This window comes from Bradyrhizobium sp. 1 (assembly GCF_023073315.1).
Taxonomy (GTDB): domain Bacteria; phylum Pseudomonadota; class Alphaproteobacteria; order Rhizobiales; family Xanthobacteraceae; genus Bradyrhizobium.
In genome coordinates this window covers 429,235-472,167 of sequence record NZ_JADPJH010000022.1, presented here as the reverse complement: position 1 = coordinate 472,167, position 42,933 = coordinate 429,235, and the positions used below count along the sequence as shown (strand labels likewise).

Below are 42,933 nucleotides of genomic sequence, written 5' to 3'. Positions count from 1 at the left end.
CCCCGACCCTCTCCCCGCAAGCGGGGACAGGGAGAAGTTGCACCGCCGCTCAGGCGCCGCTGCCCTTGAGCCGTTCGTTGCGCCGGCGCAAGCCTTCCAGGGTCGCGAGCAGGATGACCGAGACCGTCGTCAGGATCACGGCCGCTGCCGTGATGGTCGGGCTGATGTTCTCGCGGATGCCGCTGAACATTTCGCGCGGCAGGGTACGCTGCTCGGGACCTGCCATGAACAACACGATGACCACCTCGTCGAAGCTCGTGGCGAAGGCAAACAGCGCACCCGATGCGAGGCCCGGGAGGATCAGCGGCAGGATCACGCGGCGGAACGCATAAAGCGACGAGGCGCCGAGCGAGGCGGCGGCGCGTGCGAGGTTGGTGTCGAAGCTTTGCAGCGTCGCACCGACTGTGATCACCACAAAGGGCGTCGCCAGCGCAGTGTGGGCCAGGATCAAGCCGAGATAGCTGCCGGTCAGTCCGATCGGTGCGAAGAAGAAGTACAGACCGACGGCGGTGATGACGCCGGGCACAACGACCGGCGACAGCACGAAAGCCAGCACGAGCGGTTTGAACCGGCTCTTCCATTGCGCCAGCCCCAGCGCGGCCAGCGTGCCGAGAATCATCGACAGCAGCGTCGAGGCGACGCCGATGATCATGCTGTTCTTCAGCGAATTCATCCAGCGCGGCGAATTGATGAAGTCGTCGTACCAGCGCAAGGAGAGGCCCGGCAGCGGATAGGTGAGGTACGAGCCCGAGCTGAAGGACAGCGGCATGATCGCAAGGATTGGTGTGATCAGGAAGATGAACACCAGCGTGGAGACGACGATGGTCGCGCTCCACGCGATGCGCTGGCTGGGCGTGCGGAGGGAGGAATTGTCGCTCAATTCTTCATCCCTCCCGTGACCTGCTGTCCCTGCACCAGCTTGCCGTAAACGAGAGCGAGCAGAACGGTGGCCAGCAGCAGCACCGCCCCCAACGCCGAAGCAAGGCCCCAATTGGCCGTCTCGGTCGTGTAGAGCGCGATGAAGTAGCTGATCATCTGATCGGCGGCGCCCCCGACGAGGGCCGGCGTGATGTAGTAGCCGAGCGCCAGGATGAAGACGAGCAGGCTTCCCGCGCCGATGCCGGGCAGGGTTTGAGGAAGATAGATGCGCAGGAAGGCGGTGAGTGGAGGCGCACCGAGCGATGCGGCGGCACGCATGTAAGCGGGCGAGATCGCCTTCATGCTGCTGTACAGCGGCAGGATCATGAACGGCAGGAGAACGTGGGTCATGGCCACGCAGACACCGAAGCGGTTGTAGATCAGACGCAATGGCTCGTCGATGATGCCAAGCCAGTGCAGGCTGTCGTTGACGACGCCTTTGCTCTGCAACAGCACGATCCAGGCGCAGGTGCGGACCAGAAGCGACGTCCAGAACGGCAGCAGCACGAAGATCATCAGCAGGTTCGACCGGCCCGGCGGCAGCGTCGCCAGCAGGTAGGCGACGGGGAAGCCAAGCATCAGGCACAGCGCCGTGACGCTAAGGCTGATGAGGAAGGTGCGGGCGAAGACCTCGCGGTAGATGGCTTGATCCGGCGCGGTTGCCACGATCGCGCCGTCCACGTTGCGCGTCAGATCGAGCGCCGCGAGCAGGTAGAAACCGGTCACCGGGCCACTGGCGTCCTTGATCGTCGTCCAGGTGGTGCGCTCGCGCCAGGCCGGGTTGATCTTGACCAGCGCCTCCTTCGCCGTGCCAGGCTCCGGCGCTGCCTTCAGATTGCGTGCCGTGCTAGTCAGGATCGTGCGAAATCCGTTCAGGGCGTAATTGAGCCGCTTGGCCGCGATGGCGATGGTGCCGGAGGCGCGCGCCGCCAGGATGTCGCTTGCCAGCGCCGCATAGGCCTTTTCGTCCGGCAGGTCCTTGCTGTCCCAACTGGCGAGAGCAGCGACGGCTTGCGGCAGAATCTGACGCACCTCGTGGTCATCGACCGCGCGCCACAGCATGCCGGCGATCGGGCCCGCGAAGGTGAAGAGCAGAAACAGCAGAAGCGGCAGCACCAGCGCCAATGCCTTGGCCTGGCGTCTCCGCTCCGCACGTCTCAATCGGCGCTTGAGCGGCACCTCGGTCTTGGCATCGGCACCGGTAAGGAGCGCGGCTGTCATCGATTGAGCCTTTTGGAGCGGCGTGAGCGCGCGCCTCGTCCTTCGAGACCACCGCTTCGCGGTCTCCTCAGGATGAGGCTCCTCGACATCGAGGCCTGTGGAGTCGCGACCACAGACTCAGACCTCATCCCGAGGGCCCGCCGTAGGCGGGCGTCTCGAAGGATGCGCCGCGGGCGAGCTATCCGCCACGTTGTTGTCGCGCGCTATTTCGCGGCCCATTTGTTGAAGCGCTCGGTCAGGCGGTCGATGTTCTCGAGCCAGAAAGCAACGTTAACCTCGACCGCGTTCTTGATGTTGTCGGGCGCGGTCGGCAGGTCCTTCAGAACGGCTGGCTGGATCAGACCGGCCGCGTCCTTGTTCGAGGTGCCATAGGCAATGTTCTCCGACAGTTTTGACTGGTTCTCCGCCTTGCCCGCGAAGTCCAGGAATTTGTAGGCGGCGTCCTTGTTCGGGCTGCCCTTCAGGATGACCCAGCTGTCCAGGGTGAAGAGCGCTCCGTCCCACACCATGCCAAAGTTCTTCTTCTCGTTCTTGTTCGCGGTGTCGATGCGGCCATTGTAGACCGAGGTCATCGCCACTTCGCCGGAGGCGAGCAATTGCGGCGGCTGGGCGCCGGACTTCCACCAGACGATGTCGCCCTTGATGGTGTCCAGTTTCTTGAACGCGCGCTCGATGCCCTCGTCGGTCGCCAGCACCTTGTAGACGTCCTTCGGTGCGACGCCGTCGGCCATCAGCGCGATCTCGAGCGTGGTCTTCGGGCCCTGGCGCAGGCCGCGCTTGCCCGGAATCTTCCTGGTGTCGAAGAAGTCGGCCCAGCCTTTAGGCGCCTCCTTCAGCTTGTCCTTGTCGTAGCCGAGAACGAAATCGTAGAGGATGGCGCCGACGCCGCAGGGATTGACCGACGGCGGGATGTAGGCGGCCTCGCCGCCGATCTTGGAATAATCCAGCTTCTCGAACAGGCCTTCCTCGCAGCCGACCGCGAGCTCGTCGCTCTCGACCTGGACGACGTCCCAGGTGGCGGCGCCACCCTGCACCTTGGCGCGCAACACGCCGACGCCGCCGTCCCAGGACTCGTCGTTCATGGGAACGCCGGCTGCCTTCTTGAACGGCTCGAAATAGACCTTCTTCTGGGCGTCCTGATAGGCGCCGCCCCACGACACGACGGTGAGATCACGCGCCTGCGCGACCGTTGCGAGCGCAGTGCCGGCGCCCAACGCCACGGCGAAACCCAGAGCAATCTTGCCAATCTTGCGCTTCAGCATGGTCATCGTTCCTTCTTCATGTGCGTTGCGTTGATGTTGATCGCTGCATCAGACGGGATTGAGGGCGAGGCAATCTTCGGGGCGGAAGGTGATGAAGACACCTTCGCCATGCCGCAGGCTGTCATGCGTCCCCGGCTGAAGCTTGACCATGAACTTCCCGTTGCCGGCGACATCGAGCACGGCCAGCGCGTGGTCGCCGAGATAGATTGTGTTCTGCACCTTGGCCGGCAGTCGGTTGGGTCCGTCGCCGGCACCGCCATCCGGGATAATGGCGATCCGCTCCGGCCGCACCGACAGCGAGGTCGATGCGCCCACACCTGATACATTGACCGCCCGTGCGGTCACGGCGCCGCCACCAGCCAGCGCGACGCGGCAATATTCTTTTTCGACCGTCTCGACGGTGCCGGCCAGCACATTGTTCTCGCCGATGAAATGGGCGACGAAGCTGTTGACCGGATGCTCATACAGCGCGTCGGGCCTGTCGATCTGCTGCACGATGCCGTCGTTGAACACGGCGATACGGTCCGACATGGTGAGCGCTTCACTCTGATCGTGGGTGACGTAGACGACGGTAATGCCCATCGTCTCGTGCAACTGCTTGATCTCCAGCTGCATCTGCTCCCGCAGGCGCTTGTCGAGGGCGCCCAGGGGCTCGTCCATCAGCACGAGTTGCGGATTGAAAACCAGCGCGCGGGCCAGCGCCACGCGCTGCTGCTGACCGCCGGAGAGCTGCCCGGGGCGCCGGTGCGCCAGGGCTTCCATCTTGATCATGCGCAACGCCGCGCTGACGCGCTCCTGCGCCTCGGCCTTGCTCGTGTTGCGAACGGAGAGCGGGAAGGCGATATTCTCGGCGATCGTCAAATGCGGGAACAGGGCATAGTTCTGGAACACCATGCCGATGTCGCGCTTGTGCGGCGGCACGTTCTTGATCGGCCGTTCCGCGAGGTAGATCTCGCCCTGGGTCGGAACCTCGAAGCCGGCCAGCATCATCAGCGTGGTCGTCTTGCCCGATCCCGACGGGCCGAGCAGGGTGATGAACTCGCCCTTCCTGATGTCGAGATCGAGGTTCTTCACCACGAGGTGCTCGCCATCATAGGTCTTCTGAATGCCGGAAAAGCGCACCAGTGCCGGCGCAGGCTTGACCATGCCGGCTTCCATATCGTCCTCGCGTCATCAGCACCGATGCTGTCGCCACCTCGTCCGAGGTCGCGAAAAACAGCTTAGCATCCTGCGACGAGAATGCCAGCGGCGCAAGCGACGCGCGCGGGGCGGTGAGTGAAGGCGCGCTATATCCCCGACAGCTTCGTCACGGCCACATTCACAGAGCCGCCGGCTTCCGCGACGATGCGCAGTGTCTTGGAATCGAAGGCGATGTCGGCCAGCGTCAGGCTGTCGATCTTGGCATCGACCTTGACGCCGTCCTCGCTCTTCTGGAAGTCGGCAATCACGGCGGCAACCTTCTCGCGGGCGTTGGCGGCGATGGGCTTTAGATCGATTGTTGCTTTCTGCACCAGCGCCTGCTGCATCTGCGGCACCACCGCGCGCGCCGCTGCGCCCAGCAGGCCGAAGGCTGCTTCAGACTCGACCGCGAGCTGGATGTCGGCGAGCCGCAGCGTCTGCTGCGCCTGATCGAGCATCGGCCGGCCCCAGATGTGCACGGTCGCCTCCGCACCGAGACCGAGCCAGCTCTTCTTTTCCTTGGCGCGCACCAACAGCGAGATCAGCAGCCGGTCGCCCGAGGGGATCACGTTGACGCTTTTCACGGTGACATCGACCGGACCGGAGCCGTCCTCGGGATAGGTATGGCCGACCATTTGCGCTGCGATCAGCTTGTTGATCTCGGTGAAGGGCACGTCGATGGGAACGCCGATGTTCACGCCGGTGCCGGTCGGCGGCACGATCGAGATTTTTTCGGGGAACGGGCAGTCCGGCTTGGTCGGCGTCGAGGTCACGCGCGTCTCGAGCTCGAGGCCGAGTTGTAGCGTCACGTTCTGCGCGTCGACGCGCGGCTGCGCCGCGATGGCGCGGATCGGCTTCATCTCGAGCCACAGCGGCGGCAGCGCGGCCGATGATCCCGAGCCTTGCAGTGCGATCGAGCGGCAGGCCTTGGCCCATTGCAGCTTCGCATTCTCGCGCAGCGAGGGGTCGTTGCGGATGCGCTCGGAGACGATGTTGATCTGCTCGCCGACATTCTTGTCGATCAGCGGCTTGACCTGCGCCGGCACGTTGACCTTGGCGCCGGCGACGTTGAGGTTGGTGTCGCCGAGATTGACCTGGGCGCCGAGATTGGGCTCGAGATGCCAGTTGGCCGCGAGTTTCGGGCGCGAGGTGACGATGACGTTGCCCTTGATCTCGGCGCTGGCATTCAGATTCTTGATGTTGACCGCGCCGATCCGTTTCGCCGCATCGCCGCCGAGCACGCTGCCGAGTGCTTCGCCGAGCGCGCCGGTGGCCTTGGACGACAGCGAGCCCGTCACGTTCAGCTTGCCATTGAGCGGCGTCGAGATCGTCAGCACATCCTTGTCGCCGGCCGCCGCCATCGGTCCGCGTACGGCGGACCAGCCGATGTCGGCGTCTTGCAGGATCTGCGAGATCGGGTTCTCGGCCTTGCCGGCGAAATTGCGCGGCGCGGCCTTCTCGGCCTGCTCGCGGATCGCGGATATCGCAATCGCGACCGGCGCGACCACGATCGAGGTCTTCGCGACCGGCGGCAGCGGCGGCAATTGCGCGACAGGCGGCGCGGAATTCGTCGCGCGCGGCGCCAGCCAGTCCATCGCCTTCAGGCTGACGAAAAACGACGCCGCGAGCACCACGACGGCAATCAGGACAGTCTTCAAATTCAACGTTAGACGCATCAATCCCCCAGGCCGCCCGGGCAAAAGTCTACAGGGCAGGCGAGAAGGGCGCTAGAGCGCACCGGTGGGGTGAAATTGGGGCGAATGTGTTAACGGGCTGGAATGCCGTTGCCGCACATTTGGGCTGTCATTGCGCAACCTAACCGCGCCGGGGACGGCGGACCGCTCTCACATTGCCGCGATCTCCACCTCCGCAGAAGAAGCGATCGCCGCCATCGGATTCCAGGCCCGAGACCATGGTCCCAGGGGGCAGGTCGAGCTGCTCCAGCACCTTGCCCGTCTCAGGATCGATCCGCCTGATGTCGCTATCCTCGCCTTCCCAGGTGCCGTGCCAGAGCTCGCCGTCGACCCACGTCACCCCGGTCACGAAGCGCTTGCTCTCGATCGTGCGCAGCACCGCCCCGGTCTCCGGATCGATCTGGTGGATCTTGCGCTCACGGTATTGTCCGACCCAGAGCGAGCCTTCCGCCCAGGCCAATCCGGAATCGCCACCACCGCCGGGCGCGGGAATAGTGGCGAGCACCTTGCCGGTCGCGGCGTCGATCTTCTGGATGCGGTCCTCGGCGATCTGGAACAGGTGGCGGCCGTCAAACGCCGTTCCCGCATGGGCGGCGACGTCGATCGAGTGGGCGACCTTGCCGCTATCAGGATCGACGGCATTCAATCTGTCGCCGGACGCGAACCAGACATGGGCGCCATCATAGGTGACGCCATGCACGTTCTCGACGCCGGGAAAGGGCCCGTATTCCCTGACGATCTCGGCCGCTGAACGCTTCATGTCTTCATCCTTGTGAGGTGATGCATCCTACGTCTTCATGAGCGGTCCGGGGAGTAACAAGCCTGTCGGGAAACCCGGGACGGGCGGGGTCATCCACCGGCGCGCGCGGCCGTGACCGAACGACTGCACCTTGTTCGATCTTGCGAGCTCCTCGAGAGCCCGCTGGACCGTGCGCGGGCTGGTCCCGAGTGCAAGCGCGAGCGCCGAGCTCGACCACGGCTCGCCGTCGGAGAGGAAGGCCAGGACGGAGGCGTGCTTCTCCTCGACTGGTCGCGCCAGCACGAGGACGTCGCGCGTCTTCCTAGGCGACAGCACAAAACCCTGCCTGGTCGCGCTGATGTCGGCGAGCGGTTTGAGTTTCGTGCGCAGCCGCCCGATCTCGACGCGCAATCGCGCGCGGTGGGATTCATCGACGTGCCTGGCTTGAAATGCACCTGAGATCAACGCCTCTCGCGAGACATCCGCAGGCCAGGCCTGCGCCAGCAGACGGGCGAGGGCGAACAGCACCGGCCGTGTTCCGAGCGAGGCGACTACGCCTTGCCTGCGCACGACGTGATGGAAGGTGTCCACGACGAGCGCGGTCGAGGTCGCCAGTCTTTCGACCTCCCCGAGCAGCAACGGGTGTTCGCTGCCGCGCGCGATCAGGCGCGCGGCCGGCGTGTCGAGGATGAGCTTTGCGCTGTCGACCTCGGCCGCGAGCGCGGGAATGCCGGCCTGCCGCGCTGCTTTTGCCGCGAGGTCGAGCGCCGCGCGCGCATCTTTCGTTTTCAGCCGCCGGATGGCGATGCCGGCGACCACGAGCTCGCGGACGACTTGCGAGGCCGGCGGCAGCGGGGAGGTGCCGAGCTCGGTCAGCGTACGCTCGGCATCGTCGGGGCGTCCGACGAGGAGCAGGCGGCGCGCCTCGATATGGCCTGCATGCGCGGCGTTGGCGAGATCGCCGTGCCTTTCGAGCGTCGCACGCGCGGCCGCGAGCGTTTTCACCGGCCAGTTCAGGTCGCGCGAGACCAGCGCGATCTCGGCCTCGGCCACCACGCATCTTGCGCGCGCCACCGCCTCCCTCGGACCGAAGGCGCGCGCAGCGCTCCGCAGCAGCGCCTTGGCCTTCGCGAGATCGCCGAGCTGCGCCATCGCGATGCCGCGCAGCGCCAGCGAGGGGGCATCGTTGCGCAGTGCAACGCGGTTCAGCGCACCGAGCGGATCGCCGGCCTCTAACGCGCGCGCCGCGGCGGTGATCAGCGACTCCATGTCAATCCCGCCACACTTGTTACTCCCACCGCGCAACCGCTTGGTGCCAGAAATCGTTGACGGCCGACAAGGTGCGGTGAGCAAGAGGTTTGGAGAACGATAATGACATCAGCAGAAAAAGCAGGAACTAACGCCGCCATGCAAACACCGCCAGTGGTGTCGCCGCAGGACTGGGAGGCCGCCCGTCAGCAACTGCTCGTGAAGGAAAAGGCGCATACCCGCGCCCGCGATGCCCTCGCCGCCGAGCGCCGGCGGATGCCGTGGATGGCAGTGGACAAAACCTATGCGTTCGAGGGGCCCGGCGGCAAGGTCAGTCTGACTGATCTGTTCCAGGGCCGGCGGCAGCTGATCGTCTACCGCGCCTTCTTCGAGCCCGGCGTGTTCGGCTGGCCCGATCATGCCTGTCGCGGCTGCTCGATGGTGGCCGACCAGGTCGCCCATGTCTCCCACCTCAACGCCCGCGACACCACGCTGGTCTTTGCTTCGCGCGCGCCGCAGGCCGACATCATCAGGCTGAAGCAGCGGATGGGTTGGGAGATTCCGTGGGTCACCATCACCGACAGTTTCGATGCCGATTTCGGCGTGGACGAATGGCACGGGACGAACGTGTTCTACCAAGACGGCGGCCGTATCTTCCGCACCTACTTCATCAAGAGCCGCGGCGACGAGCAGATGGGCGGCACCTGGAACTACCTCGACATCACGCCGCTCGGCCGCCAGGAGGTCTGGGAGGACTCGCCAAAAGGCTATCCGCAGACGCCGACCTACAAATGGTGGAACTGGCACGACAGCTACACCGAAGGCGCCGCGCCCGACAAGAAATGGGTCGAGGTCACCGATGCCGGCGAGAAGGCTTTTCGCGAGGAGGCCGCGGAAGGACGTGACTAGTCCCGTCAGCGCAACTGCCGGCGCCAGCCGCGACGGCGTGGTGGCCGCGCGCCACCTCGCCAGGTGCCTGGCTTTAGCGGCGACGCCGACCTTCGCGATCATGGCCGTGTTGACGGCCATGATCGGCAGCGGTCCGGCGGACATGCTTTGCTCCGCCGGGCACGGGTCTCTGCTGGGCGGGATGGTGCCGATGTATCTGCTGATGAGCGCGTTTCACTCGGCGGCGTGGCTGAGGCTGATTTCGGAGCGGCGGAGGGGCGGTTGGCCATTAAGACGGTCGCCGCATCACCGCGCTTCGCTCTCGTCGAAGAACAAGGCCATCAGGATCTCGTCGTAGTAACGGCCGTTGGATTTCAGCGCCTTCACCCCGCGACCGTATTCGACAAATCCTGAGGCCGCGTAGAGCCGCAACGCGGCCTGGTTCTCGCTGACGACGACGAGCTGGAGCTGCTCGACCCGCTTTGCGGCATGCGCAGCGACCGCGTCGACGAGGAGCCGCCCCGTACCGGACTTCCGCGCTTGCGGCCGTACATACATGCCCCAGAGCACCCCCTTGTGCGCGGTCTTCGCGCCGTCCTCCCGGCGGAAGCCGGCGGTACCCACGAGATCGCCCCCGATGAACGCGCCGAAGACGTCCGATGTCGCGAGGCGTTCCTCGAACCAGGCGAGGGGCTTGTTCTGCTCTCGTTCGAGCGTGCTGGTAAAAGCTTCGGGATGGGTCGCGAGCGCTTCCAGCCTGATCGCACGATAGAGAGCCGCGTCGGTTGGTGTGAGCAGCTTGATCATGGCTATGCGAGATGCGCCAGCGGCAGGGGCGCGCCAGCTTTGAGCGTCTGGATCGCGATGCTGCTGCGAACCTCCCGCACAAGCGGCAGGTTGAGCAGCTTGTCGACGAGGAAGTGCTGATAGTCCTCGAGCTCTGGCACGACGATTTCGAGGAAATAGTCGACCTCGCCAGACACGAGATGGCAGGCAACCACCTCAGGCATGGCCACCACAGTCTTCTCGAACGCGAGCGCCTGGTCGTTGGCGTGGCCATTGATCTTGACGCCGAGAAAGGCCGAGAAGCCGAGACCGATGCGGCCCCGCCGCAACGAGGCGCGGTAGCCGTCGATATAGCCGTCTTGCTCCAGCCGCCGCACCCGTCGCAGGCAGGGCGATGGCGACAAACCGACCTTGTCCGCCAGTTCGATGTTGCTCACTCGTGCATTGGTCTGGAGTTCGGTGACGATGCGCCGGTCGATCGCATCCAGCTCGCATTTTGGCATGAACCGCATCCTGTTGGACCACGAAGGGCGCAATGTTGCGCCCGAGCCGTCCAGACTAGCCTAGTTCGCAAGGACATGCCTCGCCTTTCCGTGGGATGGCTTGCTCTGATCTTGCCTGGATGGAGTGAGCCACGACGGAAAGCCCTGATGTCGCGCCTCTACTGGACGCCGTCGAGCGTTACTTCACGCTGATGTACGACAACGATGTTTCGCAGTTCGACCGCGTCTTTGCGCCGACGGCGCAGCTCCACGGCTTTCGCGACGCCGAATTGCGGATATTGCCGGTTCGCGACTACAGGACGATGCTGGCGTCGAGCCCGTCGCCCAAATCGAAAAATGCGCCGCGCCTTCAGGAAATATTGCTGATCGATCTGGCGTCGCCCGTGCAAGCTCTGGTGAAGGTTCGCGTTCGGATCGATCTACTCCAATACGTCGACTATCTGGCGTATCACTGCATCAAGGATGCGTGGCTGATCACGGCGAAATCGTTCCAGGTCGAGCGGCGGTACGAGCCGGCGGGCACGTAGCGCCGCTGCGATCCTATTGCCCGCCCGCGGCCTGCAGATAAGCAACGATCTTCGTCGCCTCGTCGGCCGAGACACCGCCATAAGGCTGCATCTTGTTGCCCGACACGACCTCGTCCGGTTTGACCATGAAGCGCGCGAGCTTGTCCGGGTCCCAGACCAAGCCGGCATCTTTCATCGACGGCGAGTAGTTGTAGTTCGGCAACGAGCCGGCCTTGCGGCCGACGATCTTGTTGAGGTTGGGACCGAGGCGATTGTCGCCCTCTTTCACCGAGTGGCAGGTGCGGCAGGAATTGTTGAAGGCCTGCTGGGCTGTTTCGTCGTTCGCCGGTTGTTGCGCGAGCGAGGAGGGTGCGATGACGAGCAACGTCAATGCTCCGGTGCTGGCTATCGCGCGCAACCATGTGCTGGATGAAGTTAGCATCTGCGCCTCCATCGTGGATCGCGCCGCCGCGAGCGCGCGACGTCGAGGGCAAACGAAAACGGCCCCGGTGGGTTCCGGGGCCGTTTGCGTCACAATGTCCTGTCGGGTTACCGCGTCGCGGCGCCGAGGTCCGCGCGGCGCTCGCTCATCGGCATCACGATCACCTTGGTGCCGACGTTGACGCGGGAGTAGAGGTCGGAAACGTCGTCATTGGTCAGGCGAATGCAGCCGGAGGAGACGTGCTTGCCGATCGTGTCGGGCGCATTGGTGCCGTGGATGCGGTAGATGGTGCCGCCGAGATACATGGCGCGGGCGCCGAGGGGGTTGCCGGGACCACCGGCCATGTGGCGCGGCAGATAGGGCTGGCGGGCGATCATTTCCGGTGGCGGGGTCCAATCCGGCCACTCGGCCTTTTTGGTCACCGACTGGGTGCCGGACCAGGTGAAGCCGTCGCGGCCGACGCCGATGCCGTAACGGACGGCCTGGCCGCCTCCGAGCACGTAATAGAGATAGGTGTTGGGCGTATCGATGATGATGGTGCCCGGCGCTTCACGCGTCGCGTAAGAGACGGTCTGGCGGCGGAAGCGGGCCGGCATCTCAACCGCGTCCTGGTCCTCGGATGGCGCCACCTGGGAGGGCGCCGCCTGGTAGGGCTGGTACGGCTGCGGCGCAGCCATCGGCGGCAGCGGCTGGAAGAAGGGGAAAAGCTGCACCGGCGCGGCCTTGGCCGGGCCTGCGAACGCGATTGCGGTAACAGCCACTGCACCGAGAGCAACGGCGCGCGAATACGTTCTGAACGTGTCCAGCTTGAACATTGGTCGCCCCTGTTTGCTTTGGTGTTTCTTGGTCACCCCGGCACCGTTTCGGTGCTCCGTTGCGTAATTCACTAACGACAAAAAGTTTCGGGACGTTTGCGCGGAAAACCGAAAACGGTTTCGTCGCGGAAAGGATTGTTTCATGACAGTTTCGTGGCCGGGGGGACGCGTTAACGAACAAAACGGTGGGCCGACACTTCTGTGACGTCACACGCCTGAAATATCCGTGGTTGATGGTCCTAAGCCGAGAATCATCAAAATCTCGGGATTTCCCCATGCGGGTATTAATAGCGACTGACGCCTGGCATCCGCAGGTCAACGGTGTGGTCCGCACCCTGACCTCGCTGGCGAACGCGGCCAAGGCGCTCGACGTCGAGATCGACTTTCTGACGCCCGAGGGCTTTCCGTCCTGGCCGCTGCCGACCTATCCGGGCCTGCGCATCGCGCTGCCGAGCCGCAAGGAGATCGCGCGGCGGATCGAGAAAGCTGCGCCCGAAGCGCTGCACATCGCAACCGAAGGCCCGATCGGCTGGGGCGCGCGCGCCTATTGCCGCCGCAACCGGCTGGCCTTCACCACCTCCTACACGACGCGCTTCCCGGAGTACGTCTCGGTGCGAACCGGCATCCCTGATGCCGTCGGCTATGCCGTGCTGCGCCATTTCCACGATGCCGCCGCCATGACCATGGTGGCGACGCCCTCGCTGCGGCAGGAGCTCGCCGGGCGCGGCTTCAAGCGCCTCGGCTTCTGGGGGCGCGGCGTCAACACGGAACTGTTTCATCCCGATCATCCTGCCAAGCTCGACCTGCCGGGTCCGATCTTCATGACCATGGGCCGCGTCGCGGTGGAGAAGAATCTCGAAGCATTCCTCTCGCTCGACCTGCCCGGCACCAAGGTCGTCGTCGGTGACGGCCCGCAGAAAGCGCAGCTCGAGAAGAAATACCCCGACGTCATCTTCCTCGGCGAGAAGAAGGGCGCGGATCTGACGGCGCATCTCGCTGCCGCTGATGTGTTCGTCTTCCCGAGCCTCACCGACACGTTTGGCGTGGTGCAGCTCGAGGCGCTCGCTTGCGGCACGCCGGTTGCGGCGTTCCCGGTCACCGGCCCCAAGGACGTCATTGCCGATCACCCGATCGGCGCGATCGACCATGATCTGCGATCCGCGTGCCTGCGCGCACTCACCATGTCGCGCGAGACCTGCCGCAACTTCGCGCTGGAGCGCTCCTGGGAGAACAGCGCGCGCCAGTTCGTCGGAAACCTCACCTCACTTCAACCCAGCCGTGCCTTGCGCGCCTCGCCCGTCATGGCGCGGCGACCGGTGCGCGGCTGACCCTTACGTCTTGAACCACAGCGAGAACCTCATCGATGGCTAAGATCATGAACCTTGACGGCACCCAGCAGCTCGACCTCACCCGTGGCACGGTCGAGCAGGCCTATGATCGCTGGGCGCCGGTCTATGACCTCGTGTTCGGCGGCGTGTTCGCCAAGGGCCGCGCAGCGGCGATCGCAGCCACCAACAAGATCGGCGGCCGCGTGCTCGAGGTCGGCGTCGGCACCGGCATTTCGCTGCCGCTCTACGCTCCGCATCTGCGCATCTTCGGCACCGACATTTCGGAAGCGATGCTCGACAAGGCGCGCCAGCGCGTCACCGAGGGCAATCTGAAGAACGTCGAGGGCCTCGCGGTGATGGATGCCGAGAAGCTCGAATTCCCCGACAATTCCTTCGATGTCGTGATGGCGCAATATGTCGTCACCGCCGTGCCGAATCCGGAAGTGGCGCTGGACGAATTCGCCCGCGTGCTGCGCCCTGGCGGCGAGCTGATCATCCTCACCCGCGTCAGTGCCGATACCGGCATGCGCCGCTTCATCGAGCAGAAGCTCCAGCCGGTGGTGCGTCCGCTTGGCTTCCGCACCGCCGAGTTCGCCTGGTCGCGTTACGTCAAGTGGCTCTCTGGCGCGAAGGGCATCGAGCTCGCCGAGCGCCGTTTGATTCCGCCGCTTGGCCATTTCTCGCTGGTGCGCTTCCGCAAGGTCGACGTCGCCAAGGCGGCTTGAGTCAGGCTGTGAGAGCGGCGGTTCGATCCGCCGCTCACGCGTTCCCGTGCGTCATCGCGCCGCTGCATATCGTCATGTGACAAAATGATGATGTCACACGACCTACATCGAATCCCTGTAAATCCAGAACCCGAAAGCATTTTGGGGGAGAGCATGATCAAGAATTATCTCGAGCAGCTGCGGATCCAGCGCTGGGACGACCATCGCTACTATCACCACAGCCGCATCAATCAGAGTCTGCACTTCGTCAGCGCGCTGAGCTTCCTCTTCGCCTATGTCTGGCTGTTCGTCGATCCGATGCTCTCGGCGCTGGTCGGCTGGCTGGTCTCGATGACCTCGCGCCAGGCCGGTCATTTCTTCTTCGAGCCGCACGATTTCGATCACATCAACCAAGCGACCCACGAGTACAAGGAAGACATCAAGGTCGGCTACAACCTTCAGCGCAAGGTCGTGCTGATGGCGATCTGGGCGCTGTCGCCGCTGGTGCTGGTTGTCGATCCGACGCTGTTCGGCCTGTTCACGCCCTGGGCAAGCGCGACCGACTTCATGCGGCAGGTCGCAAAAATCTGGCTCGTGATCGGCGGCGGCGGTCTGCTGTTCCGCACCGTGCACCTGTTCTTCATCCGTGACGTCGAGACCGGTCTCGTCTGGATGACCAAGATCCTGACCGACCCGTTCCACGATCTGATGCTCTACCGCACTGCTCCGCTCGCTTTGATGCGCGGCGAGCTGATGGATCCCGGCCTGCACCTCAACCCCGAGCACACGCTGGGCTTGATCTCCGAGCCCACGCTCGAAGAGCAGCACGCCTGAGCGCGCTGTTCTCACCAAACACTCCGATGTCTGATGGTTGCGTCATGCCCGGCCTCGTGCCGGGCATCCACGTCTTGGGGGATACCTTTAACGTGACTCAGCGGAGCCGCACGCTCTCTTCACCTCGCCCCGCTTGCGGGGAGAGGTCGAATTTGCGCGTAGCGCAAATTCGGGTGAGGGGGAGTCTCCGCGAGTCTAGCTCTCACCGTGATTGCGGAAGCGGCCCCTCACCCCAACCCTCTCCCCGCGAAGGGCGGGGCGAGGGGGAGGAGAGGGCGGTGCTCGCGGCGAAGCGCAGAAAGGCCTCAGCGGCCAAAGCGCTTGGCCAGCATCTCTTTCAAAATCTGCCGCTTGATGTTCTTGTTGGTGAGCACGCCGTCATGCCACCAGAAGCCGTCGGCCTTCATCTTTTCGGCCGCGCGGACGAAGCGCTCGGCGACTTCGGTGAAGTCGGCGTCGGTGTAGTTCAGGCTGAAGATCAGCCGGCCGGTGCCGACCCAGCTCAGCGACAGGCCTTCGGCGCGCAGGTAATATTGCAGCATCCAGTTGTAGCGGGACGGGGTGGTGTATTTGACCGTCCAGATCGACGAGAAGTTGGCGAACCGCACCGGCAGCTCGGCGTCGGTCATCATCTGGTTGAGCTTTTCGGCGCGACCGTTCCAGGTGGCGTCCAGCCCGTCATAGATGGCGCGGAAGTTCGGGCTGGCGAGCCGGCTCAGGAACTCGTCCATCGCCGTCATGACGTAGGGGTGCGAGTTGAAGGTGCCGCGGGCAAAGCAGATGTCGGCGGGGCGATCGTCGTTGAAGCGGCGCATCAACTCTTTCTTGCCGCAGACCACGCCGACCGGCAGGCCGCCGGCGAGGCTCTTGCCGTAGGTCACCATGTCGGCCTTGACGCCAAAATATTCCTGGGCGCCGCCGGCGGCGAGGCGGAAGCCGACGAACACTTCGTCGAAGATCAGCACGATGCCGCGCTCGGTGCAGACTTCACGCAGCTGCTTCAGCCACTCGGTGTAGGCCGCGCGGTCAAAGTTGCCGCCGCGCGACGAATCGACCAGCGAGGAATCGCCGAGCGCGTTGCCGTTCGGATGCAGGCCCTGGAGCGGATTGACCAGCACGCAGGCGATGTCCTTGCGCGTGCGCAGCACGTGCAGCGTCTTCCCCGACATCTCGGCGAGGGTGTAGGTCTCGTGCGCGGGAATCGGATTGCCGACGCCGGGCTGCACGTCGCCCCACCAGCCGTGATAGGCGCCGGCGAAACGAACCAGATGCGTGCGCTTGGTGTGGTAGCGCGCGAGCCGCACCGCCTGCATCACGGCTTCGGTGCCGGACATGTGGAACGAGACTTCGTCGAGGCCGGAGATCTGGCAGAGACGCTGCACGTTCTCGAGGATGACGGGATGGTAGGGGCCGAGCACCGGACCGAGCGCGTGTGCGCGCTTCTCGGAGCCCTCGATGCACTCCTTGTAGAAGTCGTTGCCGAAGATGTTGACGCCGTAGGATCCCGTGAGATCGTAGGAGGTGTTGCCGTCGACATCCGTGACGGTGACGCCGCTCGAGGATTCCATGAAGGTCGAGGTGCCCAGATGCTCGCGGACGAGACGCGAGAAGGGGAACGGCACGCGGTAGGTTTCGGTGAAGTGCAGGTCGGAGATCGTCTCCGCCGCTTCCTTCGTCATCGCGCGGCCCCTGGGGTAGCGCTCGGCGTAGAGGTTGGCGAGGCGGAAGAAGGCCTCCTTGCGCTGCCTCACCACATTCGCGGGCGCGCCGTCGCAGCCGAAGTACTTGTCGCCCTCGAATTCGTAGAACGGGAGCAGCTTTGCCACCCGGCGCGACATCTTGGAGTGCCCGGCGAGCGACCGGTGCTTGGCGCGGGACAATGCGAGCCGCGCCTTGAGCTTCGGGAAGGCGGCGGCAGCGGACGCTGCGGCGGCCACGGACAAAGAAAGAATCGGGAGTGTCGTTTCCATGACAACAAGCGCTAATACTGCGAGCTGACAGATTCATGACAGTCAAAGCCTTCATCGCCTCTTTCACCCAGCAGGAAGACCTCAACTTCCTGTTGACCAACCGCATCCCTCGCGCGGCCCTGACCCGGTTCATGGGCTGGTTCTCCAAGATCGAGAACCCGCTCATTCGGGACGGCTCCATCGCGCTGTGGAAGCTGTTCTCCGACCTCGATTTGTCGGAGGCGAGCAAGACCCATTTCAAGAGCCTGCACGATTGTTTCACCCGGGAGCTCAAGCCGGGTCTCCGGCCGTTCGATCCGGATCCGTCAGTCGTGGCCAGCCCCTCGGACGGCATCGTCGGCGCCCATGGAAGGATCGCCGACACCGAGCTGTTCCAGGTCAAGGGCGCGCCCTATTCGCTGCTCGACCTGCTCGGCGATTCCGCGCTGGTCGATCAGCATCGCAACGGAAGCTTCGTCACGCTGCGGCTGACGTCGAGCATGTATCATCGCTTCCATGCGCCCTTCGACGCGCATATCGAGCGCGTCACGCTGATCCATGGCGATGTCTGGAACGTCAACCCGATCGCGCTGAAGCGGGTCGAGCGGCTGTTCTGCAAGAACGAGCGTGCGGTGATCCGCACGCATTTGTCGACCGGCGAAGCGGTGACGCTGGTGCCGGTTGCGGCGATCCTGGTCGCGAGCATCCGGCTGCATTTTCTCGACATGGTACTGAATGCGCAGACAAGGGGGCCGGTCAATTTCCCTTGCGACGTCAATGTGAGCAAGGGCGAGGAGCTCGGCTGGTTCGAGCACGGCTCCACCATCATCATCCTGGCGCCCGGCGATTTTACATTCTGCGACGGCATCTCCGAGGGCACGCGCATCAGCGCGGGCCAAGCGCTGTTGAGGAGAAAATAGCCTTCAATCTGCCGTGTCGGCGGCCTATATCGTTCGCGGGGACAAAGCGACGACACGGATCTGATGATGGCGCGGGCGCCGGTGATGGCGGCGGGTGGTATTGTGCTGCGGCGTGGGGCGCCGCTGATCGCGATCGTGCGTCAGCGCAAGCGCAACGAATGGGTTTTGCCCAAAGGCAAGCTCGACGACGGCGAGACGCCGAAGCAAGCCGCGCACCGCGAGGTGCTGGAGGAGACCGGCCACGAGGTCGCCATCCATGAATTTCTGGGCACGCTCGTCTACCAGTCGGGCGGGCGCTCAAAAGTCGTGCATTTCTGGCGCATGGAGGCCTATGGCGGTCCCGTCCGCAAGCTGATGAACGACATCAAGGCGGTCGACTGGGTGACGCTGGAAGAGGCGCTCGCGCGGCTGTCGCGCGAATATGAGCGCACGTTCCTGACGCAAATCGGCCCGATCGCGCTTGCGGCGGCGGGGCTTGCGCCTGTGGCGGCTCCGGAGGCGATCCCCGTTCCCGAACCGGCGCTGCCACTGGCGGCCGACGACATCGATGCAGCCTTGCCGACACTGACGCCGGCCGAAGCGGCGTCCGTTGAAGAGTTGCAACACGGGTTGTTGCAGAAAGTGAAGGCCTGGCTGCGCGGCGAGGCCTGAGTTATGTTCACCTCGCCCCGCTTGCGGGGAGAGGTCGGATTGCATCGAAGATGCAATCCGGGTGAGGGGGACTCTCCGCGAGTCTCTCTCCCACTATTTTCGCCGAAGCAGCCCCTCACCCCAACCCTCTCCCCGTAAGAACGGGGCGAGGGAGCGCACCGACGGCGCGGCGCGCACTACACTCTATCGCCGCTTCTTCTCCTTCGGAGCGGGCGCTGGCTTGCGCGGCGCTGCGGGGCGTTGCGCGCCCGGCAGGCGCTGCTGCAAGCCGGGTTGGCGCGGCGCAGCGCCTTGTTGCGGCTGGACGGCCGGCTGCGCGCCGGGCTGGCCCGGCTGCAATCCGGTGCGCGGCGTCTGTGGTTGCGGTGTCGTGCCCGGCTGCGGCGTGACCGCTCCAGGCTGAGCCGGGGTCTGTCCGTTTCGTTGCGGCTGCGTCACGCCGCCGGGCTGCGTGCCTTGCCCCGTGCGAGGTTGGGCGGCCGGCTGCCCGGGACCCTGCTGGCCGGGTTGTCGCTGCCCCTGGCCTGCGCGCGGCGTGCCCGGCCGCGCGGCGCCGCCTTGTCCTTGCCGTTGCGGCGTCTGTGCACCCGGCTGCTGCTGACCCGGACGGTTGTTCTGACCGGGCTGGCCGTTCGGCCGCTGCTGTTGCTGGGCCGGCGCTGTCGATGGCCGCAATTGCTGCTGCTGTGGCGGCTGGGCCGGCCGCGGAATCCGGCTGATCGCGGCCGGATTGGCGCGGCGGAAATCGCGCTGCTCGGTGACGATCTGCCGGCCCGTGGTCTGTGCCAGATGCACCTGGCTGACGAAGCCGCGGTCGCGCGCGATCTGCTGCGCGGGAATCGTGATCGGCACGGCGGCAAAGCGCATTCCGCCTGTGCCGCCTGCGCGGATTGCAAAGCCGCTCGCGCCTTGTGTCAGCGCGCCGAGCCGCGTGCCGCTCGTGCGGTCGTTGACGTCGATATGTCCGACCCGGCCGTCCGCGTCGGGATAGAGCTTGATGTTGACGTTGTTGGCGCCGCTCGCCGCCGCGCCCTCGGGCACGTCGACGACGCCGGTGGTGCCGCGGATGCCGAGTGTCGCGGTCGGCGTCGCGATCTTCATGTCGCCGGTCTTCGCCACCGCTGCCGCAACGAAGGCGACGGTGCCCTTGCCGATGTCGAAGATCGCCGAATTCTGCTTGCCGCGGTCCTCATAGACGTAATTGTCGATGGTGATTTTTGCGCTGGCGGAGAGGTTGAACGTGGTCGCATCGTTGAAGGTGATGCCGAGCGAGGAGTTCGACGAGGTCTGCACGACGTCGTTGAGATAGATGTCGTCGCGCGCTTTCAGCGGATAGGAGTTCTTGTCGCGGACCACGGTGGCGATCCCCGTGACGGTCGCGACGTTGCCGATCGGCTCGACGGCGGCGGGCTGTGCGTCTGCCGCGGGAGCAGGCGAAGCTGATGGCGCCGGGGAGGGCGCCGGCGTTGGCTGCGCTTGTGACTGTGCCTGCGCAAGCTCGATTGTATCGGAGGCGCAGGCATGACCCGCGCCGGCCAGCGGCAATGCCAGCAGCGGAACAGCAAACACGAAGCGGCGCCAAGCCACCATCAAAGCCACGAATGAGGTCCCGGTGAAAACGCAAGGCGAGGTCTGCCGATATCAGACTGATATGGCTGAACGGCCGATGAACATCTGTCGCATGGCAGGGGCGAATGTTCAAACGCCACGTCCCGGTGTCGGGGACGTGGCGCCATCATGAGAACAAGAAGGCTTGTCAGCCGGGATGCGTTCGGTGTCAGCTCACGCGCTTCCAGGTCTGGCCGCCGCAGAACATGCCGCCGAAGGCGCAACCCTGCACGCGCATCGCGTTCGGACCCTTCATCGCGATCGTCGAGTCGTAGTTCTTGCCGGAGTCGGGATCGTGGATGCGGCCGCTCCACTTCGCGCCGTCGGGCTTCATGTTGATCAAAATGCGCTCGTTGGTCTTCGCGGCGAAGCCGCAGAGATTGGTGCCGCACTGCTCGACGCGGACGTTGCCCTTGTTCTCTTCGGTTGCCCAGACGCCGATCGGCGTGTTGGCGGCTTGCACAGGTGCTGCGGCAACCGGAGCCGGAGCGGGCGCATAAGCCGGCGCTGCTGCGACCGGAGCAGGAGCCGCAACAGGCGCGGGCTGCGTCGTCGTATCGACGGACGGTGCGGCGGCAATTGTCGTCGCCGGCGCGGCGGGAGCGACAGGCGCGGTCGCCTGGACCGGCGCCTGTTGCACGGGCTGCTGCTGCACCGGAGCGGGCGCGGGTTGCGCGGTGCTGGCCGGAGCCGGCGTGGTGTCGACATCATCGTCCTTGGAACCACCAAAGCCCTTGAGGTTGATGTTGTTCAGCTTGATCGGCTTGTCCGAGAGGCCGGGCGCGACGATGGTCACGCAGTTGAGCGATGCGCAGTTGCGCGGCGTCTCGATGCGGATGTGCTGGCCTTCGATCTGGAACGAGAGCGAATTGCCGGCATGGGCTGCGGCAGTGGAAGCGAGGAAGAGCGCGGTGGCGGCGATGGTGAGCTTGTTCATGACAACCTCCGAAAAATGTGCGGTCCCGATATGGACGAAGTCGCTGGTGGATGAAGCGTGGTTCGACCCTATGCCGGGGCTCTCCGGCATTCTGTGATGGGCGTCACAACGGCTCGCGCGCGCTGGGTGAGCCAGCGCACATTCAGCCGCGGTTCCTCCCGTGTAACATTGCCGGGACACAGCGGGAGGCTCCGATGACGCGGCTTGCGACTTCGCTTGGCACATTGATCGCTCTGATGGCGATGGCGCCCGCGGCTCAGGCCGGCTCCTATTCCTTCTCGATCGGCGGCCACCGGTTCCACGTCGAAGCGCCGCGCAACTGCCGATCCGGCTCCTGTGTTTCGGTGTCCAGCCACAGCCTGCGGACGACGGAAGATGTCGGCACGGCACCGGCCCCGACGCCCGCGCGGGTCGTGCAGGCGCCGCAGCCGGTCTATCCGGCTGCTCCAGCGAGGCCACCGCAGGCGACGGTCGTCGCCCCGCCTCCGGCACTGCCGACCCCCGTCCTCGCCGCCACGACGTCACAGCCTGTCGTGCCGCCGGCGCCAAAACCCGCGGCGCTGAGCCCGAATCCACCGCGGGTTGAGCTGTCGCGCCTGGATACGCCGAAGACGATCACGCCCGGACCGCTGCGGACCGAGCCGCCGGTCGACAATCCGGTCCCCACGCTTCAGCCGGCCACAACGATTCCGAATGGTAACGACGACGAGCCTGACTATCTGCCGCTCGGGCAATGGGAGAGCGACGGCGCCAAGAGCATGGTCCGCATCGAACGCTGCGGCCCCGCATTGTGCGGCTATGCGCTGACCGAGAATTCGGCCAAGGGCGAGAGCGTGCTCGTCAACATGAAGCCGAAATCGCATGATGCCTGGACCGGCAGCATCTACAGCCGCTCGAGCGGCAACACCTATTATGGGGCTATGACACTCAAGAGCTCCGGCAAGCTCTATGTCGAAGCCTGCGCGCTCGGCCGCTTCTGGTGCTCCGGCAACGACTGGACGCGCGTCGAGGGGCAGCCGGACAAGGTGGTCACGAGGTCGCGGCAGTGGGGCGCGCGGTCGTGAAGCGCACGATTATGTCGGTCGACGAAGTCTCTAGATCATGCCGAGCACGATGGCGCCGACAAAGGCCATGGCGAGGTACGCGGCGACAACGCTCAGTCTCCCGGCGAAAGTCATGACGTCGCTCCATGCGCGCCTCTCTGCGCGCGAGCGTCATGGTTAACAGAAAGTCTCTTTTCGAAAAAGTCAGTCCTGCTGTCGCTCATCTTCGGCAGCAACCGCGGGGCCGCGCCCGGTATGGTTAAAGAACACTGAAATCAACGTGTTGAAGAGTCTTTAAGTAAATTCACCGAACGTGCGTGCATGACGCGCGGAGTTCGTTTGTATCTCGTCGGCTCCATCGTCCTTGTAACGCTTGCGGGTTGCGGACGCGGCTTTTTCCAGGCCGAACGTGAACCGTGGCGGGCCGAGGCCGAAGCCGCATGCCTGAAATCGGGCGCGGTCAAGGAGAGTGCGGACATCGTCCGCATCGAACCGATCTCCGGTCCGGGCATGTGCGGCGCCGAGTATCCTCTGAAGGTCGCCGCCATCGGTGACGCCTCCAGCAGCTACGGCTTTGCCGATGAGGAATTGCGCCCGCCGGGGAGCGTCGGCAACCAGCCGCGCTGGCCGGTAACGCAGCCGCGACCGAATTATCCGCAGGGGCAGAACTATCCGCAGCGCTCGAACTATCCCGAGAGCGCGGTGCGCCAGCCTTCCGGCTACGGCGCGTCGTCCGGGCCGATGCAACTGAATGCACCCGGCGTGGCGCCGCAGGAGGACGAGATCGACCTGCCGCCCGAGGGCACCGATGCCGCGGGTGCGGCGCGCTACATGAATGCGCCGAGCTATCCGGCGCGGTCGGCGGCACCTTACGCGCAGCCGCCGGCACAGCAGCCGCGCCTCGGCCCTGTGCAAGGCAATCCTGTCACCGCCGTTGGCCCGGTTGTCGTGAAGCCGACTGCGACGCTCGCCTGTCCGATCGTCTCCGAGCTCGACCGCTGGCTGTCCGACACCGTGCAGCCGTCGGCGATGCGCTGGTTCGGCGCCCGCGTCGCCGAGATCAAGCAGATCTCCGCCTATTCCTGCCGCGGCATGAACGGCAATTCGCACGCCCACATCTCCGAGCACGCCTTTGGCAATGCGCTCGACATCGCCGCCTTCGTGCTCGCCGACGGCCGCCGCATCTCCGTAAAGGACGGCTGGCGCGGCATGCCGGAAGAGCAGGGATTTTTGCGCGACGTGCAGTCGGGTGCGTGCGCGCATTTCACCACGGTGCTGGCGCCGGGCTCCAACGTCTATCACTACGATCACATCCACGTGGATCTGATGCGCCGCGCCAGCCGCCGCCTGATCTGCCAGCCCGCCGCGGTCTCCGGCGAAGAGGTCGCCGCGCGGGCGGGTGGACGCAGTCCTTACGCCAGCACGCGCGATCCGTCCGTGACCGGCTCGCTCGGTGCGCGCAAGAGCAACAAGCGCGAGAAGATCAACGAGGAAGACGAGTTCGCGGACGATTGAGATGGCCGCCGATATCATCCGCTATCTCACCCATCCGCAGGTGCACATCGACCCTGATGTCCCCGTGCCGCAATGGGGGCTCAGTTCGATCGGCCGAACGCGGACCGAAGCGCTGGTCAATGCGAGCTGGCTCGCGAACACCACGCAGATCATCTCCAGCGGCGAGCGCAAGGCAATCGAGACCGCGGGGATCATTGCTGTCAGGCTCGGCGTCATGGTCGAGATCCGCGAGGCCATGCACGAGAACGACCGCTCGGCGACCGGCTTCCTGAAGCCGGCCGAATTCGAAGAGGTCGCCGACCAGTTCTTTGCGCAGCCACATCTCAGTGTCCGCGGCTGGGAGCGCGCCGTAGATGCGCAGTCGCGCATCGTGCGCGAGGCCGAGGCGGTGCTCGCACGCAACGGTCCCGGCGACGTTCTCTTCGTCGGCCACGGCGCCGTCGGCACGTTGCTGTTCTGCCAAATTGCCGGCCATCCCATCGATCGCCGTCACGATCAGCCCGCGGGCGGTGGCAATTGCTTTGCGATCACGCGGGACGAACGGCAAATCGTGCATGGCTGGCGCAGGATGGAAGAGATCGGGCCGTAGCTCTGCAACATCATTTCGGCGTCGGCCTCGACGGCGCCTGGACCAGCCCCATGCACAGCTGCACCTCAGCCGGGACGTTGTAGGTTCGCATGATATGGCGGCTGTCGCGCAGGCCGGATGCCTCACGTTGCACCACGAACATCCAGAGCGCCTGGCCGGCTTCCATCACCAGCTTGCGCCGGGCCGGCCGCATCGAAGCAGGTAGCTCCGCCGCAGCGTGCGCGGCGTCGAACTCACGCAAACGCGTGAGCGCCTGTTCAAGCGTGCGGCCCATCCGGCCGAGCGCCGAGGCCTGTTCCTGGACGATCTCATAATGGAGGATATCGACGGGCGGGCGATCACGAGACATGAGCCCAAATATAATGCCGCCGGAGCGGCCGACGCAACGCGCGGCCTGCTTGCCGTTACTTCGCGCGGTACGCCGCCAGAAACATCCGCGTCGCGCTGTCGACCACCTCGGTCATGCGCTCTTCCGACGGCGGGGGCGCGGCCTGGAACACAAAGGGCAGGAAGAGCGAGGCCTTGGACAGTTCCATGAACTGTGATGCCGCAAGGTCGCAATCGTCGATCTTGAGATCGCCGGAGGCGACGTGGATTTTGAGATACTCGGACAGACGGTTGATGGTCTTGTCCAGCACGCGCAGATAGTAGCGGCGCCCGACATCGGGCATGCGCTCGGCGATCGCCATCACGGTGCGGATCGCCGATCCGCCGCCGGGCCGGCACAGCAAATGGATATAGGCCCGGCCGAAATCCTTCAGCGTGGTCTCGGCGTCGCGCGCGGGGTCGAAATTGAACACGACCTGGCCGTGAAAGAGTGCTTCCTGCTCGAGGATGGCTTCGAACAGCGCGCATTTGTCGGCGAAGTAGACGTAGAGCGTGCCCTTGGAGACCTGCGCCGCGCGCGCGATCTCGCCCATGCTGGCGCCGTCAAAACCCAGATCCATGAACACCTTACGGGCACCGTCCAGAATCTGGCGGCGCTTCGAGCTGTCCTCCTCTTGGATGACGTGCAGTTGTTCGCTGGCAGCTACAACCATTGGTTCAGGGTCTCGGAAGGTTTCGGACGGGGTGCCGAACTATGAAACGCAAATAAAGGATTCGGGCCAGTAGGGTCCACGCTTGAGAATATTATGTATATTGACCGAACCGTTCGGTCAATGATATTTAGGATAGCGAGAGGAGCTGGCCGCAAGGCGGCCGTCCTTGATCGCGCTTTTTTGGGGGGAGGCCTTTATGGCCGTATCGAGAGACCAGGCTGCGCGCGTCCTTCGCCAGGAAGCGGATGAGACGGTAGCGGCGAACGGTGACGCCGTGCCCGAGACGCCGGCGGCGCTCGCCGAGCAGCTGCGCTCCCATGTGGCCGAGGAAACCAAGCGCCGCACCGGCGATGCGCCGGAGAAGCCCGTGACCGACAAGCCGGCCCCTACCGCACCCGCCGCTGCCGCGCCAAAATCCGGCAAGCGCAAATTCGTGCTGATGGGCGTCGGCCTCGTGCTGGCGCTCGCGGCCGCGAGCTACGCCGGCTACTACACGCTGGTCGGCCGCTTCTACGTCGCTACCGACGACGCCTATGTCCGCGCCAACAACACCATGCTGGGCGCGCGCGTTGCCGGCCACATCTCCTCGATCCTTGCCGGCGACAACACTACGGTGCGCGCGGGCGACATCGTGATGCGCATCGACGACGGCGACTACAAGATCGCGGTCGACGCTGCCGCGACCAGGATCGCGACCCAGCAGGCCACCATCGACCGCATCGGCCGTCAGGTCGCGGCGCTCGACAGCCAGGTCGCACAGGCCAAGGCGCAGCTGGCTTCGGCTGAAGCCGGCCTCAAGCGCGCCGATCTCGACTATGAGCGCCAGCAGGCGCTAAGCAACAAGGGCTTTGCCTCGCGCGCCACCTTCGAGAGTTCGGAAGCCGGACGCGACCAGGGCGCCGCCGCGGTCAAGGCCGGGCAAGCCGCCTACGACGTCGCCGTCAGCAATGTCGACGTTGCCAAGGCGCAGCAGGCCGAAGCGCAGGCGCAGCTCGCCGAGCTCAAGACCACGCTCGCCAAGGCCGAGCGCGACCTCAGCTTCACCGCGGTGCGGGCGCCGGTCGACGGGATTTTTTCCAACCGCCTCGTCAGCGCCGGCGACTTCATCGCGGTCGGTCAGCGTCTCGGTAATGTCGTGCCGCTCGACAACGTCTATATCGACGCCAATTTCAAGGAAACCCAGCTCAAGCGCATCCGTCCCGGCCAGCCGGTGACGATCAAGGTCGATGCCTACGGCATGCGCAAATTCTCGGGCGTCGTCGACAGCATTGCGGCGGGCTCCGGCTCGGTGTTCACGCTGCTGCCGCCCGACAACGCCACCGGCAATTTCACCAAGATCGTGCAGCGCGTGCCGGTCCGCATTCGCGTGCCGAAGTCTGTCGCGAAGCAGAACCTGCTGCGCGCCGGCATGTCGGTCTATGCGACGGTCGACACCAACAAGGGCGCGGCCGACGCCGACAGCGAGATCGATCTCGACGATCCCACCACGGTCCATCCGCAGTAAGCGCGCCCTCAAGCCCTGCGAGGTCAGACCATGGCGAACGCCACCACTGCTTCACCGGCCATGATGGCGAACCCCGCTTCGGAGCGCATCGCGCCGAAGCGGCTGTTCGCGTTCATCATCATGGTGTTCGGGATGTTCATGTCGATCCTGGACATCCAGATCGTCTCGGCCTCCCTAAGCGAAATCCAGGCCGGATTGTCGGCGAGCTCCAGCGAAGTCTCCTGGGTGCAGACCGCCTATCTGATCGCCGAAGTCATCGCGATCCCGCTATCAGGGTTTTTGTCGCGCGCCCTCGGCACGCGGCTGCTGTTCGCGATCTCGGCCGCCGGCTTCACGGTCTCGAGCCTGCTTTGCGGCTTCGCCACGACCATCGAGGAGATGATCCTCTGGCGCGCGCTGCAAGGTTTCCTCGGCGCCGGCATGATCCCGACGGTGTTCGCTTCGGCCTATACGGTCTTCCCGCGCTCGAAATTCCACATCGTTGGTCCCATCATCGGGCTTGTTGCGACCTTAGCTCCCACGATCGGCCCGACGGTCGGCGGCTACATCACCGATTTGATGTCGTGGAACTGGCTGTTCTTCATCAACGTCGTGCCCGGCATCGCCATCACGCTCGGGGTGATCGCGCTGGTCGATTTCGACGAGCCGCATTTCGAATTGCTCGACCGCTTCGACTGGTGGGGCCTGATCTTCATGGCCGGCTTCCTCGGTACGCTGGAATATGTGCTGGAGGAAGGTCCGCAATATGAATGGCTGCAGGACACCTCCGTCGCGATCTGCGCCTTGATCTGCGTCATCTCGGCGATCGCCTTCTTCTGGCGGGTGTTCACAGCCGCCGAGCCGATCGTCAACTTACGCACCTTCTCCAACCGCAATTTCGCGATCGGCTGCGTCCTGCAATTCTGCATCGGCATCGGCCTCTATGGCCTGACCTATATCTATCCGCGCTATCTTGCCGAAGTGCGCGGCTACAGCGCACTGATGATCGGCGAGACCATGTTCGTGTCGGGCATCACCATGTTCCTGGTCGCGCCGCTGGTCGGCCGGCTCATGGTGAAGGTCGACATGCGCTACATGATCGCGTTCGGCCTTATCGTGTTCGCGATCGGCTCCTACCAGATGACCTGGATCACCCGCGACTACGATTTCTACGAGCTGCTCGTGCCGCAGATCCTGCGCGGCATCGGCATGATGTTCGCGATGGTGCCGACCAACAACATCGCGCTCGGCACGCTGGCGCCCGACCGGGTGAAGAATGCGTCGGGCCTGTTCAACCTGATGCGCAATCTCGGCGGCGCGGTCGGCCTTGCCGTCATCAACACCGTGCTCAACGACCGCACTGATTTGCACATCACGCGCCTCCAGGAGCGCGTGACCTGGGGCAATGCGACCGCGACCGAAACCCTGACCATGCTGATGCAGAAGTTCCAGGGGCTCGGCGATTCCACGCTGATGGCGATGAAGCAGCTCAGCCAGATCGTCCATCGCCAGGCCGCGGTGATGAGCTATGGCGATGCATTCTTCGTGCTGACGGTGTTCTATCTCAGCCTGAGCCTGCTGGTGACGCTGCTGAAAAAGCCGGCCTCGCTGGCCGGCGGCGGCGATGCGCACTGAGCAGCCCCACACTCGGTGTCATCGCCCGGCATTGACCGGGCGATCCAGTACGCCGAGACGGCGCGGCTAGAACCGAGAAGCCGCAGCGTACCGGATTCCCCGCCTTCGCGGCGCCTTCGCGGGGAATGACAGCGGAGTGTGAAGTGGCACCCCGCACCAAATTGCAACACTCGTCCGTGATCTTGCGGGAGCCCCGTTGCAAACCGCAAACGGCACATCTATAAAGCGCACCTCATTCATTCGAACCCGGGAGAGATTTGCATGACTATGTCGCATTCGCAGATCGCACTTCCGCGCTCGATGATGTCCTGGCTCGGTATGTGCTCGACCTCCTAGAGGTCCTTTCCGCCAGCTTCGATTGGGTTTTGCGTCCCGATCGCTCCGCTTCCCAAGTCAAAACCAGTCTCAAGTGACGCCGTCCCGGCCCTCGCGGCCGGCCCGCGTCCATCGATGGAGCCGGCCTGCGCGAGATGCAGCCGGATGATGCCATGACCGCTCTGTCAAAAAAGCCCGCGGCGATACGCGTGGTGCTGCCCTTCGTGTTCCGGCACTGGCTGAAGCAGCCGTGGCGCATCTTCGCCATCGCCGTCGCTCTGCTGGGTGCGACGGTCGCTGACCTGTTCATGCCGGTATTCTCCGGCCATTTGGTCGATGCGCTGACGCGCGGGCCGTCCGATCCCGAGGCGCGCCACGCGGCATTGCTGGCGTTCGGCGGCATCGTGGTGCTGGGCGCGGCCTCGATGGTGCTGCGCCTGGCCGGGTTGCAGGTGATCGTGCCGTTCACGCTGAAGATCATGTCCGAGGTGGCGCAGGATGCGTTCCGGCGCGTGCAGCGCTTCTCGACCGACTGGCACGCCAACTCCTTTGCCGGCTCCACCGTGCGCAAGATCACGCGCGGCATGTGGGCGCTCGACCTGCTCAACGACACCATTTTGCTGGCGCTGCTGCCGTCGCTGGCCGTGCTGATCGGCTCGATGATCCTGCTCGGCGTGCACTGGGCTTCGCTCGGCGCGGTGATCGCGCTCGGGGCGGCTAGCTATGTCACGATGACCGTGCTGTTCTCGACCCGCTACATCGCGCCGGCGGCGCGTGTCTCCAATGCCTGGGACACCAAGGTCGGCGGCACGCTGGCGGATTCGCTGACCTGCAACGCGGTGGTGAAATCCTTTGGTGCCGAGGCGCGCGAGGATGCGCGGCTCGCCCGCGTCATCAGCCGCTGGCGCGTGCGCGTGCGGCGGACCTGGTATCGCTACAACTACACAGCAATGTCGCAGCTCTCGCTGCTGCTCTGCTTGCGTGCGTCCGTGATCGGCGGATCGGTGCTGCTTTGGATGTCCGGGCATGCCTCGCCCGGCGACGTCACCTATGTGCTGACGAGCTACTACGTCATCCACTCCTATTTGCGCGACGTCGGCATGCACATCAACAACCTCCAGCGCTCGGTCAACGACATGGACGAACTCGTCGCGATCCATGACGAGCCGATCGGCATTGCCGATGCCGCCGGTGCGCGGCTGATCGCAATCGAGGGCGGCGAGATCGTGTTCGACGATGTCACGTTCCACTATGGCGGCCATCCTGCGCCACTGTACGACGGGCTGTCGCTGACGATCCGCGCCGGCGAGCGGGTCGGCCTGGTCGGCCGTTCCGGCTCCGGCAAGACCACCTTCGTCAAGCTGGTGCAGCGGCTCTACGACGTCACAGATGGCCGCGTGCTGATCGACGGGCAGGACATCGCGCTGGCCACGCAGCAATCGCTGCGCAGCCAGATCGCGATCGTGCAGCAGGACCCGATCCTGTTTCACCGGACGCTTGCCGAGAACATCGCCTATGGCCGGCCCGGCGCCAGCCTGGAGGCGATCGAGCAGGCGGCGCGGCTCGCCAATGCGCATGACTTCATCCTGCGCCTGCCGAAGGGCTACGGCACGCTCGTCGGCGAGCGCGGCGTCAAGCTGTCGGGCGGCGAGCGCCAGCGCGTGGCGCTAGCGCGCGCCTTCCTGGCCGATGCGCCAGTGCTGATTTTGGACGAGGCGACGTCGAGCCTCGATTCGGAATCGGAGGCGCTGATCCAGCAGGCGATGGAGCGGCTGATGAAAGGCCGCACCTCGATCGTGATCGCGCACCGGCTGTCGACGGTGCGGAGCATGGATCGGATCCTGGTGTTCGACCGCGGCGAGATCGTCGAGCAAGGCACCCATGCCATGCTCGCGGGCAAACCCGGCGGCATCTATCGCGGCCTGTTCGAGCGCCAGGTGGTGGAGCTCGGACAGATCGCAGCGGCGGAATGAGGCGCGCGGCGGCGGGCGAAAGTCCCGCCGTCATGCCGCTTAAGGATGGAATGAGATGAAAGACCTGACAGACGGCTCCATCGTGAGACACATCCTGGCCATGACACCGCCGATCATGGCCGGCATGATCTCGATCATGGTTTGCCAGCTGGTCGATCTGTATTTCGTGTCTGGCTTGGGCGATGCCGCCGTCGCGGGCGTCGCCGCGGCAGGCAATGCCGGCTTTCTCGTCAACGCGCTGCTGCAAGTGCTCGGCGTCGGCACGGTGGCGCTGGTCGCGCATGCCGTGGGACGCAAGGATCGAGCGGACGCCAATCTGATCTTCAACCAGGCGGTTGCGCTGTCGGTGCTGTTCGGCCTGTTGACCCTGGTCGCGGCAGCGGCGCTGTCGCGCCTCTATATGCGTTCGGTCGCCGCGGACCAGGCCACGATCGAGGCCGGAACAATTTATCTGTTGTGGCTCATGCCGGCGCTCGCGCTGGAATTCGTCATGCAAGTGATTGCTTCCGCGCTGCGTGCCACCGGCATCGTGCGCCCCGCCATGCTGGTGCGGGTCCTCGCCGTCGCCATCAACATCGCGCTGGCGCCGGTGCTGATCTCGGGCTGGGGCACCGGCTATGCGCTCGGCGTCGCCGGCGCGGGGCTGGCGACCTCGATCGCGGTCGCCATCGGCACCCTGATGCTGCTCGTCTATTTCCGCAAGGTCGAGCGCTATGTCGTCTTCAATCCGGCGCAATGGCGTCCGCAGCCGCGCCATCTGATGCGCATCCTCAATGTCGGCCTGCCGGCCGGCGGCGAGTTCTTGATGATGTTCATCTTCATGGGGGTGGTCTATTACGTGCTGAGCGATTTCGGCGCGGCGGCGCAGGCGGGATTCGGCATCGGGCAGCGGATGCTCGGCCTGATCCAGATGCCGGCGCTTGCGGTGGCGCTGGCGGCCGGGCCGATCGCCGGCCAGAATTTCGGCGCCGGCAACGGGGCGCGCGTGCGCGAGACCTTCGTCAAGTCGGCGCTGATCGTCACCGTCGTGATGGTCGGCTTCCTGATCATCGCGCAGTTTGCGCCGGGTCTGCTGCTGGCCGGCTTTTCGAACGATCGGGAGACCATGACGGTCGCTTACCTGTTCCTGCGGATCATCTCGCTGAACATGGTGGCGCAGGGGCTGATCTTCACCTGCTCGAGCATGTTCCAGGGCCTCGGCAACACCAAGCCGGTGCTTGTGAGCTCGGCGACGCGCGTGTTCACCTATTCGCTGCCGGCGATCTGGCTCTCGACGCGGCCGGGTTTCCACATGGAGTACGTCTGGTACCTGTCGATCGCGGCGACCACGCTCCAGGCGGTCTTGAGCCTGTGGCTGCTGCGCCGCGAGTTCAGGAAGCGCCTTGGGATGCCGCTCAAGGAGAAGGCTGCGGAACCGGCAGGCCCCGAGCCGGTCGCGCCTCTCGCCCGCGAGCCCGCGTAGCGACAGCTTGTTCTATCCCTGCTGCTCCGGCTAATTTGCCGGGCGGCGGGGATGGTGAGCTGCAGAAGGGCCGAATGACCGAAGTGACGAACGAGCTGCAGCCGGCGTCCATGCTCTCCGCGATCTGGGCGGCGCGCTATCGCACGCCGGCCCGCTTCGTCGCGCTGATCGCGCTGCTGCTGCCGTGGACGACGACCGGACTGATCTTTGCGCTGGTGCCCTGGCTGATCGCCTTTGCGTTCGTCGATCTCCGCGAATTTCCGCGTTCGCTGCTTCGCCCGATCTGCCTGCTGCCGATCGCGCTGGTCGTCCTCGCCGCTGTCGGGACGCTCTGGTCGGATGCGCCCTGGCCGGAGCGGATCCATGCGATCGGGCCGGCGGCGAAGCTGCTGGTGATTCCGCTGCTGATCTACCAGTTCGAGCGCTGGCCCTACGGAAATTGGGTGTTTTCGGCGTTCCTGGCGTCCTGCGCGCTGCTGATGCTGTACTCCTTCGCTGTTGCGATCGCCCCCGATGTCTCGCTGAAGCTTTACCTCTCGCGCGGGCCTTACAAGGTCGAAAGCGGAATTGCCGTGCGCAACTATATCGACCAGAGCCAGGAGTTCGCACTCTGTGCCCTCGCGCTGGTCTATCCAATGGTGGCGCTGTTCGGCCAGGGCCGCGTCCGCATCGCCGCGCTGTTCGCCGTGCTCGCAATCGGCTTTCTCGCCAACATGATGTTCGTCGTGGTGTCGCGCACGGCGCTGGTGACGCTTCCGGTCCTCGTCGTGGTGTTTGCGCTGCTGCATTTGCGCTGGCGAGCGGCGGTCTTAGCCGTCGGCGCGATGGCGCTGCTCGCGGTTTCGCTCTGGACCGTCTCGCCGCATCTGCGTACGACCGTCGCAAAGTTCGGTGGCGACTACGACATCAGCATCGTCGGAAACGATGTCAGCGGCATGGGCTCGCGCCTGGAATATTGGCGCAAGTCAGCGCAATTCATCGCCGACGCGCCGCTGATGGGTCATGGCACCGGGTCGATCCGCAGCCTGTTCGCAGGCGTGGCGGGTGATGCGGATGTCGATCGCTTGCGCGCCGAAATCGTCAGCAATCCGCATAATCAGACCCTCAGCGTTGCCGTACAGTGGGGCGCCGTCGGAATCCTGGTGCTCTACGCGCTGTGGGTTGCGCACCTGTTGATGTTTCGCGGCGAGGGGCTGGCTTGCTGGATCGGCCTGCTGGTCGTGGTGCAGAACATGCTGTCCTCGCTGCTGAACACGCATTTGTTCGATTTCACCTCGGGCTGGATCTACGTGCTCGGTGTCGGCGTCGCCGGCGGCATGGCGCTCGCCGCGAAGAAGATGAAGAGCCAGGCCAGTCATCCCACCGCGGTCGTTCGCGCGCAGGACCGATATCAGTCGCCACAGATTGATCGGAATGAGAGTGCAGTGGAGAAGAAGGATCGGCGTCAAATGCAGGCTCGCGGCGTAGACGATGAATACAACATTACTGCACAGTGCGGCGGTTCGCAGAGCGATCATGTCGTTCATGTAAAAGGTCAGAAGAACGAGACCTGACGCAATGCAGCCGATAAGGTCGGTCGAGGGCATGACAACCCCGCTCTCAATCGTGATTGATTGTGCAATTCGATCATCCCGCGGAGCGACTTTCCTGGCGCGGGCGGACCAGGTGCACGACATGACAGCGCTGAAACGCGCAGGTTGCGATATTCCATGCCGGGCGCCTGCTACTGGATCGGCGCGATCCCAACCTGCTTGATCAGTTTGGCCCATACCGGAGCTTCGTTCCGGATCAATGTTGCGAACTCGTCCGGCGTGCGCGTCACCACCTCCATACCGAGCGCTGCGAATTTTTCCTTCGCAGCGGGGGCTGTAACGGCCTTCAGCGCCTCGTCGTGCAGCATCCCGACGATCTGGGCCGGCGTTCCGGCAGGAGCCATCAAACCAAACCAGGCGCTGGCATCAAAGCCGCTGAAGCCGAGTTCGTCGAGCGTCGGCAGATCGGGCATGGCCGGCGAGCGCCGCAGCGAGGTGACCGCCAACGCGTGCAACTGACCGTCGCGGACCAGCGGCAGCACCGAGGCAATACTGCCGAAGAACATGGTGACGCGACCAGCAACGAGATCGCTCAATAATGCCGTGCTGTCGCGATACGGCACGTGCTGCATCTTGATGCCCGCCATGGTCTGGAACAGCTCGGCGGCGAGATGGGTCGAGGTGCCGATTCCGGCCGAGGCAAAGGTCAGCGCGGTGGGGCTGCGCCGTGCCAACTCGACCAGATCCCGTACGCTTGCGGCTGGAACGTCCTTGTTCAGCACCAGAACGTTCGGCGCAATCGTCACCTGCGCGACCGGGACGAGATCGTGCGCCGGATCATACGGCAGCTTGGCGTAGAGGGAGGGGTTGATGACGATCGCCGCATTGCCCGCCATCAGCAGAGTGGCGCCGTCCGGCGCCGCCTTGGTAACGTGATCTGCAGCGATATTGCCGCCCGCTCCCAGCATGTTCTCAACCACGACCGGCTTGCCCCACGCCGCTGTAAAACGTTCGGCCAGGATGCGCGCGGCCACGTCGGGCGCGCTTCCCGGGCTGAAGCCCAGCACGATGCGGATCGTGGTTTGCGGATAGGCGGGTTCCGCGCGCAACGGGTGCGCCAGAAACAAAAGCGTTGCCAAAGTGAATGCCAGCCGCGTCATGATCCGTCTCCTGTCAGCGCGGGGCATTGTCCGCGCCGATGGGCCGTTCGTCGTCACCCCGCGGGGTGAGGACGACACCAGCCCCCAATGAGGACGGCCGCCTCAGATCGCCGGGCCGAGCGTACCGGCGATCTGAGCGATGGCTCGCACCAGCTCAGTGTGGCCGCGGATTCCGACCTTGGCGTAAATCCGCTTGGTGTGGGTTTTCAGTGTGTTCCGGCTGATGCCGAGCATCGCGGCAACCGCCGACATGTCGTTCGCTTGCGCAAGCGCGGTCGCCACCCGCATTTCGGCCGCGGTCAGGCCGTGGCGTGCGGCCAGCAATGCGCTCGCCGCGTCGTGGCTGCGCGACACGTCGACCAGGAGCGCGATCGCGACAGGGCGCGCCATCGCGTGGTGCGACGAGCGATCGAGCGCATGGCCCCTTACCGGTGCCACAGTTACGCCGATGTCCCCGCCGTCGCCCCGCGGCAGGCGGATCGCCCCTCCGGCGCCACCGCGTACGGCGTCGCCGACCAGCGCGCGGAACGCGTTCGTGACAGACGGCGGACCGGATACGTCAGTGCCGGTGTTGAGGTGAAGCGACAGTTTTTCGGCGTGTGCCCGAGCCGTGGCATTGGCGAACAGCACCCGGTGCCCGGCATCGAAAGTGATAATGCCGGTCGACAGTGCGTCGAGCGCATCGCGCTCGGCCTGCGCGGCCACCCGATAATCGAGCATGCGTAATCGCAGTTCGGAGGCCCGCCGCAAATGCGGAAGCAGCGAATTCAAGACCGCAATGTCTCGTTCGCTGAACGGTCCCTTCGTTTCGCTGCGCTCGACGTTGATCGAGACTCTGAAGTCCGGGCGGTTGATTACGTTGACGATGGTGCCGTGCGCGATGTTCTGTGGCCGGAGCACATCGTCGTAGAACGTCGTACGTTTGAGCTGCGCCAGCGAAATCAGGTCATCGGAGCGCACCACATGGCCGGCCTTGAATCGACTCGAGCGCATCCATGGATTGGCGACATGATAGAGTTCATGGCGGCGCTTGCAGTCTGGGTCGATCCGGCCAAGTTCGTGGAACGTGTACATCTCGCGATTGACGCTGAAGCCGTGGATCAGCGCGCCCGCGCTGTCGGTCAGATCGGCAATGCCTTCCAGCACGGCGCTCCAGAGCGATGCGTCAAGCACGGCATCGTACATCGATCCGATCAGCGCTTCTCGCCTATGTTCGAAATCCGTCGACATCGCCAGGCCCTCTGCGGCGGGATCAGGATCGCCGATAAGCAATCAGTGCGCAAGCAGGCCGGCGAAATGGGCCCGCGCCCTAAATCGCGCCGATACTGTTCCAGACGAGAGTCAGGCCCGACAGGAACAAGAGGCCGAGCACGACATCGCCGAAATGCTTGTCGTTCAGCACGTGATAGACGCGCGCGCCGGCCCATGCGCCGATCAGCGTGCCGGGGAAGGCGACAGCTGCGAGCCAGACCACTTTCACTTCGACGAGGCCCGACGCCGTCTGCAACACCAGCGCCGTGGCGAGCACGGTGAAATTGAACAGCTGGAAGATGCCGCGCCGCTCATGCTTGTTCCAGCCGCGGATGTTGGCCCACAGGATCGGCAGCGGCCCGGAGAGGCCCGCAAGTCCGCCCAAGATGCCGCCAGCAAAACCGATTGCACCGTCGGCGATCCGGCCGCCGAATTTCACGGCGAGCGGCCGCTTGTTCAGATAGAGCGCGCTGGAAAAGATCAGCAGCAGCACGCCGATGCTCAACTTGAACACTTTTGGATCGGCGGAGGCGACCATCATGATCCCGAGCGGCACGCCGATCAGCCCGCCGATCAGGAACGGCCACACCAGCGAGAGGTCAAAGCTCTTCCACATCGACGGCAGCGTCGAGGTCTGCGCGATAACCGAGCAGATCAGCACCAGCGGCACCGCGAGCGAGGGCGGCAGCACGTAGAGCCAGATCCCAAGCGCCATCAGCGCGGTGCCGAACCCGGCCAGCCCCGAGACGAAGCCGCCGGCCAATGCGCCGAACAGCAGCAGCGCGTAGGTGAGCGTTTCCACCAATCATTTCCCGTCGTTAGCGGCGATGCCAAACGGTTGATCGCCGCTTGGCGCATAGCACAGATGCGGCAGGGAAGGTCAATTTCAAAACCGCACGCAAGCGTGATCCCCAAGGGGCCGACAAGCGGCCGGACCGACGGGCGTTCGCGGAAGACGCACCTACATGATGCTCCTACAGCAATTTGGGGGACCTGCCGGAAATCATGCCGCCCCGTCCCTGATGAGATGATGGAGCATGATCATGACCCGCACGACCATTGCAATTGCCGCTGCGCTTTTATCGGCGGCGGCCCTGATGCCGACATTGGCGCTGGCGCAGCTTTCCGAGCCCGCGGCCTATCAGGCCGCCCATCCCGACCGCGATGTGCTCAATGGCGGCCAGCTCACGCCCGCAGGCAGAGCGGCCCGTGGCGAGACGGCGGCACCGAGCGAAGCCTATGCGGCCTATCCGTCAGGTGTGGCACCGGTGGTTCGCTCCCGACATCGCCGTCACCACCAGTAAGAAGGTCTAGACGATTTGCCTTGTGTCGGCGGGCTTGTGCAGCGCGCTGACCAGGATGCGTAGTGCTTCCGTCAATTCGGATCGGTTGCGTGCCGCGCCCAGCGAAACGCGCGCTGCATGCGGCGGCGTCCCGTCCACGGCGAAGGCATCGCCGGCGACGATTGCGAGCCCATTGCGCAATAGATGCGCTGCGATGTCGGGCCGGCCTTCCGGCAGCCGCAGCCAGAGATGATGGGCGGCGGGCTTGGCGAGGAACTGAAAGCCTTTCAGCGCGCGTTGCGCCAACTGCTGGCGGCCGATGGCCTCGTTGCGAATGGCGGTGATGATGCGATCGGCGATGCCGGTCTCGATCCAATGCGTCACCAGCGCGACCATCAGCGGCGCCGGCATCTGCACGGTGGCCTGCAAGCAGGTTCTCATGTCCTGCTGGACAGAGTTGTCGGGCGTCACGAGATAAGCGACGCGCAGCGCCGGCGCGATGCATTTTGACAGTGTGGTCGCGAGATAAGTCCGCTCCGGAATGAGGTTGGCGATTGGGGACGCCGAACGGTCGAGCAGCCCGTAGGCGTCGTCCTCGATCAAAATCGCATCGGTATCGCGAATGATCCTTGCGATCGCGCTGCGCCGCTCGGCGGACAACGTCGCTGTCGTCGGATTGTGCAACGTCGGGATGAGATAGACGGCCTTTGGCTTGTGCGTGCGGCAGGCCTTCGCCAATGCATCGGGCAGGATGCCGCCATCATCTATCGCGACGCTGACAAGCCTGACGCCGAGTTGCGCCGCGGCCGCCTTGATGCCGGGAAAGGTGAGGGCTTCCGTGAGGACGATGTCGCCGGGTCGCGCGAGATAAGAGAGCAGGTTGAACAGGATCGTCTGCGCGCCCGGGAAGATCACGAGCCTGTCGGCATGCGCGTGCGGAACGCGTGCGCGCATCCAGCGTGCCGCGACCTCGCGCTCATGCGCGCTGCCGCCGGGCGGCTGGTAGTTCAGGAATGCGGTCAGCCCCGATTGCGCGCGGAGCGCTTCCATCCCGGCGATGATGCGCTCGTCGAGCTGCGCTTCCAGCGGATGCGGCGGCACGTTCATGGAGAGGTCGATCGCGACCGGATGCGGCAGGTCGACCGCGCGGCGCGCGCTGGTCTCCGACACGAACGAGCCCTGGCCGACGCGGGCCTCCATGATGCCGCGGCGCCGCGCCTCGGTGTAGGCGCGCGTCACCGTGGTGAGGTCGATGCCGAGCGCCTTTGCCAGTGCGCGCTGGGTCGGTAGTTGCTGTCCCCGCACCAGCCGGCCGGCGGCGATATCGGCCTCCATGGCCTCGACAATGCGCTGATAGCGCGGCCCTGATAGCTCCGAGATTGTAGGGGTCCAATCCATGCAATTTAGGTCCATATCCTTTGAATGTATGGATGCAGGATATTATTGTATGGATCAGCGAAAAGGAAGAGGTGCTGTGATGGCAACCGGTTCAGTCTCTCTCTCAAAGGCCATGTGGCGCGGCTTCCTGGGCAAGTGCCCGAACTGCGGCGAAGGACATCTGTTCGGCCGTTTCCTGAAGGTCGCGGACAGCTGCGACCATTGCGGCGAGGAGCTGTTTCACCAGCGCGCCGACGATTTTCCGGCCTATCTCGTGATGGTCGTGGTCGGCCATCTCGTGGTGCCCGCCATCCTCGCGGTCGAGACCGCCTATGCGCCGCCGGTCTGGCTGCAACTGGCAGTGTGGCTGCCGGTGACGCTGTTCGCCTCGCTCGCGCTGCTGCAGCCGACCAAGGGCGCCATCGTCGGCCTGCAATGGCAGATTGGCATGCACGGCTTTGAGGCGGGCAAGCTGCGGCGCGAAGCCGCCGGGCTCGCGCCCGTGCTCGTCAAGGCGGACACGCGCACTGCCTGAGGGGAGCCGCAGCGTTTACATCGCGCGGCCGGCCGCTACATTCCATCGTACAAACAAGAACGATGGAAACGCCGATGGCCCCACGTGCGAAGACTTTTCTCCTCTGTCATGGTGCATGGTCCGGCGGATGGGCCTGGACAAAGATGCATCCGCTGATGGCGCAGGCCGGTCACCGCCTGGTGGCGCCGACCTACACCGGGCTCGGCGAGCGCGCGCATCTCGCCAGCCCCGCGATCGATCTCGATACGCACATCCAGGACATCCTCAACGTCATCAAGTTCGAGGACCTCAGCGACATCGTGCTGCTCGGCCACAGCTATGGCGGCATGGTCGCGACCGGTGTCGCCGATCGCGCCCGCGAGCGCGTGACGCAATTGATCTATCTCGACGCCTTCGTGCCGCGCGATGGCCAATCGCTGCTTGATCTCAACGAGGGCGCGCGCGAGCCGATGTGGAAGGCGGTCGCGTCCGGTGATGGCTACCGCATCCCGCCGAATCCCCCGCCGCCGGATACGCCGCAGGCTGCTCTCGACTGGCTCAACGCGCGCCGCGTCAGCATGCCGCTCAAATGTTTCGAGGCGAAGCTGAAGCTCCAACACGGCGAACCTGCAATGCCGCGCAGCTACATCTACTGCAAGCGCATCCCGCCCGGCGACGTGTTCGGGCAGTTCGCCAAGCGGGCCAGGAGCGAGGAGGGTTGGGGCTATTTCGAGCTCGACGCCAGTCACGCGCCGAACGTGACGGCGCCGGAGGCGCTGATGGGTGTGTTGGACGAGATCGTCGGCTAGCTCCTTCGTCACCAGAAATGGTGAGGGGTCCGATGCGGTTAGCATCGAACCCCTCGTCGCTTCTTTAGTAAGACGCGTTTTCTTCATGCGAACCGGAAACCCACTTCGCTCGAAAACGCCTTTAGAGTATCAGCCGGCCTGTAAGCCGGGTTCTGTAAGGCACCGCCCGCTTGCGCGAACGATACGTGACGGCCATTCCTCTGGGACCATGTTTGCACATGGCCTCGAGCAACCTACCCGGACGGCGGGCCTGACATCGCCCCGCGGCGTTATCGCTTGCGCGAACAGCCCGCTACGCCGTCCCTATTCGGTTTTGCTCCCGGTGGGGTTTACCATGCCGGTCCCGTTGCCGGAGCCGCGGTGCGCTCTTACCGCACCTTTTCACCCTTACTTCCTCCGAGGAGGGAGCGGTTCGTTCTCTGTGGCACTTTCCCTGGGGTTGCCCCCGCCGGACGTTATCCGGCACCGTATGTCAAGGGAGCCCGGACTTTCCTCCCCGGCGGCCTTTCGGCACTTGCCGGAGCGGCCGTCCGGCCGACTGACGGGGTACGCATGGAGCATTTGTGACGGTTCCGTCAAGTCGAGATCGCAGCGCACGCGCGGCTGAAAATAATTTATCCTGAAGATGTCGTTTGGTCCGTGCCCCGTTCGACTGGATGTCGGTGATCCCACCGACCACAGGAGTGAGCAATGCAGTATCTGCTGCTGATCTACCGGAACGAAGCGGAATTGAGCAAGATGACCCCGGAGAACCGCCAGAAGATGTCGGCGGAGTACGGCACCTATACGCAGTCCATCGTCCAGAGTGGCCATTTCAAGGCAGGCGACGGACTGCAGCCGACGACCACCGCGACCACCGTGCGCGTGCGCGAGGGCAAGACTCTCACGACCGACGGCCCGTTCGCGGAAACACGTGAGCAACTCGGCGGCTATTATCTGGTCGAGGCCAAGGATCTCGATGCCGCGATCGAGCTGGCCGCGCGGATTCCTGGGGCCCGGGACGGGTCCATCGAGGTCAGGCCGGTGATGATCTACAACACGTGATCTCTCCTGCCGACATCGAGACGGTCTTTCGCGACGAGGCGGGGCGGGCGCTGGCCACGCTGATCCGCCTCGTCGGCGATTTCGATCTCGCCGAGGAGGCCCTCCAGGACGCCTTTGCGGTCGCGCTGGAGCGCTGGCCGGTTTGCGAGATGCCGGACAATCCGCGCGCCTGGCTGGTCAATGTCGCCAAGCACAAGGCGATCGATCGGGTCCGTCGCCGGATCGCTTTTCGCGGCAAGCAGCAGGCGTTTCTGCACGAGATTGAGCTGAACGCGCAAATGTCCGACGAACCGCCGGCCGTGCTCGACGACGACATGCTGCGGCTGATCTTCACCTGTTGCCATCCCGCGTTCGCGCCCGAGGTCCAGGTCGCGCTGACGCTGCGCACCGTCTGCGGGCTCTCGACCGCGCAAGTCGCGCGCGCCTTTCTGGCCAGCGAGGATGCCATGGCGCAGCGCCTCGTCCGTGCCAAGCAGAAGATCAGGCTCGCCGGCATTCCCTATGAAGTGCCCGAGCGCGATGCGCTGGCGCCGCGGCTCGATGGTGTGCTCGCCGTGATCTATCTCGTCTTCACTGAGGGCTATGTCGCGACCGAGGGCGCGGATTTGATGCGGCCCGATCTCGCCGCCGAGGCGATCAGGCTCGGCCGCCTGGTGGAGCGGCTGATGCCCGATCGCGCCGGCATCAAGGGCCTGCTGGCCTTGATGCTGCTGCACGATGCGCGCCGCGCCGGGCGCGAGACACAGACCGGGGACATCGTGCTGCTGGAAGAGCAGGACCGCACGCTCTGGGATCGCGCGCAGATCGACGAGGGGCTGCGTCTGGTGGACGATGCGCTGCGCGTGCCCGGCTTGCCGCAACCGTATGTCGTGCAGGCCGCGATCGCCGCGCTGCATGCGCGGGCGCCAAGCTATGAACAAACCGACTGGCCGCAGATCGCCGGGCTCTACGAGGTGCTGCTGCGCATCAACCCGTCGCCGGTGGTCGAGCTCAACCACGCCGCGGCAGTGTCGATGGTTGACGGTCCGGCACGCGCGCTCGATCTCGTCGATGCGACCGCTGCCCGCGGGGGCTTGCGTGGCTATGAGCTGTTGCCCGCAGTGCGCGCGGATCTGCTGCGACGGTTGGGGCGCAAGGACGAGGCGCGCGAGGCCTATCGCGCGGCAACGGAGGCGACGCACCTCGAGCCGTTGCGGCGGCTCTATGCGCGGCGGCTGAGGGAGATGGGGTAGGCCTCTCTTGCCCCGGACGCAACGCAGCGCTTCTTTAGCGATGCGTTGCAGAGCCGGGGCCCATCTCACCGTCGCCGATCTTGTCGCCGACTGGGTCCCGGCTCGCGCTTCGCGCGTCCGGGACACGAGACTGGCGCAAGCCTCACTGTCACTTCGACGCGACGGCCGTCGCATCCGCCGGCAAGCTCGCCAGCAGCGCCTGCAAGGTCGACAGCGTCGAATGATCCGCAACCCCATCCAGCCGCGCCGGACGGAAATGCCGCTGGAAGGCGGTGACGACTTCCATCGTCGCGGCGTCGTATTTGCCGGTCAGCGGCACGCCATAGCCGTATCGGGCGAGTGCCTGCTGCAGGCTCAGCACCTCGTCGCTGATGGTGCCGAGCATCAGGCTCTCGCCGCGCACGACCGGCGCCGGCGTCACCCAATGTCCGACGCCGGAATTGGCCAGCGAATGCCACGGAAATTTTTCGCCGGGGTCCTTCTTGCGCGCGGGCGCGACGTCGGAATGGCCGAGCACCCGGTGCGCCGGCACCTTGCGGCGGAG

Annotated in this window: 42 protein-coding genes and 1 other RNA gene (1 of these 43 only partly in view); 21 read left to right on the top strand and 22 right to left on the bottom strand. The window is 65.0% G+C overall.

Features of this window, described 5'->3' with window-relative positions:
* Positions 1-49: 49 nt before the first annotated feature.
* The 7 genes from IVB29_RS18920 to IVB29_RS18890 all read right to left on the bottom strand — a co-directional run bounded on the left by IVB29_RS18920 (position 50) and on the right by IVB29_RS18890 (position 8,282).
* Positions 50-880, bottom strand: a complete 831-nt coding sequence (locus IVB29_RS18920) for an ABC transporter permease (RefSeq protein ID WP_247504878.1) — start codon at positions 878-880, stop codon at positions 50-52.
* Positions 877-2,139 carry an ABC transporter permease gene (locus tag IVB29_RS18915; RefSeq protein WP_247504877.1) on the bottom strand — a complete coding sequence of 421 codons (1,263 nt, stop codon included), beginning with the start codon at positions 2,137-2,139 and terminating at the stop codon, positions 877-879. Before IVB29_RS18915 ends, IVB29_RS18920 begins: the two co-directional genes overlap by 4 nt.
* 203 nt (positions 2,140-2,342) lie before the next feature.
* Positions 2,343-3,401, bottom strand: a complete 1,059-nt coding sequence (locus tag IVB29_RS18910) for an ABC transporter substrate-binding protein (protein ID WP_247505141.1) — start codon at positions 3,399-3,401, stop codon at positions 2,343-2,345.
* Between the two features lie 48 nt (positions 3,402-3,449).
* Positions 3,450-4,559, bottom strand: a complete 1,110-nt coding sequence (locus IVB29_RS18905; RefSeq protein WP_247504876.1) for an ABC transporter ATP-binding protein — start codon at positions 4,557-4,559, stop codon at positions 3,450-3,452.
* A 128-nt stretch (positions 4,560-4,687) separates the two neighbouring features.
* Entirely contained in the window at positions 4,688-6,256 is a 1,569-nt protein-coding gene (locus IVB29_RS18900; RefSeq protein ID WP_247504875.1) for a DUF4403 family protein, read from the bottom strand.
* Between the two features lie 139 nt (positions 6,257-6,395).
* A complete protein-coding gene (locus tag IVB29_RS18895) occupies positions 6,396-7,034 on the bottom strand; it encodes a PQQ-binding-like beta-propeller repeat protein (RefSeq protein ID WP_247504874.1) in 639 nt (212 codons plus the stop codon).
* 27 nt (positions 7,035-7,061) lie between these two features.
* Positions 7,062-8,282, bottom strand: a complete 1,221-nt coding sequence (locus tag IVB29_RS18890; RefSeq protein ID WP_247504873.1) for a helix-turn-helix domain-containing protein — start codon at positions 8,280-8,282, stop codon at positions 7,062-7,064.
* Between the two features lie 102 nt (positions 8,283-8,384).
* Between IVB29_RS18890 and IVB29_RS18885 the strand changes: the two genes are divergently transcribed.
* Positions 8,385-9,170, top strand: a complete 786-nt coding sequence (locus tag IVB29_RS18885) for a thioredoxin family protein (protein WP_247504872.1) — start codon at positions 8,385-8,387, stop codon at positions 9,168-9,170.
* A complete protein-coding gene (locus IVB29_RS18880; RefSeq protein ID WP_247504871.1) occupies positions 9,163-9,507 on the top strand; it encodes a hypothetical protein in 345 nt (114 codons plus the stop codon). Before IVB29_RS18885 ends, IVB29_RS18880 begins: the two co-directional genes overlap by 8 nt.
* Here IVB29_RS18880 and IVB29_RS18875 read toward each other — a convergent pair.
* Both IVB29_RS18875 and IVB29_RS18870 read right to left on the bottom strand, forming a co-directional pair.
* Positions 9,456-9,956, bottom strand: a complete 501-nt coding sequence (locus IVB29_RS18875; protein WP_247504870.1) for a GNAT family N-acetyltransferase — start codon at positions 9,954-9,956, stop codon at positions 9,456-9,458. The genes IVB29_RS18880 and IVB29_RS18875 overlap by 52 nt on opposite strands.
* 2 nt (positions 9,957-9,958) lie before the next feature.
* Positions 9,959-10,438, bottom strand: a complete 480-nt coding sequence (locus IVB29_RS18870) for an Lrp/AsnC family transcriptional regulator (RefSeq protein WP_247504869.1) — start codon at positions 10,436-10,438, stop codon at positions 9,959-9,961.
* A 161-nt stretch (positions 10,439-10,599) separates the two neighbouring features.
* Between IVB29_RS18870 and IVB29_RS18865 the strand changes: the two genes are divergently transcribed.
* A complete protein-coding gene (locus IVB29_RS18865; RefSeq protein WP_256466899.1) occupies positions 10,600-10,965 on the top strand; it encodes a nuclear transport factor 2 family protein in 366 nt (121 codons plus the stop codon).
* A 13-nt stretch (positions 10,966-10,978) separates the two neighbouring features.
* Here the strand turns inward: IVB29_RS18865 and IVB29_RS18860 are convergent, their stop codons facing one another.
* Together IVB29_RS18860 and IVB29_RS18855 are read right to left on the bottom strand one after the other, a co-directional pair.
* Positions 10,979-11,398 (bottom strand): c-type cytochrome, encoded by a 420-nt coding sequence (locus IVB29_RS18860; RefSeq protein WP_247504867.1) that lies wholly within the window; start codon positions 11,396-11,398, stop codon positions 10,979-10,981.
* 95 nt (positions 11,399-11,493) lie between these two features.
* Positions 11,494-12,201: a L,D-transpeptidase gene (locus tag IVB29_RS18855; RefSeq protein ID WP_247504866.1), complete on the bottom strand. Its 708-nt coding sequence runs from the start codon at positions 12,199-12,201 to the stop codon at positions 11,494-11,496.
* A 275-nt stretch (positions 12,202-12,476) separates the two neighbouring features.
* On the opposite strand from IVB29_RS18855, the gene IVB29_RS18850 reads away from it, so the two are divergent.
* The 3 genes from IVB29_RS18850 (at position 12,477) to IVB29_RS18840 (ending at position 15,067) form a co-directional block, all read left to right on the top strand.
* On the top strand, positions 12,477-13,529 hold the full coding sequence (locus IVB29_RS18850; protein ID WP_247504865.1) for a glycosyltransferase family 1 protein: 1,053 nt from the start codon (positions 12,477-12,479) through the stop codon (positions 13,527-13,529).
* 35 nt (positions 13,530-13,564) lie between these two features.
* Positions 13,565-14,254: a methyltransferase domain-containing protein gene (locus IVB29_RS18845; RefSeq protein ID WP_247504864.1), complete on the top strand. Its 690-nt coding sequence runs from the start codon at positions 13,565-13,567 to the stop codon at positions 14,252-14,254.
* Positions 14,255-14,407: 153 nt separating this feature from the next.
* Positions 14,408-15,067 carry a hypothetical protein gene (locus tag IVB29_RS18840; RefSeq protein ID WP_247504863.1) on the top strand — a complete coding sequence of 220 codons (660 nt, stop codon included), beginning with the start codon at positions 14,408-14,410 and terminating at the stop codon, positions 15,065-15,067.
* A gap of 305 nt (positions 15,068-15,372) precedes the next feature.
* Here IVB29_RS18840 and IVB29_RS18835 read toward each other — a convergent pair whose 3' ends face one another.
* Positions 15,373-17,037: an aminotransferase class III-fold pyridoxal phosphate-dependent enzyme gene (locus IVB29_RS18835; protein WP_247504862.1), complete on the bottom strand. Its 1,665-nt coding sequence runs from the start codon at positions 17,035-17,037 to the stop codon at positions 15,373-15,375.
* 35 nt (positions 17,038-17,072) lie between these two features.
* On the opposite strand from IVB29_RS18835, the gene asd reads away from it, so the two are divergent.
* Positions 17,073-17,936 (top strand): archaetidylserine decarboxylase, encoded by an 864-nt coding sequence (gene asd, locus IVB29_RS18830; RefSeq protein WP_247504861.1) that lies wholly within the window; start codon positions 17,073-17,075, stop codon positions 17,934-17,936.
* A 66-nt stretch (positions 17,937-18,002) separates the two neighbouring features.
* Positions 18,003-18,587 (top strand): NUDIX hydrolase, encoded by a 585-nt coding sequence (locus IVB29_RS18825; protein WP_247505140.1) that lies wholly within the window; start codon positions 18,003-18,005, stop codon positions 18,585-18,587.
* A 183-nt stretch (positions 18,588-18,770) separates the two neighbouring features.
* Here IVB29_RS18825 and IVB29_RS18820 read toward each other — a convergent pair whose 3' ends face one another.
* Both IVB29_RS18820 and IVB29_RS18815 read right to left on the bottom strand, forming a co-directional pair.
* Positions 18,771-20,177: a FecR domain-containing protein gene (locus IVB29_RS18820; protein WP_247505139.1), complete on the bottom strand. Its 1,407-nt coding sequence runs from the start codon at positions 20,175-20,177 to the stop codon at positions 18,771-18,773.
* A 187-nt stretch (positions 20,178-20,364) separates the two neighbouring features.
* Entirely contained in the window at positions 20,365-21,132 is a 768-nt protein-coding gene (locus IVB29_RS18815; protein WP_247504860.1) for a DUF2147 domain-containing protein, read from the bottom strand.
* Positions 21,133-21,326: 194 nt separating this feature from the next.
* On the opposite strand from IVB29_RS18815, the gene IVB29_RS18810 reads away from it, so the two are divergent.
* The 3 genes from IVB29_RS18810 (at position 21,327) to IVB29_RS18800 (ending at position 24,279) form a co-directional block, all read left to right on the top strand.
* A complete protein-coding gene (locus IVB29_RS18810) occupies positions 21,327-22,196 on the top strand; it encodes a DUF2147 domain-containing protein (protein ID WP_247504859.1) in 870 nt (289 codons plus the stop codon).
* A 300-nt stretch (positions 22,197-22,496) separates the two neighbouring features.
* Positions 22,497-23,690, top strand: coding sequence for an extensin family protein (locus tag IVB29_RS18805; RefSeq protein ID WP_247504858.1), 1,194 nt, complete (start codon positions 22,497-22,499; stop codon positions 23,688-23,690).
* Position 23,691: 1 nt separating this feature from the next.
* Positions 23,692-24,279 carry a histidine phosphatase family protein gene (locus IVB29_RS18800; RefSeq protein WP_247504857.1) on the top strand — a complete coding sequence of 196 codons (588 nt, stop codon included), beginning with the start codon at positions 23,692-23,694 and terminating at the stop codon, positions 24,277-24,279.
* 10 nt (positions 24,280-24,289) lie between these two features.
* Here the strand turns inward: IVB29_RS18800 and IVB29_RS18795 are convergent, their stop codons facing one another.
* A complete protein-coding gene (locus IVB29_RS18795) occupies positions 24,290-24,628 on the bottom strand; it encodes a DUF6665 family protein (RefSeq protein WP_247504856.1) in 339 nt (112 codons plus the stop codon).
* 55 nt (positions 24,629-24,683) lie between these two features.
* Positions 24,684-25,319 carry a TetR/AcrR family transcriptional regulator gene (locus tag IVB29_RS18790; protein WP_247504855.1) on the bottom strand — a complete coding sequence of 212 codons (636 nt, stop codon included), beginning with the start codon at positions 25,317-25,319 and terminating at the stop codon, positions 24,684-24,686.
* A gap of 196 nt (positions 25,320-25,515) precedes the next feature.
* On the opposite strand from IVB29_RS18790, the gene IVB29_RS18785 reads away from it, so the two are divergent.
* From IVB29_RS18785 to IVB29_RS18765, 5 genes are all read left to right on the top strand, one after another.
* Positions 25,516-26,823, top strand: a complete 1,308-nt coding sequence (locus IVB29_RS18785; RefSeq protein ID WP_247504854.1) for an HlyD family secretion protein — start codon at positions 25,516-25,518, stop codon at positions 26,821-26,823.
* A gap of 30 nt (positions 26,824-26,853) precedes the next feature.
* Positions 26,854-28,437 carry a DHA2 family efflux MFS transporter permease subunit gene (locus IVB29_RS18780; RefSeq protein WP_247504853.1) on the top strand — a complete coding sequence of 528 codons (1,584 nt, stop codon included), beginning with the start codon at positions 26,854-26,856 and terminating at the stop codon, positions 28,435-28,437.
* 488 nt (positions 28,438-28,925) lie between these two features.
* A complete protein-coding gene (locus IVB29_RS18775; RefSeq protein WP_247504852.1) occupies positions 28,926-30,725 on the top strand; it encodes an ABC transporter ATP-binding protein in 1,800 nt (599 codons plus the stop codon).
* Between the two features lie 55 nt (positions 30,726-30,780).
* Positions 30,781-32,187, top strand: coding sequence for an MATE family efflux transporter (locus IVB29_RS18770; protein WP_247504851.1), 1,407 nt, complete (start codon positions 30,781-30,783; stop codon positions 32,185-32,187).
* 74 nt (positions 32,188-32,261) lie between these two features.
* Positions 32,262-33,740 carry an O-antigen ligase family protein gene (locus tag IVB29_RS18765; protein WP_247504850.1) on the top strand — a complete coding sequence of 493 codons (1,479 nt, stop codon included), beginning with the start codon at positions 32,262-32,264 and terminating at the stop codon, positions 33,738-33,740.
* Between the two features lie 170 nt (positions 33,741-33,910).
* On the opposite strand, the gene IVB29_RS18760 is transcribed toward IVB29_RS18765, so the two are convergent.
* The 3 genes from IVB29_RS18760 to IVB29_RS18750 form a co-directional block, all read right to left on the bottom strand.
* On the bottom strand, positions 33,911-34,879 hold the full coding sequence (locus IVB29_RS18760; protein WP_247504849.1) for a tripartite tricarboxylate transporter substrate binding protein: 969 nt from the start codon (positions 34,877-34,879) through the stop codon (positions 33,911-33,913).
* 102 nt (positions 34,880-34,981) lie between these two features.
* Positions 34,982-36,109: a helix-turn-helix transcriptional regulator gene (locus IVB29_RS18755; protein ID WP_247504848.1), complete on the bottom strand. Its 1,128-nt coding sequence runs from the start codon at positions 36,107-36,109 to the stop codon at positions 34,982-34,984.
* 79 nt (positions 36,110-36,188) lie between these two features.
* On the bottom strand, positions 36,189-36,932 hold the full coding sequence (locus IVB29_RS18750) for a sulfite exporter TauE/SafE family protein (RefSeq protein WP_247504847.1): 744 nt from the start codon (positions 36,930-36,932) through the stop codon (positions 36,189-36,191).
* 241 nt (positions 36,933-37,173) lie between these two features.
* Here IVB29_RS18750 and IVB29_RS18745 point away from each other — a divergent pair, with 241 nt between their 5' ends.
* Entirely contained in the window at positions 37,174-37,434 is a 261-nt protein-coding gene (locus IVB29_RS18745) for a hypothetical protein (RefSeq protein ID WP_247504846.1), read from the top strand.
* Between the two features lie 6 nt (positions 37,435-37,440).
* Here the strand turns inward: IVB29_RS18745 and IVB29_RS18740 are convergent, their stop codons facing one another.
* Complete coding sequence (locus tag IVB29_RS18740) at positions 37,441-38,811, bottom strand: PLP-dependent aminotransferase family protein (protein WP_247504845.1); 1,371 nt, start codon at positions 38,809-38,811, stop codon at positions 37,441-37,443.
* Positions 38,812-38,860: 49 nt separating this feature from the next.
* Between IVB29_RS18740 and IVB29_RS18735 the strand changes: the two genes are divergently transcribed.
* Positions 38,861-39,325: a DUF983 domain-containing protein gene (locus IVB29_RS18735; protein WP_256466894.1), complete on the top strand. Its 465-nt coding sequence runs from the start codon at positions 38,861-38,863 to the stop codon at positions 39,323-39,325.
* A 74-nt stretch (positions 39,326-39,399) separates the two neighbouring features.
* Positions 39,400-40,113, top strand: coding sequence for an alpha/beta hydrolase (locus IVB29_RS18730; RefSeq protein WP_247504843.1), 714 nt, complete (start codon positions 39,400-39,402; stop codon positions 40,111-40,113).
* A gap of 125 nt (positions 40,114-40,238) precedes the next feature.
* Here the strand turns inward: IVB29_RS18730 and rnpB are convergent.
* Positions 40,239-40,655, bottom strand: an RNA gene (rnpB, locus tag IVB29_RS18725) — RNase P RNA component class A.
* A gap of 148 nt (positions 40,656-40,803) precedes the next feature.
* Between rnpB and IVB29_RS18720 the strand changes: the two genes are divergently transcribed.
* Together IVB29_RS18720 and IVB29_RS18715 are read left to right on the top strand one after the other, a co-directional pair.
* Positions 40,804-41,157 (top strand): YciI family protein, encoded by a 354-nt coding sequence (locus IVB29_RS18720; protein ID WP_247504842.1) that lies wholly within the window; start codon positions 40,804-40,806, stop codon positions 41,155-41,157.
* Positions 41,157-42,389 carry an RNA polymerase sigma factor gene (locus IVB29_RS18715; protein WP_247505138.1) on the top strand — a complete coding sequence of 411 codons (1,233 nt, stop codon included), beginning with the start codon at positions 41,157-41,159 and terminating at the stop codon, positions 42,387-42,389. The genes IVB29_RS18720 and IVB29_RS18715 overlap by 1 nt, the downstream gene beginning before the upstream one ends.
* 148 nt (positions 42,390-42,537) lie before the next feature.
* Here the strand turns inward: IVB29_RS18715 and IVB29_RS18710 are convergent, their stop codons facing one another.
* On the bottom strand, positions 42,538-42,933 hold the 3' portion of the coding sequence (locus IVB29_RS18710) for an N-acetylmuramoyl-L-alanine amidase (protein WP_247504841.1). It continues 387 nt past the right edge of the window; 396 of the gene's 783 nt are visible here — the last part of the coding sequence; the start codon falls outside the window, past its right edge — the gene reads right to left on this strand; it ends in the stop codon at positions 42,538-42,540.

Bases quoted from the DNA above. Each gene is read 5' to 3' on its own strand.
- IVB29_RS18915 (WP_247504877.1), bottom strand. From the start codon at position 2,139: ATGACAGCCGCGCTCCTTACCGGTGCCGATGCCAAGACCGAGGTGCCG.
- IVB29_RS18910 (WP_247505141.1), bottom strand. From the start codon at position 3,401: ATGCTGAAGCGCAAGATTGGCAAGATTGCTCTGGGTTTCGCCGTGGCG.
- IVB29_RS18905 (WP_247504876.1), bottom strand. From the start codon at position 4,559: ATGGAAGCCGGCATGGTCAAGCCTGCGCCGGCACTGGTGCGCTTTTCC.
- IVB29_RS18900 (WP_247504875.1), bottom strand. From the start codon at position 6,256: ATGCGTCTAACGTTGAATTTGAAGACTGTCCTGATTGCCGTCGTGGTG.
- IVB29_RS18895 (WP_247504874.1), bottom strand. From the start codon at position 7,034: ATGAAGCGTTCAGCGGCCGAGATCGTCAGGGAATACGGGCCCTTTCCC.
- IVB29_RS18890 (WP_247504873.1), bottom strand. From the start codon at position 8,282: ATGGAGTCGCTGATCACCGCCGCGGCGCGCGCGTTAGAGGCCGGCGAT.
- IVB29_RS18885 (WP_247504872.1), top strand. From the start codon at position 8,385: ATGACATCAGCAGAAAAAGCAGGAACTAACGCCGCCATGCAAACACCG.
- IVB29_RS18875 (WP_247504870.1), bottom strand. From the start codon at position 9,956: ATGATCAAGCTGCTCACACCAACCGACGCGGCTCTCTATCGTGCGATC.
- IVB29_RS18870 (WP_247504869.1), bottom strand. From the start codon at position 10,438: ATGCCAAAATGCGAGCTGGATGCGATCGACCGGCGCATCGTCACCGAA.
- IVB29_RS18860 (WP_247504867.1), bottom strand. From the start codon at position 11,398: ATGGAGGCGCAGATGCTAACTTCATCCAGCACATGGTTGCGCGCGATA.
- IVB29_RS18855 (WP_247504866.1), bottom strand. From the start codon at position 12,201: ATGTTCAAGCTGGACACGTTCAGAACGTATTCGCGCGCCGTTGCTCTC.
- IVB29_RS18850 (WP_247504865.1), top strand. From the start codon at position 12,477: ATGCGGGTATTAATAGCGACTGACGCCTGGCATCCGCAGGTCAACGGT.
- IVB29_RS18845 (WP_247504864.1), top strand. From the start codon at position 13,565: ATGGCTAAGATCATGAACCTTGACGGCACCCAGCAGCTCGACCTCACC.
- IVB29_RS18840 (WP_247504863.1), top strand. From the start codon at position 14,408: ATGATCAAGAATTATCTCGAGCAGCTGCGGATCCAGCGCTGGGACGAC.
- IVB29_RS18835 (WP_247504862.1), bottom strand. From the start codon at position 17,037: ATGGAAACGACACTCCCGATTCTTTCTTTGTCCGTGGCCGCCGCAGCG.
- asd (WP_247504861.1), top strand. From the start codon at position 17,073: ATGACAGTCAAAGCCTTCATCGCCTCTTTCACCCAGCAGGAAGACCTC.
- IVB29_RS18825 (WP_247505140.1), top strand. From the start codon at position 18,003: ATGGCGCGGGCGCCGGTGATGGCGGCGGGTGGTATTGTGCTGCGGCGT.
- IVB29_RS18820 (WP_247505139.1), bottom strand. From the start codon at position 20,177: ATGGTGGCTTGGCGCCGCTTCGTGTTTGCTGTTCCGCTGCTGGCATTG.
- IVB29_RS18815 (WP_247504860.1), bottom strand. From the start codon at position 21,132: ATGAACAAGCTCACCATCGCCGCCACCGCGCTCTTCCTCGCTTCCACT.
- IVB29_RS18810 (WP_247504859.1), top strand. From the start codon at position 21,327: ATGACGCGGCTTGCGACTTCGCTTGGCACATTGATCGCTCTGATGGCG.
- IVB29_RS18805 (WP_247504858.1), top strand. From the start codon at position 22,497: ATGACGCGCGGAGTTCGTTTGTATCTCGTCGGCTCCATCGTCCTTGTA.
- IVB29_RS18800 (WP_247504857.1), top strand. From the start codon at position 23,692: ATGGCCGCCGATATCATCCGCTATCTCACCCATCCGCAGGTGCACATC.
- IVB29_RS18795 (WP_247504856.1), bottom strand. From the start codon at position 24,628: ATGTCTCGTGATCGCCCGCCCGTCGATATCCTCCATTATGAGATCGTC.
- IVB29_RS18790 (WP_247504855.1), bottom strand. From the start codon at position 25,319: ATGGTTGTAGCTGCCAGCGAACAACTGCACGTCATCCAAGAGGAGGAC.
- IVB29_RS18785 (WP_247504854.1), top strand. From the start codon at position 25,516: ATGGCCGTATCGAGAGACCAGGCTGCGCGCGTCCTTCGCCAGGAAGCG.
- IVB29_RS18780 (WP_247504853.1), top strand. From the start codon at position 26,854: ATGGCGAACGCCACCACTGCTTCACCGGCCATGATGGCGAACCCCGCT.
- IVB29_RS18775 (WP_247504852.1), top strand. From the start codon at position 28,926: ATGACCGCTCTGTCAAAAAAGCCCGCGGCGATACGCGTGGTGCTGCCC.
- IVB29_RS18770 (WP_247504851.1), top strand. From the start codon at position 30,781: ATGAAAGACCTGACAGACGGCTCCATCGTGAGACACATCCTGGCCATG.
- IVB29_RS18765 (WP_247504850.1), top strand. From the start codon at position 32,262: ATGACCGAAGTGACGAACGAGCTGCAGCCGGCGTCCATGCTCTCCGCG.
- IVB29_RS18760 (WP_247504849.1), bottom strand. From the start codon at position 34,879: ATGACGCGGCTGGCATTCACTTTGGCAACGCTTTTGTTTCTGGCGCAC.
- IVB29_RS18755 (WP_247504848.1), bottom strand. From the start codon at position 36,109: ATGTCGACGGATTTCGAACATAGGCGAGAAGCGCTGATCGGATCGATG.
- IVB29_RS18745 (WP_247504846.1), top strand. From the start codon at position 37,174: ATGACCCGCACGACCATTGCAATTGCCGCTGCGCTTTTATCGGCGGCG.
- IVB29_RS18740 (WP_247504845.1), bottom strand. From the start codon at position 38,811: ATGGATTGGACCCCTACAATCTCGGAGCTATCAGGGCCGCGCTATCAG.
- IVB29_RS18735 (WP_256466894.1), top strand. From the start codon at position 38,861: ATGGATCAGCGAAAAGGAAGAGGTGCTGTGATGGCAACCGGTTCAGTC.
- IVB29_RS18730 (WP_247504843.1), top strand. From the start codon at position 39,400: ATGGCCCCACGTGCGAAGACTTTTCTCCTCTGTCATGGTGCATGGTCC.
- IVB29_RS18720 (WP_247504842.1), top strand. From the start codon at position 40,804: ATGCAGTATCTGCTGCTGATCTACCGGAACGAAGCGGAATTGAGCAAG.